58 protein-coding genes and 1 riboswitch (2 of these 59 cut by a window edge) are annotated in these 57,671 nt (G+C 39.5%); of the genes, 9 read left to right on the forward strand and 49 right to left on the reverse strand.

Features of this window, described 5'->3' with window-relative positions:
• Positions 1-620, forward strand: partial view of a sensor histidine kinase gene (locus LG336_RS14135; protein WP_404328152.1) — the 3' portion only. The gene continues 208 nt to the left of window position 1, outside the view; the window shows 620 of its 828 coding nt (coding positions 209-828); the start codon falls outside the window, past its left edge; it ends in the stop codon at positions 618-620.
• Entirely contained in the window at positions 620-1,261 is a 642-nt protein-coding gene (locus LG336_RS14140; protein WP_404333165.1) for a response regulator, read from the forward strand. Before LG336_RS14135 ends, LG336_RS14140 begins: the two co-directional genes overlap by 1 nt.
• Positions 1,262-1,390: 129 nt before the next feature.
• Here the strand turns inward: LG336_RS14140 and LG336_RS14145 are convergent, their stop codons facing one another.
• The 9 genes from LG336_RS14145 to LG336_RS14185 form a co-directional block, all read right to left on the reverse strand.
• Entirely contained in the window at positions 1,391-1,918 is a 528-nt protein-coding gene (locus LG336_RS14145) for an NUDIX domain-containing protein (RefSeq protein WP_404328153.1), read from the reverse strand.
• Positions 1,919-2,136: 218 nt separating this feature from the next.
• Positions 2,137-2,793, reverse strand: coding sequence for a hypothetical protein (locus tag LG336_RS14150; RefSeq protein WP_404328154.1), 657 nt, complete (start codon positions 2,791-2,793; stop codon positions 2,137-2,139).
• A 54-nt stretch (positions 2,794-2,847) separates the two neighbouring features.
• Entirely contained in the window at positions 2,848-2,976 is a 129-nt protein-coding gene (locus LG336_RS14155; RefSeq protein ID WP_404328155.1) for a hypothetical protein, read from the reverse strand.
• 539 nt (positions 2,977-3,515) lie between these two features.
• Positions 3,516-3,734: a hypothetical protein gene (locus LG336_RS14160; RefSeq protein WP_404328156.1), complete on the reverse strand. Its 219-nt coding sequence runs from the start codon at positions 3,732-3,734 to the stop codon at positions 3,516-3,518.
• Positions 3,735-4,015: 281 nt separating this feature from the next.
• Positions 4,016-5,461, reverse strand: a complete 1,446-nt coding sequence (locus tag LG336_RS14165) for a glycoside hydrolase family 32 protein (protein ID WP_404328157.1) — start codon at positions 5,459-5,461, stop codon at positions 4,016-4,018.
• A gap of 6 nt (positions 5,462-5,467) precedes the next feature.
• Positions 5,468-6,427 carry a carbohydrate kinase gene (locus LG336_RS14170; protein ID WP_404328158.1) on the reverse strand — a complete coding sequence of 320 codons (960 nt, stop codon included), beginning with the start codon at positions 6,425-6,427 and terminating at the stop codon, positions 5,468-5,470.
• A gap of 31 nt (positions 6,428-6,458) precedes the next feature.
• On the reverse strand, positions 6,459-7,862 hold the full coding sequence (locus LG336_RS14175) for a sucrose-specific PTS transporter subunit IIBC (protein WP_404328159.1): 1,404 nt from the start codon (positions 7,860-7,862) through the stop codon (positions 6,459-6,461).
• Between the two features lie 213 nt (positions 7,863-8,075).
• Positions 8,076-9,071: a LacI family DNA-binding transcriptional regulator gene (locus LG336_RS14180; protein ID WP_404328160.1), complete on the reverse strand. Its 996-nt coding sequence runs from the start codon at positions 9,069-9,071 to the stop codon at positions 8,076-8,078.
• 164 nt (positions 9,072-9,235) lie between these two features.
• Positions 9,236-11,308 carry a sigma-70 family RNA polymerase sigma factor gene (locus LG336_RS14185; protein WP_404328161.1) on the reverse strand — a complete coding sequence of 691 codons (2,073 nt, stop codon included), beginning with the start codon at positions 11,306-11,308 and terminating at the stop codon, positions 9,236-9,238.
• Between the two features lie 301 nt (positions 11,309-11,609).
• On the opposite strand from LG336_RS14185, the gene LG336_RS14190 reads away from it, so the two are divergent.
• Positions 11,610-12,245 carry a YitT family protein gene (locus LG336_RS14190; RefSeq protein ID WP_404328162.1) on the forward strand — a complete coding sequence of 212 codons (636 nt, stop codon included), beginning with the start codon at positions 11,610-11,612 and terminating at the stop codon, positions 12,243-12,245.
• A 49-nt stretch (positions 12,246-12,294) separates the two neighbouring features.
• On the opposite strand, the gene LG336_RS14195 is transcribed toward LG336_RS14190, so the two are convergent.
• The 9 genes from LG336_RS14195 to LG336_RS14235 all read right to left on the reverse strand — a co-directional run bounded on the left by LG336_RS14195 (position 12,295) and on the right by LG336_RS14235 (position 19,209).
• On the reverse strand, positions 12,295-13,644 hold the full coding sequence (locus LG336_RS14195; RefSeq protein WP_404328163.1) for an amino acid permease: 1,350 nt from the start codon (positions 13,642-13,644) through the stop codon (positions 12,295-12,297).
• 150 nt (positions 13,645-13,794) lie between these two features.
• Positions 13,795-13,873: riboswitch (glycine riboswitch) on the reverse strand.
• A gap of 139 nt (positions 13,874-14,012) precedes the next feature.
• Positions 14,013-14,417: a DUF6944 family repetitive protein gene (locus LG336_RS14200; protein WP_404328164.1), complete on the reverse strand. Its 405-nt coding sequence runs from the start codon at positions 14,415-14,417 to the stop codon at positions 14,013-14,015.
• Positions 14,418-14,439: 22 nt separating this feature from the next.
• Positions 14,440-14,574, reverse strand: a complete 135-nt coding sequence (locus LG336_RS14205; RefSeq protein WP_404328165.1) for a hypothetical protein — start codon at positions 14,572-14,574, stop codon at positions 14,440-14,442.
• A gap of 107 nt (positions 14,575-14,681) precedes the next feature.
• Entirely contained in the window at positions 14,682-15,656 is a 975-nt protein-coding gene (locus LG336_RS14210) for a hypothetical protein (protein WP_404328166.1), read from the reverse strand.
• A 134-nt stretch (positions 15,657-15,790) separates the two neighbouring features.
• Positions 15,791-16,723: a D-2-hydroxyacid dehydrogenase gene (locus LG336_RS14215; RefSeq protein WP_404328167.1), complete on the reverse strand. Its 933-nt coding sequence runs from the start codon at positions 16,721-16,723 to the stop codon at positions 15,791-15,793.
• Between the two features lie 323 nt (positions 16,724-17,046).
• Positions 17,047-17,187: a hypothetical protein gene (locus LG336_RS14220; RefSeq protein ID WP_404328168.1), complete on the reverse strand. Its 141-nt coding sequence runs from the start codon at positions 17,185-17,187 to the stop codon at positions 17,047-17,049.
• 31 nt (positions 17,188-17,218) lie between these two features.
• Positions 17,219-17,389 (reverse strand): hypothetical protein, encoded by a 171-nt coding sequence (locus LG336_RS14225; RefSeq protein WP_404328169.1) that lies wholly within the window; start codon positions 17,387-17,389, stop codon positions 17,219-17,221.
• A 290-nt stretch (positions 17,390-17,679) separates the two neighbouring features.
• Positions 17,680-17,763, reverse strand: a complete 84-nt coding sequence (locus LG336_RS14230) for a putative holin-like toxin (protein WP_404333166.1) — start codon at positions 17,761-17,763, stop codon at positions 17,680-17,682.
• Positions 17,764-17,907: 144 nt separating this feature from the next.
• Complete coding sequence (locus tag LG336_RS14235; protein WP_404333167.1) at positions 17,908-19,209, reverse strand: D-serine ammonia-lyase; 1,302 nt, start codon at positions 19,207-19,209, stop codon at positions 17,908-17,910.
• 269 nt (positions 19,210-19,478) lie between these two features.
• Here LG336_RS14235 and LG336_RS14240 point away from each other — a divergent pair, with 269 nt between their 5' ends.
• Complete coding sequence (locus LG336_RS14240) at positions 19,479-19,976, forward strand: YhcN/YlaJ family sporulation lipoprotein (protein ID WP_404328170.1); 498 nt, start codon at positions 19,479-19,481, stop codon at positions 19,974-19,976.
• Positions 19,977-20,080: 104 nt separating this feature from the next.
• Here LG336_RS14240 and LG336_RS14245 read toward each other — a convergent pair whose 3' ends face one another.
• The 6 genes from LG336_RS14245 to LG336_RS14270 form a co-directional block, all read right to left on the reverse strand.
• On the reverse strand, positions 20,081-20,368 hold the full coding sequence (locus LG336_RS14245; protein ID WP_404328171.1) for a hypothetical protein: 288 nt from the start codon (positions 20,366-20,368) through the stop codon (positions 20,081-20,083).
• A 196-nt stretch (positions 20,369-20,564) separates the two neighbouring features.
• Positions 20,565-21,821 (reverse strand): group II intron reverse transcriptase/maturase, encoded by a 1,257-nt coding sequence (gene ltrA, locus LG336_RS14250; RefSeq protein WP_404333086.1) that lies wholly within the window; start codon positions 21,819-21,821, stop codon positions 20,565-20,567.
• Between the two features lie 606 nt (positions 21,822-22,427).
• The gene (locus LG336_RS14255) at positions 22,428-24,986 is read right to left on the reverse strand and encodes a PEP/pyruvate-binding domain-containing protein (RefSeq protein WP_404328172.1); all 2,559 of its coding nucleotides are present in this window, start codon (positions 24,984-24,986) and stop codon (positions 22,428-22,430) included.
• 424 nt (positions 24,987-25,410) lie between these two features.
• Positions 25,411-26,748, reverse strand: coding sequence for an MATE family efflux transporter (locus LG336_RS14260; protein WP_404328173.1), 1,338 nt, complete (start codon positions 26,746-26,748; stop codon positions 25,411-25,413).
• A gap of 136 nt (positions 26,749-26,884) precedes the next feature.
• A complete protein-coding gene (locus LG336_RS14265) occupies positions 26,885-27,304 on the reverse strand; it encodes a universal stress protein (protein WP_404328174.1) in 420 nt (139 codons plus the stop codon).
• A 13-nt stretch (positions 27,305-27,317) separates the two neighbouring features.
• Entirely contained in the window at positions 27,318-28,766 is a 1,449-nt protein-coding gene (locus LG336_RS14270) for a SulP family inorganic anion transporter (RefSeq protein ID WP_404328175.1), read from the reverse strand.
• A 176-nt stretch (positions 28,767-28,942) separates the two neighbouring features.
• Between LG336_RS14270 and LG336_RS14275 the strand changes: the two genes are divergently transcribed.
• The gene (locus tag LG336_RS14275) at positions 28,943-29,176 is read left to right on the forward strand and encodes a hypothetical protein (protein WP_404328176.1); all 234 of its coding nucleotides are present in this window, start codon (positions 28,943-28,945) and stop codon (positions 29,174-29,176) included.
• A 48-nt stretch (positions 29,177-29,224) separates the two neighbouring features.
• Here LG336_RS14275 and LG336_RS14280 read toward each other — a convergent pair whose 3' ends face one another.
• The 13 genes from LG336_RS14280 to LG336_RS14340 all read right to left on the reverse strand — a co-directional run bounded on the left by LG336_RS14280 (position 29,225) and on the right by LG336_RS14340 (position 41,280).
• Positions 29,225-30,019, reverse strand: coding sequence for an ABC transporter permease (locus tag LG336_RS14280; RefSeq protein ID WP_404328177.1), 795 nt, complete (start codon positions 30,017-30,019; stop codon positions 29,225-29,227).
• Positions 30,020-30,023: 4 nt separating this feature from the next.
• Positions 30,024-30,800, reverse strand: coding sequence for an ABC transporter ATP-binding protein (locus tag LG336_RS14285; RefSeq protein ID WP_404328178.1), 777 nt, complete (start codon positions 30,798-30,800; stop codon positions 30,024-30,026).
• A 12-nt stretch (positions 30,801-30,812) separates the two neighbouring features.
• Entirely contained in the window at positions 30,813-31,874 is a 1,062-nt protein-coding gene (locus tag LG336_RS14290; protein ID WP_404328179.1) for an ABC transporter substrate-binding protein, read from the reverse strand.
• 174 nt (positions 31,875-32,048) lie between these two features.
• The gene (locus tag LG336_RS14295; RefSeq protein ID WP_404328180.1) at positions 32,049-32,237 is read right to left on the reverse strand and encodes a hypothetical protein; all 189 of its coding nucleotides are present in this window, start codon (positions 32,235-32,237) and stop codon (positions 32,049-32,051) included.
• A gap of 22 nt (positions 32,238-32,259) precedes the next feature.
• Positions 32,260-32,421, reverse strand: coding sequence for a hypothetical protein (locus tag LG336_RS14300; RefSeq protein WP_404328181.1), 162 nt, complete (start codon positions 32,419-32,421; stop codon positions 32,260-32,262).
• Positions 32,418-32,699, reverse strand: a complete 282-nt coding sequence (locus LG336_RS14305) for a DUF1292 domain-containing protein (protein ID WP_404328182.1) — start codon at positions 32,697-32,699, stop codon at positions 32,418-32,420. The genes LG336_RS14300 and LG336_RS14305 overlap by 4 nt, the downstream gene beginning before the upstream one ends.
• 284 nt (positions 32,700-32,983) lie before the next feature.
• Positions 32,984-34,240: a group II intron reverse transcriptase/maturase gene (gene ltrA, locus LG336_RS14310; protein WP_404333086.1), complete on the reverse strand. Its 1,257-nt coding sequence runs from the start codon at positions 34,238-34,240 to the stop codon at positions 32,984-32,986.
• A 604-nt stretch (positions 34,241-34,844) separates the two neighbouring features.
• On the reverse strand, positions 34,845-35,339 hold the full coding sequence (locus LG336_RS14315) for a flavin reductase family protein (RefSeq protein ID WP_404328183.1): 495 nt from the start codon (positions 35,337-35,339) through the stop codon (positions 34,845-34,847).
• Between the two features lie 213 nt (positions 35,340-35,552).
• Complete coding sequence (locus LG336_RS14320; protein WP_404328184.1) at positions 35,553-36,395, reverse strand: 2OG-Fe(II) oxygenase; 843 nt, start codon at positions 36,393-36,395, stop codon at positions 35,553-35,555.
• 478 nt (positions 36,396-36,873) lie between these two features.
• Positions 36,874-37,623 (reverse strand): glucose 1-dehydrogenase, encoded by a 750-nt coding sequence (locus tag LG336_RS14325; RefSeq protein WP_404328185.1) that lies wholly within the window; start codon positions 37,621-37,623, stop codon positions 36,874-36,876.
• Positions 37,624-37,691: 68 nt separating this feature from the next.
• The gene (locus tag LG336_RS14330; protein WP_404328186.1) at positions 37,692-39,005 is read right to left on the reverse strand and encodes an MFS transporter; all 1,314 of its coding nucleotides are present in this window, start codon (positions 39,003-39,005) and stop codon (positions 37,692-37,694) included.
• 135 nt (positions 39,006-39,140) lie between these two features.
• Entirely contained in the window at positions 39,141-39,800 is a 660-nt protein-coding gene (locus LG336_RS14335) for an ArsR/SmtB family transcription factor (protein ID WP_404328187.1), read from the reverse strand.
• A 298-nt stretch (positions 39,801-40,098) separates the two neighbouring features.
• Positions 40,099-41,280, reverse strand: a complete 1,182-nt coding sequence (locus LG336_RS14340; protein ID WP_404328188.1) for an acetyl-CoA C-acetyltransferase — start codon at positions 41,278-41,280, stop codon at positions 40,099-40,101.
• A 240-nt stretch (positions 41,281-41,520) separates the two neighbouring features.
• Between LG336_RS14340 and LG336_RS14345 the strand changes: the two genes are divergently transcribed.
• A complete protein-coding gene (locus tag LG336_RS14345) occupies positions 41,521-41,772 on the forward strand; it encodes a hypothetical protein (RefSeq protein WP_404328189.1) in 252 nt (83 codons plus the stop codon).
• Positions 41,773-41,925: 153 nt separating this feature from the next.
• On the opposite strand, the gene LG336_RS14350 is transcribed toward LG336_RS14345, so the two are convergent.
• Both LG336_RS14350 and LG336_RS14355 read right to left on the reverse strand, forming a co-directional pair.
• Positions 41,926-44,166, reverse strand: coding sequence for an AAA domain-containing protein (locus LG336_RS14350; RefSeq protein ID WP_404328190.1), 2,241 nt, complete (start codon positions 44,164-44,166; stop codon positions 41,926-41,928).
• Positions 44,167-44,452: 286 nt separating this feature from the next.
• Entirely contained in the window at positions 44,453-45,391 is a 939-nt protein-coding gene (locus tag LG336_RS14355) for an SDR family oxidoreductase (RefSeq protein ID WP_404328191.1), read from the reverse strand.
• Positions 45,392-45,550: 159 nt separating this feature from the next.
• Between LG336_RS14355 and LG336_RS14360 the strand changes: the two genes are divergently transcribed.
• A complete protein-coding gene (locus tag LG336_RS14360; RefSeq protein ID WP_404328192.1) occupies positions 45,551-45,724 on the forward strand; it encodes a hypothetical protein in 174 nt (57 codons plus the stop codon).
• A gap of 49 nt (positions 45,725-45,773) precedes the next feature.
• On the opposite strand, the gene htpG is transcribed toward LG336_RS14360, so the two are convergent.
• Complete coding sequence (gene htpG / locus LG336_RS14365) at positions 45,774-47,651, reverse strand: molecular chaperone HtpG (protein ID WP_404328193.1); 1,878 nt, start codon at positions 47,649-47,651, stop codon at positions 45,774-45,776.
• A gap of 210 nt (positions 47,652-47,861) precedes the next feature.
• Positions 47,862-49,532 carry a dihydroxy-acid dehydratase gene (gene ilvD / locus LG336_RS14370; protein WP_404333168.1) on the reverse strand — a complete coding sequence of 557 codons (1,671 nt, stop codon included), beginning with the start codon at positions 49,530-49,532 and terminating at the stop codon, positions 47,862-47,864.
• Positions 49,533-49,847: 315 nt separating this feature from the next.
• On the opposite strand from ilvD, the gene LG336_RS14375 reads away from it, so the two are divergent.
• On the forward strand, positions 49,848-50,687 hold the full coding sequence (locus LG336_RS14375) for an MBL fold metallo-hydrolase (protein WP_404328194.1): 840 nt from the start codon (positions 49,848-49,850) through the stop codon (positions 50,685-50,687).
• Here LG336_RS14375 and LG336_RS14380 read toward each other — a convergent pair.
• From LG336_RS14380 to fabF, 3 genes are all read right to left on the reverse strand, one after another.
• A complete protein-coding gene (locus LG336_RS14380) occupies positions 50,684-51,358 on the reverse strand; it encodes an NUDIX hydrolase (protein WP_404328195.1) in 675 nt (224 codons plus the stop codon). The genes LG336_RS14375 and LG336_RS14380 overlap by 4 nt on opposite strands.
• A 137-nt stretch (positions 51,359-51,495) precedes the next feature.
• On the reverse strand, positions 51,496-51,864 hold the full coding sequence (locus LG336_RS14385) for a helix-turn-helix transcriptional regulator (RefSeq protein ID WP_404328196.1): 369 nt from the start codon (positions 51,862-51,864) through the stop codon (positions 51,496-51,498).
• Positions 51,865-52,242: 378 nt separating this feature from the next.
• Positions 52,243-53,481 (reverse strand): beta-ketoacyl-ACP synthase II, encoded by a 1,239-nt coding sequence (gene fabF / locus LG336_RS14390; RefSeq protein WP_404328197.1) that lies wholly within the window; start codon positions 53,479-53,481, stop codon positions 52,243-52,245.
• A gap of 170 nt (positions 53,482-53,651) precedes the next feature.
• Here fabF and LG336_RS14395 point away from each other — a divergent pair, with 170 nt between their 5' ends.
• Entirely contained in the window at positions 53,652-53,903 is a 252-nt protein-coding gene (locus LG336_RS14395; RefSeq protein ID WP_404328198.1) for a DUF2533 family protein, read from the forward strand.
• A gap of 196 nt (positions 53,904-54,099) precedes the next feature.
• Here the strand turns inward: LG336_RS14395 and LG336_RS14400 are convergent, their stop codons facing one another.
• From LG336_RS14400 to LG336_RS14420, 5 genes are all read right to left on the reverse strand, one after another.
• Complete coding sequence (locus LG336_RS14400) at positions 54,100-54,666, reverse strand: kinase (RefSeq protein ID WP_404333169.1); 567 nt, start codon at positions 54,664-54,666, stop codon at positions 54,100-54,102.
• 128 nt (positions 54,667-54,794) lie between these two features.
• Positions 54,795-55,349, reverse strand: a complete 555-nt coding sequence (locus LG336_RS14405) for a GNAT family N-acetyltransferase (RefSeq protein WP_404328199.1) — start codon at positions 55,347-55,349, stop codon at positions 54,795-54,797.
• A 69-nt stretch (positions 55,350-55,418) separates the two neighbouring features.
• Complete coding sequence (locus LG336_RS14410; RefSeq protein WP_404328201.1) at positions 55,419-56,417, reverse strand: LLM class flavin-dependent oxidoreductase; 999 nt, start codon at positions 56,415-56,417, stop codon at positions 55,419-55,421.
• 1 nt (position 56,418) lies between these two features.
• Entirely contained in the window at positions 56,419-56,718 is a 300-nt protein-coding gene (locus tag LG336_RS14415; RefSeq protein ID WP_404328202.1) for a DUF3219 family protein, read from the reverse strand.
• A gap of 47 nt (positions 56,719-56,765) precedes the next feature.
• On the reverse strand, positions 56,766-57,671 hold the 3' portion of the coding sequence (locus LG336_RS14420; protein ID WP_404328203.1) for a rhodanese-related sulfurtransferase. It continues 66 nt past the right edge of the window; only the last 906 of its 972 coding nucleotides appear in the window; its start codon lies beyond the right edge, outside the window; it ends in the stop codon at positions 56,766-56,768.

Consider the following 57,671-nt stretch of genomic DNA (forward strand, 5'->3'; position numbering starts at 1 on the left):
AAGAAAGAGCAAAGAAGGCAGCGCTTCTTGAGAGAGAAAATCTAGCTAGAGAGCTTCATGACGGGATTGCCCAATCGTTATTTCTTTTATCTGTAAAAATGAATAAGTTTGGGAGAAACCATCAACTTGAACACGACGTGGATTTTCAAAAAATCAAGCAAACCCTACAGCATATTCACGAGGATACACGTCAAGCGATTACAAACTTAAAATATGTCCCAACGGAAGAGCCTCATAGTTGGACAGAAACAATCTATCAGTATATAACAGAGATTAAGAAGCACCATTTAGTGGATGTTCATTTAGAATGGGCTATTCGAGAGAACGCCTTATCACCCAAGGAAAAGGTTGAATTATTTGCATGTATTAAAGAAGCGGTTATGAATGTCATTAAACACGCAAAAACAAATGAAATCTGGATCCATGCGGAAGAAATGGAAAACGGGTGGAGTTGTCAAATCAAGGATAAAGGTGTGGGATTCTCCAATGAACATCTACAATCAAGTAAAGGCTATGGACTACAAATTATTAAAGATAGAGTTAGAGATATGAATTGGGAATTTTCGATTAAACGAATAGAAGCGACGACCACCCTTGAAATCAAAAAGGAGGAAAAATGATGCAACCTTTTCGAATCCTAATTGTCGATGACCATGCCCATGCAAGAGAGGCGATTCGTGAGATTTTAGAAGAATATGATGACTTTCTGATTGTCGGGGAAGGTAAAAATGGCGAAGAAGCCATTCAATTGACGGAAGAATTGATGCCTGACATTATTCTGATGGATATTCAAATGCCGGTAATGGACGGGCTGGAAGCAACCAAACGGATTAAGCTTAAATTTCCGTACGTGAAAATTGTGATGATTACGGTATCCGATGATATTACGGACCTTTTCGATGCTCTAAAGAAAGGCGCACAAGGCTACTTAGTAAAAAATCTCCAATCAGAGGCTTGGGCTGAACATCTAAGAGCGTTTGCAATCGATGAAGTCCCAATGTCTAAGGAGATTGCTTTCCAGATTTTAAAGGAGTTTCCTCAAAACAAAGCCAAATCGAAGGAAAAAGTTCCTTTGTCTACCAGAGAAATTGAAGTACTTCAATTAGTAGCTAAAGGACTGTCCAATAGAGAAATCTCAGAGGCGCTGTTTATCTCGGAGCATACGGTTAAAAGCCATTTGAAAAATATTTTAAGTAAACTTCATTTAGATAATCGAGTACAACTTACAAGTTATGCTTTTAAGCAAGGGTTGGTTGATTAAACAAATATAGAAAAAAATAACCGCCGTATAAGTGACGGCGGTTTCTTCTTGTGCATGCAAGAAGCGTAGGGACGCTTATTAAAATGGCATTGTCGCTTCCTATATGTTCTTATTCTCACAAAACCATTTTTAACGTAAAGCTTTCTTATGGGTCCCCATATATTTTCGCATATCAAACAACAATTCAATCAAACTAGCATGATAGGGTATAAATTTTTCGTGTTCAATCAATGAGATAATCTCATCTTTTGTCGCCCATTTGACTTGTTGGACCTCTTCGGACGGTACCTTTAAGCTGCTGATTTCTAGCTCTTCTTCTACAAGATAAATATCATCAAACCCATGTTCAAAATTAATGGTCATTGAGGGACGACTATTCTTCAGATTTAATCTGTACCCTATTTCCTCCCAAACCTCGCGTTCGGCAGCAGACTGACTGGTGTCGCCACTCACTGCACTGCCTCCTACCGTAATGTCCCATAGGTTGGGCCAGCCTTCCTTAAAAGGTTGCCTTTGCTGTATGAGCATTTTGCCATCCTTACGAAAAATACAAACATGGACGACCATATGATACGAATCTGCTTCAAATTTACTTCCCCGCAACATCGTTTTCCCTGTTTTAATTCGATCCTTATTGTATACATCCCAAATTTCCATTCAGTTCCTCTCCTTCTTGATCCAACAATACATGGAGACGTTTCACCCGCTTCCCCACTCACTTTTTTAAAACTCTCCACAGTTCGAACGATTATTTTAATTTCCAAGTAGATACTATTTATTTTCAGTGGAACAAGAGTAGCTCAAAGTTTTTATGAAGAAAAACCGCCATCAACCAAACGGCGGTTCCTCCTTGTGTATCAGCGGGTATAACTTAATCACTTGCCAACATAATACGTTTCTGTTGGTCCTAGATAGCTGTTTGCAGGTTTCTTTCCTTGAGGATAGATGACTAGCTTTTCCAAGACAAATCCTGGGCTGACCGCATATACCCTTAGTGTATTTAATCCCGCCTTACACTTAATTGTGCTAATGTGTTTGTGGATGTTATTGAGCACTCCTACGGCCCAGTTGACATCATCAACTCGATATCCTTCTGGGAGTACATTTACAATAGCAGTGTCGTCTTCGTTTGCTTGTATTCCACAGAATAACGTATAATCCGTCCTGACTGGATTAGAAGGTTGCATGTATAGTTCCAACTCATACTCGCCTGCTTCTTGTACAACAAATTGATACTGCAGATAAGGAGCATCTTTTCCTGGTGTAAAATATTCTGTTGTTGGGAAGGCCTTCAAAGCTGATAATGTCTTGCCATATCCCTCAAGTACTTGGAATTGATTCACATTCCCCTGCTCATTTGTGGCTTTTTTATTGAGAGCATAATGCTCTGCTTCGATAGAGATATAGCCGTTAGTCTCAACAAAGGTCATTTCAGGGTATTCGCTGAAATCCTTCTTTGATGCGTTGAGAATGATTGTACAAGTACCGTTCGGCATTTCTACGACGATCTTGCCTTCTGTCTCGTCTTTCATCAGATTACGGTCAATTTTAACCTGAATGACTTCCGATGTGTTTTCTTTGCCATCTTAGCTGTGATCTACCGTTCCATAAAGAACTGCAGTCTTTCCAAGCATCTTTTTTTCTGTGGTTGATTTTAGGGTATTTCCAAAAACCAATTCGACATCATGCATAACCTTTTTGGCGATCTTAATCACACCGCTAAAGGCCTCTTTTTCTTCATAAAATAAGGACCTTGCGTTTTTAACATTTCCTGATTAATAACTAAGTCCATAAAAAAATCCTTTCTACGATGAAAACTTTTACATGCATTTTTCTTCAAGTACTTCACAGCCAATTGATGTAAGATAGAGCGCTTTCAATAGATTGTAACTACTATTGTTTTGGTGAGTTAAAGCGATGTATCCTTCTCATATGACTAATAATATTGACTATATATCAATATACCATATTCTGTTTTTCTTTTGGGAACCGTTTACAAACTGAGATTGAAGAAGATTCAAATTTTGATATCTAGACCTATAGTTTACGGAAAGAAGTCTATTGCTGTCAGCACGGAATGATATCGTTGATAAATTGCCATCAAGTTCCGTTGAAAAAACCGGCTCATTCGTATTCCTTAATGGTGAAGATAATTACGTTGACATGGAGTGAATTAAGAAAGCAAGAAGGAACGCATTCCTTCAATAAGGAATTGCTGTTGAAGCGCAAAATAAAAAGCACGCTTGAAAGGATACTAATTATTTACTTTCAGGGGTTCTACATTAACTTTTAAGACTAGGTTTACAGAATCATGAACCATATTTATTTTATTGATGATGTATTCTTTTTTTAATATCGTTATCGTGTCACTTGCTCTTAGGGCTGTAATATATTGATCCCAATAGACTACACTCTTACTTATAAGGCATTTGTCTTTTAAATAGTAGTCGACCCTATTACCATTTTTATTCACTTTCCCACCTCCTTAGATAATAATTATTAAGTAAAGGATGGTTTTAGGACAAACTCTTCTCCAATAAGAGATAAAATGGAAGACATTTACTTATTACTACTCATTGTTTTCATAACAAAAAACACCCAAAAGGATGCTTTTTGCTGATCTTTATGGGATAAAGAAATAAATAAAGGCAATCACTTTTTTCTGTTACGTCGAACCTTCCTTTCACTATCTCTTATCCCTTGAATTCTTTTAAAGCAAAGAAGGATCAATCCGGCACAATCGCCCCCTTTTAATTAAGAAAGCTGAAGACTCCACTTTTCAATCCATAAATCCACTTTTCCCCTTGAAGCAAACGTAATGGTTTGTTCAGTAGGTTCCGCAAAAAACCTTGCCGTCATCACTTCTTGTCCCCCATTCAAAAATATTTCAATGGAGCTTGTGTCTAAGAAAATATGCAGTTCCTTTAGAATCGGTAATTGACAGGAACGACTTTCTGGAGAACCGTCCTTGAAGGATTTTCTTTCTAGTGTAATCATGCTCTTTACATAATTAAAGCTTAGCTTGACATTTTCACGGATGTTTATCTCAAAACAAGTGACCTCATGCTGACCAACTTCGATGTAAATTTCACTTACAGTTCCATTAATCGCAGTCCATGACTTAGCTTCATTATCAAGCGACACTTGTTGGTGAAAATCATGTGTTTTCCTTAACTGCGTTAATTCTGCTACAGGCTTTTGATAGAGTTTGTCCCCTTTTAACACTAATTCCCTCGGAAGAGTCAATGCATGGATCCAGCCATTGGCAATAGTCGGTTGAAAAGCTTCGTTTTCATCTGTCAATCCCATCCACGCATACAGGAGTCTTCTTCCATGATTATCTTCAAAAGTCTGAGGGGCGTAAAAGTCAAAGCCACGATCAAGCTCAATAAAGTCACCGTGTACATATCTATTCGTTTCGGGTTTCCACTTCCCGATAAAATAGCCTGACTGGAATAAATTTTGATAAAGATGGCCTTCTGGTTCGAGTCCTTGAGGAGATGCCAATAAGATATCCTGTGTGCCAAGTTTAAAAAGGTCCGGACATTCCCACATATACCCGAAATCTCCTAAACCGTTCAAATTCCCTCCAGCTAGTGGTCCTTTGAATTCCCAGTTTTCAAGGTCCATAGATGCATAAAGCACGACTTGTCCTTCTTCCTTTTCCGTTTGCGCCCCTAGCACCATATACCAAATTCCATCTTGTTGCCACACTTTTGGATCGCGAAAATGCGGGGTATAATCCTCTGGTAAGAAGATAACCGGTCCTTTTTTTTCAAAGGTAATTCCATCATGGGAGACTGCTAGACATTGATACGTTTCACGCTCATTGTTCTTATTTTTCACATTTCCCGTGTAGAACAAGTACATTTTCCCATTATGCTCGACCGCACTCCCCGAATAGCAGCCATTTTTCTCGTACCATTCACTTGGGACAAGGGCAGGAGGCTGTTCCTGCCAAGAAATGAGATCTTTAGATGTATAATGTCCCCAAAATTTGGCACCATGACTTGTTTCAAATGGATTCCATTGGTAAAAAACATGGTACAATCCATTAAAGTGAATAAGCCCATTAGGGTCATTCAATAACCCCACCGGTGGCATCAAATGAAACTGCAGCCGATTAGAATCTTTTTCAATAAGGGGTTTATTTTCTTCTACCTTTTTGGATGCTAGTTGATGTAACTCTTGCTGGTTCATGATGAATTAACTCCCATTTCTTGTCAGGTTTTTGTGTACCGCAGCCAAAGTTGGCAATGCCGTCATCGCTCCTTTTTCAGATGCAGTAAGCCCCCCTGAAATAGAGGCAAACTTCGCAATCTCAACCGCTTCTTCTAATGTAAGGGTATCAAGTTCCTTTTCTCTTTCATTCAAGCAATAAAGAAATCCTGAAACAAAGGCGTCACCTGCCCCGGTTGTATCCACGGTGCTGACCTTTAATGCATCGACCTTCATTGATCCAGAATTAGTAAAAACGACACTCCCTTCCGCTCCTTTTGTAAGGAAAACGAGAGAAAGGTTGAATTCTTTCATCCATTTTTCAATAGCTACAGGGTCTTGTGTTCCCGTTAAAAACACTAACTCCTCATCAGAAAGCTTTAACACATTGACATCAGGCAAGACAGAAAAAATCGTTTCCCGCAACACATTCTCATCTTTCCATAAACTAAGACGTATATTTGGGTCAAATGAAACAATCATTTCATGCTTTTTCGCATAGTTAATTGCTTTTAGCGTTGCCGCTTTAACGGGGTTCTGTATCATTGAAATGGTTCCAAAGTGAAATATCTTATAATCTTTAAAACATTCTTCCTTTATATCTGTTTCTTCTAAAAATATATCCGCGCTTTCCTTTACAAAGAAGCTAAAGCTTCTCTCCCCATTTGAATCAAGGGTGACAAAGACAAGTCCTGTACGATAGGAATCGGTAAAACTCACAGAAGAAACATTGACCCCATAGTTCGATAATGTCTCAACGAGAAATTCTCCTAAAACATCCTGACCTAACTTTCCGATAAAAGCTGATCTCATGCCTAATCTGGATGCCCCAACCGCAACATTCGCTGGGGCACCACCTGGACTTTTTTGATAAGTGAGATTGGTTGAATCCACTGGGATAAAATCAATCAATGCTTCTCCAAGTGTGATCAATCCATTTTTCACCATAAAGATCGTCCTCTCCTATAAAATTTGCCGGCTACTCCTGGTTGTTGGTAATCATTTTATCGGAATACCCAAACATCCAAGTTAAAGCAAATGCCGTGCCAATCGCGATAATGTTCACAAGTAAATACAATAAAATTTGACCGTTAAGGAATAGTAAAGTACCTGGTATTACCGTAATGGCCATCCCTGTTGCTTTTAATCCGAAGATAGAAGCAAAGAATCCACCAACTGCTCCGCCAATCAATCCCATAATGAAGGGCTTTCCATAACGAAGGTTAACCCCGAAAATCGCTGGTTCGGTAATTCCTAAGAACGCTGATAAAGAAGATGGAAGTGCTAATGCTTTTAGTTTCTTTGATTTGGATTTTAATCCAACAGCTAGTGCTGCCCCTCCTTGTGCCGCAACCGCACAAGTAACAATGGCGTTATACGGGTTATATCCAAGACTTTCAAGTAACGAAATCTCTAACATATTAAATACATGATGAACTCCAGACACGACAATCACCTGGTTTAATCCACCGATTAACAATCCACTAATACCAAACGGCCACTCTAAAACAGCAATCGTGCCTGCGAGAATGATGTTTTCAACCCAATGGAAAATAGGTCCAATGACAAACAATGCAAGGAAAATCATAATCAGTAACGTCAAAAATGGTGTGACAATTAAATCAAACGCATCTGGTACACGTTTGCGAATCTGCTTTTCTAATTTCGCCCCAATAATACCTGTAATAAAGGCAGGAAGAACAGAGCCCTGGTAGCCTAGGACAGGAATGAATCCGAAAAACATTATTGGATCAACGGTTCCTCCAGCAACACCCCAAGCGTTTGGAAGGGATGGACTAACTAACATGAGCCCTAGGACCAATCCAATAATTGGTGAGCCACCAAATACACGGAATGTTGACCATGCAACGAGTGCTGGTAAGAAAATAAACGCTGTATCTGTTAAAATCTGTGTAAATAAAATGAAGTTTTCTGAAACATCTGCTGGCGTCATGCCAAAGAAGGCCAAGATTTGCTCTTGCATGACCAGACCGCGCAGACCCATAAACAAACCTGTCGCGACGAGTGCCGGGATAATCGGAACAAATACATCCCCAAATGTGCGGATAGCTCTTTGAAACTTCGATCCACTTTTTGCCGCTTCTTTTGCTTGTTCACCTTTATTAGAAGCATTAATTCCAAGATTCGTTACTTCTTCATAGATTTTGTTTACAGTTCCAGTTCCTAAGATCACTTGAAACTGACCTGAGTTAAAGAAAGCACCTTTTACTTTCTCAATGCTTTCTACCTGTTCTTGGTTGATTTTTTCTTTGTCTATAACCATAATTCGAAGTCTTGTTGCACAATGAGCAGCCGAAACAATATTCTCTTCTCCACCCACTGCATCAATAATACCCTTTGCTATTTCACGATTTGTAGCCATTACTGACCCTCCCTTTTTTTTGTACCTTGCCCGTGTGATTTTAAATTATGATTGTGAAATCGATTCCACACATAGCCAAAAAATGTGGTATCGATTCCACACAAAGGAAATGAAACTGGAATCAATTCTAACAAAAGTTAGGACGATTCCAGTGTAGAGCTCTTTCCATTTTTTTCTTAGTTCTAAACAGATGTGAAATCGATTTCACATTGATTATAGACTATTCCTTTCAATCAGTCTACCGTTTAAAACGATTTTTTTTTGGTTATTTTCATTTCTTTCAAGTTGATCTAATAAAAATTGAGCCGCTTTCTTCCCTGCAGCTTCATTTTCATAGTCCATCGTTGTGAGGGCAGGTTCAACATATTTTGAAATATCCGACGCGCCAATACCAACTATCGAAATTTGAAAAGGGATTTTATATCCTGATTCTTTTAAAAACTGCATCGCCCCAATGGCAATTCTTTCTGTAACACAGAAAACAGCGTCCGGTCTTCTACTGTCAGATGTAAGTTCCATAATTTTTGCCATCGCTTCGTACCCAGAAGGGATATCAAAATTCGCCTTAGCTATCCATTCTGTACGTATCGGGAGGTTTGCCTCTTCCATTGCTTCCATAAATCCATTTTTTCTCATGACACCAACAGCCTGGTCTGCTTCGTCCACTCCAATAAATGCAATGTTTTGTCGCCCTTTTTGAATCATCAGTTGGGTCATTCTCTTGGCTGCAAGGAAATCATCATACGTGACACTCGAAACCCCTGGGATATCTTGACCAATGGCAACAAACGGCAAGTTAAGCTGCTTAATTTCAGCGACCAATTCATCGTTTGTATTCGTTGCAGTTAGAATGATTCCATCGACTTGCCTGCTCTTTAGCAACCGTAAATATTCAATCTCTTTTTCAGTTTCTAGATTGGTGCTGGTTAACAGGATTTGATAGCCTTTCTCACTTAGAACATCATTTATCCCATATACAATCCTTCCGGCTGTTTCTGTCCCCAGTTTAGGGAGAACCACTCCGATTACTTTTGTCTTTTTCGTCCTTAAAGATTGAGCTTGCTGACTAGGTACATATCCAGTTTTCTCAACTACTTCAAGAACACGTTTTCTTGCCTCGTCACTTACATAGCCTGACTCATTTAACACACGGGAAACCGTTGAACGCGAAACCTTGGCCATTTCAGCAATTTCTTTTATCGTTAACACCAAAAAAACCTCCATCCCCAACAACCTATCTTTCTAAAATATATCATAATGAACGTTTCAAACGGAAGTGTGAAACCAAATGAGTAAAGGATTACTCCACCGGGGGACTGACACCAAAAATAACGGGACAAGGTGCCTGTCCCCTTGTCCCTATCCCCTTGTCCCTATTGCAATGATATTTTTAGAACGTCATCTAGGTATTTTGTTGTGTTATATCCATAGATCTCTAAGGTTTTTGGAATCACTTTTTCTCCGTTGTTACTTCTTAGTCCGATGGTTTGAACGGTGAAGAAATGACGGGGCTGTTCAATTTCATCGTATGAGTAAGGGTTTTTATTCATATCGTATTCTTTTCCGTTTTTATCAACAACTACTCCTTCAGCATCCATATTCATCGAACTCATTTCATTATTGTCTTCACTTAAAATATGGAATTGGAGTGATTCGTATTTTCGATTTTCAATTTCATGATTGCTGATGACTACAGTAGTCGGTTCTCCGATTTCCAGCTTGTCGATGGAGATGGTGCTGCCTGCATATTCGAAGGTTTGAGGGTATTCCTTTGTAACATCCAGCTCGATATTTTTGTAGTCATCCACCGTTAGAAAAACGGAATCGAAATGAACGTTGATCTCTTTTGGTTTCTTTCCGAAGAACGGTTCGAATTGATCTTGAAAAGCAATCCAATTCCTTTCTTGTTGTGTATTTACAAAAGAGCTGCTATACCTATCAATTTCCACTAATTTATTGTTAATTTCTAAATCACCAATATGTAGAAACTCTATCCGTTTCTCTGCTTCTTCATGCTTAAAACTATATTGTAAAAAGGTAGCGGTTGGTGCAATGGTTAGTTTATCAAAACGGACCGGGATCCCTTCGACTTTTGTTTCTTCATCCAAAACATATTCGGTGGAAGGCTGTTTTGTTACCGGAATTTCGAAGTTCCACTCTCCTTCTTCAAACTCCAGGTTCTCATATTCTATAAACTGATTTTGATTTTTGGTATCACGATTCAGTTTTTGAATACTTGTTATGTTAAGTTTGATTGTCCCGTTATCTGTTGTGATAGGTGGCAGACTAATTTTCCCATGGTACTTGTTTTTTTCTTTGTTATTGAAATCTGATTCAAGGTCAACAGGAGCATACCTTGGATTGGTTTCATGGATCATGATTTCATGTGCGTTTTCCACAAAAACCCCATGTTGGAAATCAATCATATATTGGTTATCTTCATTTGTATCTTCGACCTCATAAAATACAAGTGTCTGAACATCGTCCGCAATAACGCTTTTGATGTTCATTTTCACCCCATCGCTCTCTGTTTCTAGGTTTAGCCGTTCACCTAGGTCCGCCTGCAGAAAAGCACGCAAGTGTGGATCCTCTTCCGTCCATGTATAGTAAAGGTTGCTGAATGTACCGGTGAAAAAGCCAATTCCTATGGTTAGTACGAAAACAGCTACACTAACAAGGCCCATTTTTTTACGCTTTCTGTTCTTCTTTTCTCTCTTCTTTTCCTCTTCCGCGAGCCTTTTTTTAACGTTCTCCATAAAACCGGTCGGCAAAAGAGAGCCTTCCGTATTACCTGGGAGATTTACCAAGGTTAGCATAACCTCCTGAAAGGTAGAAAGATCCTCCTGACAGTTAGGACAATGAAAAATATGTATCTCTAAATCAACCTTTTTCGACCGTTCCAATTTTCTTTCTAAGTAATCGATGTAATCCTTATGATGCTCTCTACATCCATTATAAGTTGGTCCGTACCCCAATTCTTTTCTCAGTGAACGAATACCGGAAAACAAAAGCTCTTTTATCTTTTCAACTGGAACTTGAAGAAGATGAGCACTCTCCTCCTGAGAAAAACCTTTTATATAAGTCAGGACGATTGCCTCTTTCTCAGTCCCCTTCAGTCGATGGAGTGCTTTAAATATATCGTCCCGAGGGTCATGTTCCTCTGAAACTTGTAAACTTCTTTTTTTAGAAAGCTCCTGACAGATAGGTATGAATATAGATGTCACCCATATGTCAAAAGAAGTTTCACTCTTAAATCGTGGCCATTTTTTTTGGACTTTCATCATACACCGGTAAAATAATTCTTCCATTTGCTGCTGATCATTAAGATAGGTTAAACCTATGGTATAAAACGACTGTTTATACTGTTCGAACCAATCGACTATTGCATCTACACTGTTTTCTCTTATGGGAAGGTTTGAATTAGGTTCTATTTTTGTTGGAATCATAAGTGTGTTCTTTCGCCCCTTTACATTCTGGCTTCTAGTTACACATGATGATATCTTGCCATTGTTTTGTTTGGGTATCATACAGCTTAATAAAATAATGTATTTCATTTTTAGCCGCTAACACTGTTTTAATTGCATCTACATCAATCATAACATTTACAAGTTTAACTTGGTATAAATTGGTGAAAGAGCGTATGTACCTTTTTCTATATTATTTATTAAGTTTTTACTATTCCCCTAGTGATTTTATAGTAATATAGAAAATGGAGAAAAAAGTAAAATCTAGTCTAGGAGTTTTAAAATGAATTTTATTAGAAAATGGTCTTGGATTCTGTTCTCATGTTTATTTGTTGCGATTGGCATCCAGTTTTTAACGACGTCTAATCTAGTTATTGGTGGGACGGCTGGCTTAGGAATTGTCATGCAACACTTAACAGATGTTTCGTTCGGAATCTTGTTTTTTAGCATCAACTTACCTTTTTACTTTTTGGCTTTATCCCAATTAGGATTGGCCTTTACAGTGCGGAGTTTTGTAAGTGTAAGTATCATGTCCGCTATGTCAGATACTCTCGCACTTATGTTTACGTTTGAACTGCCACACCCGATTATGAGTGCTGTTTTAGGTGGGGCGATGATTGGGATTGGTCTTATTTTTCTTTTCAGAGAGGGATCATCCCTCGGTGGGTTCAATATGCTCTGTATTTTCCTCGATAAACGTTTTGGAATTAATCCTGGAAAAACGATGTTTTTAACTGATATCCTAATTGTTGCCTCGGCAACGATTGTATTTGGAATCGTTCAAGTGATCTACTCAGCTATTGCAATTTTTATAATGACTGGCATTCTTGGACGCTATCATAAACGGGCACCCATTGAGCGCCATCACAAAATGGAATCTGAAGAATATGAACAAACAGAAACAGCAGCAGATTTATAGGGAAAAAATTAATAAATGGGGCCATCCAATTCTGGATGGCCCCATTTATTTAAACTCCGTTTTTCTTCTTTCTAAATCCGTATAAAATAAATAACAGAATAAACCATAATGGTGTCATGAACAAGGCGATGCGTGTTGCTTCTGCAAATAGCATGATGATTAATATAGCGGCAAAGAGGGCAAGGACCACATAATTAATAAACGGTGTGAGCGGTGCTTTAAACGTTGATTTCGCTCTTAAATCCGGTCGTGTTTTTTGATAGCGAATATGCGAAATTAAAATGATACTCCACACCCAAATAAAACAAATGGCACTAATTGTCGTCACAATACTGAAAGCTTGTTCTGGAATCAGCTTGCTTAATAATGCCCCGATCGAAACAACAATCGCAGATGTAATCAATGCATTGCTCGGGACGTGATTTTTGCTTAATTTTGCAAAGGCTGCTGGACCCTGATTATGACTGCTTAAATTATATAAAATTCGACTTGTTGAAAACATTCCACTGTTACCAGCTGAAGCTGCAGAAGTTAATACGACAAAATTTATGATTCCTGCTGCAACTGGAATGCCTACTAAACTAAAAACTTGTACAAACGGACTGCTCGTTGCAGTCAGTTGTTCCCATGGATTAATACTTAAAATAATAAAAAGAGCTCCCACATAGAAAAATAGAATTCTGAGTGGAATTTTATTAATAGCCGATGGGATACTTTTTTGCGGATTAGCGGTTTCCGCTGCCGACACCCCTACTAACTCGACACCGACAAAGGCAAAGACAACCATTTGGAAGGCAAGTAAGAATCCAGCAATTCCATTCGGAAAAAGACCTCCGTACCCCCATAGATTGCTAATTGAAACTACACCCGCATCGGTTTTAAATCCGATGATAAGCAAAACAATGCCGATTACGATTAAGGCTAGAATCGTGATGACTTTAATCATTGCAAACCAAAATTCTAACTCACCAAAAAGCTTAACGGTTAATAAATTCAATCCTAGTAAAATAACCAAAATGAGGATGGCTGGAATCCATTGAGGGACCTCAAACCAATATTGAACATAAACGCCAACCGCAATAATATCGGCCATTGCGGTCATAATCCAGCAAAACCAATAGGTCCAGCCGGTCACATAGCCCGCCCACGGCCCGATATAATCAGCCGCAAAATCATTGAAAGATTGATAGCCTGCATTGGATAAAAGCAATTCTCCTAATGCTCTCATTACGAAAAACAAGGCAATCCCAACGATCAAATAAGCTAAAATAATTGAAGGTCCTGCGAGTTGGATCGCTTTCCCAGAACCCAAAAACAATCCTGTTCCAATCGTTCCACCAATCGCAATCAATTGGACATGTCGATTTTTCAGCTCCCTTTTTAGCTCTTTTTGTGCCATTTTTCCATTCCTCCATTCTAATTTATCGCGAATAATCCTTGTGATAAATTGAACAATCTGGAAAGAACAATAAAAAAAGAGGTTGGATTTTTTTCCAACCTCAAGTAAACAAGAATAACAATAAACAAATACATAAATAGTTGTAGTTGTTGTTACTCTTCTGTCCTTTTGCCTGAGATTGTGAACCCTTCGGCGCCGCAATATTTGCGATCTCTCCAGAAGCCGCTCCTGCTATAGTTTGACCCACAGCATTCATAGCTAGCTCTAATTAAATTATTTTGCGATAAAGTAAAATCTATCAGGAATCTATTAATCCGTCAAGAAATAAAGTCTAGAATCTTTTGGCTTTTTCATTTTATCCCTTAAGTTCAATCCGCTTTCTCATCCTGAAGCAATTCCTTTGTAACTGTAACGGCAAAAAAGTTGGAACCTAGTGCTTGAATACTTGAACCAATCAAGGCTAGAAGTCTTGCTTCTGTACGATTGGCTAATTCATAGTTACCTGCGATTGCCTCGATACCTGCGCCTAATGATTGTAAGCCGTTGGCAACAGCATAAACATCCTCTCCTCTTAAGTACTCGCCAAACGAGACAAAGAATGCGCCCATCGCTTGTAGGGAGTCACCCAAGATTTCCAGTCGAATATTGTCGTCATTCTCTCCTTGGACTTGTCTTAAATAGGCCGCATATGAACTTGTCGCAGCGCCAGTACCGTCTATCCAACTGCCCGTAAAGATAATCGGAGTTTCTTCTGTTGTAGTACCAACTATCATGGTTCCAAGTGCTTGTAGCCCCTCACCGATGGCTACAAGTTGAATTATATTCGTCTAATCCAACAAAGGCCCTCATTTCGCTATAAGCGGAGAGAATCGTACCAACAGCGTCGGTCCACGCCCCAATCAGTACCTTGAAGTCATCCACACTGTCCATTCTTAGCACCTCTAGAGATAAATGGCTTTTATTAATTTACTCAAAAAGAGCTAAAATTGTGAACGAAACTACTAATTCAGTACTATAATTGCAATTGCTTTCTATCATCAACTAGAGGAGCAGCCACTTCCGCAGTTTGAACAGGAGGAGCCACCGCCATCTACGTGACCATCACCATGACCATCTCCGGAGCGATTAGTGGAAGCAGTACCACAGAAAACAGCAGTAGAGCAACCGCTTGTATCTTTTACCGCCCGGGCAAAAGAATATACTTTTGCGTATTCCCAATATTCATCAAAATAATAATAGGAGAAGAAAACCATGGTTAGTGATAAAGAAGTCATATCCCCATATGTTTGTTGTTTTGTAAATAACCCTTTCTTATCAACCATATAGATGTTTTCCGCTTCAGTGAGTTGTTTTTTCATGCGATGCACTAAATATTCTACAAGCTCTTTGTTATCATCATTTTGACGGAAATAGTTATTTATTAATTCTTCTTTACTACTTTTCTTAAACTCTTTTAAACTCTCATGAGAAACTGGGTGTTGAAAGAAGCTCCCCCAAGTCTTCCAACTAAATTCGGTAATTTGAAACAACTGAGCAAAAACCCAATCAAAAAACGCACGATCTTGTGGTGCTGGTTCTGGATTTGTGTTCGGGATGTGGTGAAGCATTTCTCCTAGAAATTCTTCTGAAAATGCATGATATTCCTCTGTAAAAAGAATCATCTCATGCCAAATTTCATCCACTTCTTTACTAAACATTGGCGCTTTTTTTAATAAGTTCGCGACGATGAAATACCGCTTTAACTCAAATAGCAACCATTCAAACTCATCCTCGCTCTTAGTAGGGTTTTCCTGAAGGAATCGCTGCTTTACTTTTCGAATATATTCATCGTTTAATGCTGTATTTAAATGAAGAAGCAAAGATTGTATGGGGACAAAATTAACAGTCCCAAGATGGTCTGGGATCTTCTCCTTTGTAAGTTTTAGATTTGGGTGATTTTTTCTGCTCATAGAGGTAACTGTTGCAGCTAAGCCCACCAACAATAAAACTCCTACAATGATACTAATAGTCATTCTACTCCCCCTATCGAACAGGATGTTTTCTTTTTTGGTAATATCATACATTAATATACGGCATGATCTAATGAGTTTTTTTAACTGAAGCAGATTTCCATTAATATATTAAAGGGGAGGCAAGGGGCCACTCCTTAATACCCTCTTTTTGCGTCGACTTTATTGAACAAGGGTTTATCTGCTTCGATGTTTCTCAATGTATCAATAAAACATTCTACTCCCTCACGAGCTGTTGTAACGGCTGAAATATGTGGGGTGATGATGACATTTGGGTGCGCCCAAAGTGGGTTGTCTTCCGGAAGTGGTTCTTCGGCGAAAACATCAAGGACAGCAAAGTTTAGATTATTTCTATTAATAGCATCCAATAGCGCTTTTTCATTAAGAGATGCCCCACGGCCAACATTGATAAACCCTCTTGCGGATAAGCGGCTAAAGACCTTTCCACCAAACAGTTCGAATGTTTGTTCTGTTAATGGCAAAGTATTGATTATGTAATCCATTTCAGTTAACTTTTTGTAATGAGCTTCAAGCGTCATGACTTGTTTAAAGCCTTCTTTCGCTTTGCCACTTAAAGATACTCCATGGACCTCAACACCGAAACCTGAAAAGATTTTAGCAGTGGTTTGCCCAATCTCACCAGTTCCATAAATCATCACTTTTTGCTCATTCAATAATCCTGGAGTCATTGGCTGCCATTTTTTCTGTTGTTTAAGTGTATGGAATTGGCCATGAGCTTGTAGGTCCTTTAATACATAGCTAAGACAATACTCAGCAATTCTTTGTCCAAAGGAACAAACGGTTCTCGTTAGACAAACATTCTCAGGCCACTCCTTTTTGTATAAAAAGCGATCCACACCTGCTCCCAGTGAATGGACCCATTGTAACTGACGATAATCAAACTGTCCTTTCATGTTAAAAGAAACAAAAGCATCAGCCCAGTCAAGATCAGCTTGGGTAAATTCTTCATCTGATAAGTACCGAAAGCTTTTCTTTATTCCTTTTTCTTCGATGATTCGTTTAATTTCCTCATGCATCGGACTTGCAATCACAATATGTTGTATGTCCACTGTTCCTCACCTCATTCATTTCTCTTCTTTTCATCTTATCAAAAATAAGGGGAAAGGTGGGCTCCGTAGCAAATAACAAAGGCTGGTTTCGTAAAGATTGTTGTTAAAATTGTAAAAATCTTAAAGCCGATTTTTACTACCTAAAGCCGATTTTAACGCAAGATAAGCTATTTGGTACGTGATAAGAAGTTTGCGCGCTCTTTTCTCATTAATAAAAGGGTACTTTGAAGGGAAACAAAGCTTAATTCAACCGAATTTGTATCCAAGAGCAACAAAGTTTGAGAAAAGAGCCATAACAAAAAACAGCCAAGAAATCTTGGCTGTTATCGGTTCCGCCCTTTTTGAGGCACATTATCATTAGGGGAATCCCCTGTTCCATTTTTACTTTTGCTATTCGGTGTTCCATAAATTTGGTTATCTTTTGTTACCTTGGCACCTTCTAAGAAATTATCCTTTGTTTTCATTGAGTTTCATCTCCTTTATTTTCAATAAGAACTATCTTATTCGACCCGTAATTCCATCATCCCCAATAATCGTTTCGCCAATTTTCGGCTTAGCTGCTAGTTTCTCTTTCTTTGTATTCTTTTCAAAACCTGCTTCAGTAGTAGCGGTAGACATTAACGGTTGTTCGACTGTACCTGATGTGCTCTGATCTTTATTAGACATTCTTTTCCCCCCTTCACTCCTCCCTATTATCTGTAATGATGAGAATAGCTATTCTTTTATACTGAACCTGTTTTAAGTGTTTCGATTATCTTTTTGGAATAGGATAATCATTAGATTTCCTTGTTTTCTCCCACGATTATTGGGTATAATATAGACATCAATAACATAAATAAAAAAAAGACCGCCGGTGCTGGTAACACCGAACGGTCCATGCAATAGACGGCTCCCCTTTAGGGGATCAGCTGTTAAGACGGAATAATCCACCTTGTGCTGTCATACTCAAGGGTGGATTATTTTTTATTGGTAAAAGACAGAATTGCAACGATCAAGCTTGCAAATGCTAACGCAAACATCAACGCCTCAAATACCGTCACAGCATCACCCCCTTTCGTTAGGGGTTATTGCTGACCACCCTTGAGAAACCTATCCTATTGCCGGTTTATTATATCATAATTGACAGAACGTATGCTCTAAAAATTCAAAAAACATGAAGAAAGTACTAGTAACGCTAGACAATGCTATTTAAATGATTCATTTTGATAGAATTGTTTTCCTTTCATTATAAAGTCATCCCTCATTTGCTCAGGCACAAGGCTGCCGCCAGTTCCCCATACAAGGTGTATGGCATTGGGGTTTTTCTGGCTATGCTTAATTGGTCCTTTCATGCCTGATAATGCGGACGGTTCAAGAAATATCCCCTCTGATTTTTCAAGTAAATATAATAACGATAACAATTCATCATCGGTGATTGTGTAAACTCCACTTAGTAGGTTCTCCATGATTTCCCCGACAAAAGCAGACGCGCGGCCTACAGCCAAACCATCGGCTTCGGTTTTATTATCCAGCCCGATATCTTGAACAGAAATGTGATTATGTAGGTTAGTCATGAGCCCTAACAACATACACGGTGAATGTGTTGGCTCGGCAAAAAAGCAGTGAACATGCTCTCCAAAAACAGTTTTCAGCCCAAAAGCAACTCCACCAGGTCCTCCGCCAACCCCGCAAGGTAAATAAACATATAAAGGTTGTTCGGAAGACACTTTAAGCCCGCGTTTTTCTAATTGTTCCTGAACTTCATGTACAGCCCCTGCATAACCAGCAAATAATAACGGAGATTGTTCATCATCGACAAAATAGGAATTTGCGGCTTGGTCGCTTTCATTTCTAGCCTTCTCAACGGCCTGAGAATAATCGGAAGGATGTTCAACCACTTTTACGCCATTTTTGCGTAGTAAGTTCTTCTTCCATTCCTTCGCATCAGCAGACATATGTACGGCGACACGATATCCAAGTGCTGAACCAATCATCCCGATACTCAACCCTAAATTTCCGGTTGAGCCAACTGAAATCGTATACTGACTCAAAATTTTTCTAGCCTTTTCAGTTAATAGAATCCGATAATCATCGTTTATAGTTGAAATAAGTCCGGTTTTAATAGCAAGATTTTCCGTAAAAGCTAACACTTCATGAAAGCCCCCACGTGCCTTAATGGACCCAGCCACCGGTAGAAGGTCATCTCTTTTCAATAACAATTTGCCATTTATTTTGGACTGATAAAACATTTCAAGTTCCTTTTTCATCGAAGGAACTTCTGTTATAGGCGATACAATTCCATCTTCCATTTCAGGAAATAAAGTCCTGAGAACAGGTTCAAAGCGCTGTAGACGCTCCTTAGCGTCGGTGATGATCTCCGGTCCAACCCCTTTAATCGGAAATGTCACGGTTCGCAGGTAATCTGGGTTTTCCCAGAAAACAGGTATGTTCTCTTTCATCTCTTTTACTAGCGGGTAGCGTTGTTCTAAGCTTTCTAGATTTTCCACTGGTTCTTTCCCCACAAATAGAGCCTCCTACATTCAGTATTGGACCGCAATTAAGTCCTAACATTTGTTCATAACATATGTACTATTAAAACAATCCTTTGCTATTTAATCCTAATAGAATTCGACCAACGCGGCAAACATTTCGACAAAAGCGATGTAGAAAATACTCCCCTTCTATTAAAACCCATACAATATTTTTAAAAAATTTATACATAAAGTAAGTGATTCGGGGGAATATTATCGCTGAGTAAAAATTTAGGAGGGTATAAATGGTATTTGTAAAAAGAATTTCCATTCTGTTTTTAGTCGTTAGTTTTGTATCTGGTTGTGCGATGGGGGGAAATCAGGCCCAAGATGATAATGACAATCGTGGTGCTGAGATTCAGAATGTTGATGACCACAATTACAATGTAGGGAATGAAAACGATCAATCAAGGATGCAAGTAGCAGACAAAGCCCAATCCAAGATTGAAGACATGGAAGAAATTCGACATGCAACTGTTATCGTAGCAAATCGAAATGCCTATGTAGCTGTGGTTCAGGATAATGAAGAAAAAGGAGATTTAAGACGAGAGCTTGAGAATAAAATCTCTGACAAAGTAAAGGAAGAAGACAACGATATTCGAAACGTCTTTGTATCAAGCAACCCTGACTTTGTCGATCGTATGGGCGATTACGGTGACAAAATTGAAAATGGACAGCCAGTTCAAGGATTATTTGAGGAATTTTCAGAAATGGTACAAAGGGTCTTCCCGAACGCTCGCTAGTTTTTTTAGCAAACCATTATAGCATTCGCTACTTTCTTAAGAATAAAGAAAGAAGGGTCCCAAAAGATAACTTTTGGGACCTTCTTCGTCGGCTTTCAAATTTATTAATCCTCTGCAGGATTCGGATCCATTTCATCGTTTCCGTCGTTGTCTGGATCTTCGAATGGTTCTTCTACATTTTCCTCGATGCCTTCCATATTTTCTTCGGCATCGTTATTCTCACCGATATCATCTCTGCTATCTTCGGCATCGTGTAATGGGTCATTCTCAAATGGTGCTTCTTCTTGATTTTCATCTACTGGTGGCGATGGATCGTCATTCGCTCCACAACCTGCAACCATAACAGCAGACAACATGATACTCGCTAATAATAAAAACCACTTTTTGTTCATGGTCATGCTCCTTTCTAATTTTTATTGAGGATACTTATCTTTTATTTATCTTTACCGCTGCATAAAATAATATGTAAGATTTCCAAAGTTTTTAAAAAGTACCATGTATGCTTTTCAATATAATCGAGTAGGAGGGGGTGACTAACCCCCGACCTCTCACACCACCGTACGTACCGTTCGGTATACGGCGGTTCACTTAGGTATGACGTAAGTAATTGTATCTATTTACTAGACTTTTCAGCTTATGTTTTCGCCAAAATTCTAAATTAAGCGTTGTGTTTAAAATAGGACTATTAGAAATGCGCCAGTATTTCTTACGTGAATTTCCCCATTCAAAGGCTTTTTCTTTTGGAACTCCTAAAGAAATGAGCCTTTTTACTTTGGTTTTAGGTAGTTTCCATTGTTTCCACAGGCACATCCGAAGTCTTCTTCGAATTGTTTCATCTAGTTGTTTAAAGGGAGTTGGCGTATCGGCCAACGCAAAATATCCGCACCAACCTACAAGGTATTCATTTAATTTCTCAATGCGTAATTCTATTGAGATGGATTTCGACCTTGATGTCAGTTCTTTTATTTTATTTTTAGCTCTCTTTATACTCTCTTTTGCGATACGGATTTTAGGATTCCGGTGTGATGTGAAGCTAAATCCAAGAAACTTTCGTTTCCACGGTCGTTCTACTGCACTTTTCCCCTCATTCACTTTTAGCTTGAGTTTCTTCTCAATGAAGGCAGTTATAGAGCTTTTAACACGTAAACCTGCTTTCTTGGTTTTAACGTAGATATTACAGTCATCTGCGTAACGGACAAATTTATGTCCCCTTCTCTCTAGTTCCTTGTCGAGTTCATCTAGCATAATATTGGACAATAGTGGACTAAGTGGTCCACCTTGAGGAACTCCTTCTTCACTGATAATCTCCACTCCGTTTATCATAATTCCCGATTCTAAGTATTTTCTAATTAACTTTAGAAGCGTCTTATCTTTAACTCTTTTCGCCAAGAGTCCCATAAGCATATCGTGATTTACTTTGTCGAAGAACTTTTCTAAATCCATATCTATTACCCATCTATAGCCCTCTTCTATATATGTCCTTGCTTTCCTAACAGCGTCATGTGCTCTTCTTCTAGGTCTGAACCCGTAGCTATTTTCGGAAAAGGATGGGTCATAGATTGGGGTTAATATTTGGGCTATCGCTTGTTGAATCAAACGATCTGTCACGGTAGGAATTCCTAATAAACGTATGCCGCCATTCGGTTTCGGGATTTCGACACGTCTGACTGGCATAGGCTCATAAGTTCCAGTCTCTATTGAATTTCGGATTTCTTGCCAGTTTTGTAGAAGATGCGCTCGTAGGGATTTTACAGGCATTTCATCTACACCGTGGCTACCCTTATTCTTTTCGACTCGTTTTAATGCCGAAAGTAGATTTTCCCGCGACAGTAGTCGTTCCATCATTCCGATACAATCCTTTCTCGTGAATATACGTTCTGATTGTGCCACTGCTTATTCCACCCTCTTAAAGTCCCCAGTGGAATTCACCACGTCCTCCTTCAAGTAAGTCCATTAATGGATTGTCTGTATCATCATAACCAGTGAACGCCTAGTGTATATTCTTCCTAAATGTTCAGTCCTTCCTTAACTATCTATAGCTAGTCAAGTACTATGACCTCTGCTGACTTCTGACTGCTCAGCTACTCTTCTCAGAGTAGTTTACCGAGTGTGCTCGGCTTTCCAGCCAGACCTCCCCAGGTAAGAGTACAGTCTTTCCCTCCATCTATCTGCTCCATTTACTCTGTATCACCTTCGGCAGAAAGGACTTTGTTTTGTTTAGCAAACTCATCCAATGATACCTAGCCTTATATGAAGTTCGTGTTCCTCAGACCGGAGGTTTGCCGCTCGCTTCCTTCAGATTCCGCGTCACCACGGACACCCTTGCGTTAAGCTACTGCTACTTCTGCCTTCACAGTTCGGGACTTGCACCCTATAGACTGGACCCATGCTGGGCGCACTAAAAAAAGGATACCTAAAAGGTATCCTTAAACCTCTATCTTAATTGATGAGCTATCTACATAATAGATTTTGAGTTACGATATCTGAAAAGACCTCCATCCCATTGGTCTGGGTAATATGGATGGTTTGTGCGAATTTTTCATGATCAGGCAAGATGGATGACAAGCAATTCTCCTTCTGCAGGATTTTTTCAGGATGGTAAACCACATCCTTCTCGCCATCATAAATTGCAATATAAAAAATTCCTGTTTCTACTAGGTCCTGAAAAAAATGACTTCCATAGGAAAGCTCGGGCATTAGTCCTCCGTCATTTGAAGCTACCTCGCAAATGACGGACATATTGGCTAGCTCGGTAAAGTGGACAGGTACCCCTAAGGAAGGCGTCGTGGTTCCCCATCTCCCTGGTCCCATTAACATGACGTTTTTCCCTTTTAATGCTAAATTAATCTTCCCAATTGCTCTCGCAACCGCATATTTGCCTTGTTCACTTTGTTTAATATACGCTTGCGGGTCAACCAGCACGACATAATCAATCGGTAAGTGAACATTTCCGCCCATAAAATTTCCTTTTTGTGAAAAGAAGCAATCATTCTTATTCATTAGTTTTGGCATTTCAACAGGTTTCCCTAACCCCCTTGTTTGCAAGGGGCGACATTGCAGGAGGTTGATTTTAAAAGGATGATTCTCTTTAAAATTACCAGTAAACTCAATGTCGACAGGGTATTCATATACAGAGGATAATCTCGCTAGCATGTCTTTCATCAGACTGGCGAACTCAGTTTCTTTAAGCAGTAGTTGAAAATCTAGAATATAGGGAACATTTAAATGGGTAAACCTTAGCTCCCTCATTCTCATTAGCGTTTCTTCGTCTACTTTTGCGAAGAGATGTTTATCTACGCCTAAATCATGTAACAGAATGTCATCCGCTCTTCTTGTTCGATGCTTATTATTCGAAAGGGAAAGCACATCTACATAGTGTTGGGAAAATTTCTTTTCGTCATCTATCGCCATTAGTGGTCGGCGTAAAGGGTCATCCAAAGAGATAATTTTGGCATAATCCTCGACCGTGCGATCTACTGCACGTGTTCCTAAGCCAAACACAAGCCGAAGCATTCCTGCATCCATGTCGATGTTTTTGTCCCAGACATAAAGATTCGAGGAATTCCCAACCCCTGCGATATGCGGGAAGAAAGATTCTCCGTAATGATCTCCAGAAACGCGTTGAATCAGAATCGCCATTTGTTCATCCTTTTCAAACAGGCCCCTATTCATCCGGTAAGTTAAGGCATCTTCGTTCATTGTACTAGCATACACAGTTCGGATTGCCTGAACAAAGGCTTCATACCGTTCTTCAGGAGTTCCTTGGTTGGCGCAAAACACACTTTCGTATTTCCCAGCAAACGCATTGCCAAAATTATCTTCTAGTAGAGAACTAGAACGAACGATGATGGGTGATTGCCCGAAATACTCAAGAACTTGCACAAACTGCTCTTTGATTTTATCGGGGAACTTTCCATTTAAAAGTTTTTCTTTTAACTCTGAAGCATATTGATAATAGCCCTCTGCTGTTTTTTGTTTGACGCGGAGTTTCCACCAGCCATTTTGGACAATGTAGGTATAAAAAACATCAGAACCTAGATAAAAAGAGTCATGCGGTTCAAGAAAAGGCTGAAACCGGTTTGATTCATCTTCTTCTAGTATCTTTCTAGCCAGCAGCATTCCGACACTCTTTCCGCCAATAAAGCCGGTTCCAATTTCCCTCGATGCAATAGTTAAAATATCATGTAATGTAAAATATTGATAACATAACTCAGACATTCTTGATTCATTGCCAATCAACAGAGAGATTAACAATCTTTTTGTTTGATTCTGCTGCTCAACGTCTAGGTTGAGTGCCTTTCTTGCATTTGCAAAAACGACATTCCAGTAATCCAAACGTTCCTCCCCACGGTTAATGCTTGAGAACAGCTCGGCGATTTCAGAACTTGCACTTATGCAGATTGCTTCCGATCCCTTAATGAGGTGCGGAAAAAACATGGTTGGCGAATATCTTTCTGATGCCTTTAACGGATGGATATACATTTTTTCGTTTACTTCATATAAATCTAGTAACAGCTGTGTTGTTTCACGGATCCCCGCGATCGTACTGTATGTATGAGCGTTGCGCATAATTGCAAAATAAGCAATTGTATCCAATTCATATAAAAACGGGCAAGATACCTTAAAAAAGTTCCCAATCATCAAATCTGAGTACCAAGATTCCAACAAGTCTGTTAAACAATCAAACACGTAAAAGGTTTTCTTGCCTTCTTGTTCAATGATATGATGCACCTCCGAGGCAAAGCTTTCAAAGCCCTTCGTTGCATCAACCTCATAAACTTTTATTCCAGAGTCATCGTTAAGAATCGGGTTGTGGTTTCCAAAGCGAATATACACCAGCTTTCGTTTGTCCTGCTTCGCCTGTTCCACATAAGGAGTTACCACTTTCAAATAATCTTGAACAGAATCAACCTGCCAAACCACATTATCCCCAAGGCGAAGCATATCAATCGCCTGATCAAACCCCGCCAACCCCGTACTCACTTTATCGAGTATCGTAATCGCAATCATCCCCTTTCCCTACAAATCTTTTATTTTTATAAAATTATAACATTTCAGAGGTCAAGGGGGAATGATAGTCAAGGAACAGAAAAAGCAACCCTTTAATTAGGATCTGCTAGTTCAACTAATTTAATTATTTTTTTGCTGTTTATAGTTGAGGTTGATTTCCACTCCAGGCACGAGCGGTTCGCGGGCAGTCCGGAACCCCCTCGTCGCTTCGCTCCAACGGGGTTAATTAGTCCCTCACGCGGACCAATTCAACCTAGGTCTCCCTTGGCCTTGCACTCCCGCAGGACACTGAATGACATCCATGAATAGACCCACGCACGAGAAAATGTGTAGTTCATTTTCGAGGAGTCTTCGTGCCTTCCGCTCCAATCAACGGTATGAAAATAAATAAGGTTCTTTATTAAAATAATAAAACTTTCATTGTTCATTCCTTAGAAAATAGCTTTCTTTCCTTCCATTTTCCATATTTAAAATACCCTAAGGAAAACAAACTACTAATAACAAAACTAATGCCCATTCCATAGGCAACTCCATCAGAGCCAATCATCAACGAGCATACATACGTCAAAGGATAGCGTAGTACCCAAAATGAAAGAATGTTTAATACCAATACTTGATACATCGCTCCAGAGCCTCTGACAATTCCATTTAGGATGAAATTTAGCCCAATAAACGGATAGAAAAAGGCAATGATTTTTAAATAATCAGTGCCAAAGACCGCTGCCTCACCTGGTCGAATAAACAATCCAATTAAAGGTTCAGCTAGAAGAAAAATGATCAATGCCATGATTAGCATAATCCCTAGATTATATATTGCTCCGTAGAAAGCAAGTTGTCTGACTCTATCCCAGCGGTTAGCACCAATATTTTGGCCAGCCATACTATTTACCGCGGTGCCCAATGCCATTGCCGGCAGAGTGATTAAACTATCAATCCGCTGTGAGGCCCCAAAACCTGCCACCACATCTTCCCCAAAGGTATTGACGACGCTCAGGATGGCTAGTACTCCTGCATGAATCACCATCATTTGTAACCCTGAGGGAATACCTAGTTTTAAAATCAGCCAGACTTCCTCTCGTCGTGGAATTCTAGGAAGTGAAAAAGGCACAAGTTTGCGTCTCAGTGTATAAATAAGTCCATATAAAAAGGAAACACCTTGAGACAAGACCGTGGCATATGCCGCTCCCTCAATGCCCCAGTCAAATACTGTAATAAAGATTGGATCCAATACCGTGTTTAGTAGTACGGCTACAATGACAAAGGTTAATGGTGTCTTGCTGTCCCCTAAAGACCTTAAAACCGAACTGATAAAATTATAGCCAAGTAGAAACAGAATACCGATAAAATTTATCCGCAAATAGGCGTTTGCATCTGCGAGCATTTCAGAGGGTGTATCGAGCATAAGCAGAATTGACTCAGAAAAAATGATCCCGACAATCCCAGCCAAAAGCGATAAAACAGATAAAACGACAACAAAAGCATTTAAATAGGACATGAGGCCAGCGTCATTACCTTTTCCCCGTTGTTGCGAAAGAATCGTCAAGGTGGCATGATTGATTCCAATAATGAAGGAGAGAACCGTGACAACGACGGTAGAAGCAACCGTAATGGCTCCAAGTGCATTTGCCCCTAAGAGATTTCCAACCCATAGGCTGTCGATAAATTGATACGATACTTGCAGTAAGTTCGCTAGCATAATTGGAGTGGAAAATAAGAATAACTGCTTAACAATTGAACCATTGGTAAAATCATGTTGCGCCAAACTAAAAGGCCTCCCTGCTACTTTAAACATTCCAATAGTTTACCATATCGATGCTAAGCAAGCACGGGACATGCTCACGGACAAGAGCATGTTTATAATGAAAAAAACTGGAGAATGCACCCCAGTTATCATCACCTTATTTAACAATTAAAACAGGACAATTCGCGCGCTTTGCCACCTTATGACTAACACTCCCTAAAACGAATTCCTGAAGAACATTCAGTCCCCTGCTCCCAATCACAATCACATCAAACTTATTTTTGTTTGCATATTCTACAATGGCAGGTCCAGGATCTCCCTGAAGAATCTTCGTTTCATAAGCAACATTTGAGTTTTTCGCCATTTTTTCAATATCCTTTAAGCGGCTTTTATGCTTATCGCCAATTTCGGCTGTATTCCAATTGCTAAGTACATGGGATTTTGCCTTGTCGTGGTCGATAACATACACGATGTCTATTTTTGAATCTGAACTACATGTTCCAATATGTAGCGCATTTTCAGCGGCACGCTTTGAGTGTTCAGATCCATCTGTTGCTAATAGAATTTTCTTGTACAAGTCTATCCCCTCCTTAATGTGAGCCTAATTTATTTGCTAATTTGTTGACGAGTTCCGTGCTATCTTCATTTAAGCCTTTAACATTGACGATAATATTACTTTCCTCGAATTTGGAGACAATTTTATCCACCGCTGCAACGGCTGAATCATCCCAGATATGTGAACGACTAAGGTCGATGTCAACACTTTTGAGGTTTTCCTTGTACTCGAATTTTGTAAGTAAATCTGTAACTGAAGCAAAAAACATCTCTCCGTTTACAAAATAGGTTCGATGCTTTCCTTCTAATTTACTATCCACCTTAATGTTCGAAATCTTTGATACAAAAAAGATGGCACTTAAAAGAATGCCAGTAAAAACACCAATCGCCAAGTTATGGGTCAGCACCACCGTTAAAACAGTAATGACCATCACGACTGCATCTGTTCGAGGAATAATATGCAGAGTACGGAGCGAATTCCAATCAAAGGTACTAATCGATACCATAATCATCACTCCAGCCAACGCAGCCATTGGAATTTGAACCACGACCTGGCCTAACACAACAATTAAAAACATTAAAAACAAACCAGCCACCAATGCTGAGAGTCTCCCTCGGCCCCCGGACTTTACATTGATTACCGATTGACCAATCATTGCACATCCAGCCATCCCACCAAAAAAGCCTGTAATAATATTGGCAATCCCTTGTCCGCGGCTCTCTCCATTTTTATCACTTTCTGAATCGGTCATATCATCGACTATCGAGGCAGTTAATAGCGACTCTAGTAAGCCGACAACAGCCAGGGCTACGGAATATGGAAAAATAATTGCCAAGGTATTAAAGTTTAAAGGGATGTCTGGCAGAAAGAACACGGGCAAGGTTTGAGAAATTGCCCCCATATCCCCCACCGTTCTAATCCCATAGTTCATAAAAATAGAAAGAGCAGTTACGACAACAATTGCCACCAATGTGGACGGGACGGCTTTTGTTAAGTATGGAAATAAGTAAATAATTGCTAAGGTTAACCCTACTAGGGCATAAACAATCCAGCCTTCCCCCTCAAAATGGGGCAATTGAGCCGTGAAAATCATGATGGCTAACGCATTTACAAAACCGATCATAACCGATCTTGGTATGAACTTCATATACCTCGCTAGACGGAATACTCCGAATAGAATTTGCAATATCCCTGTTAAAATGGTCGCAGCTAAAAGGTACTGAAGCCCATGCTTTGCTACCAAGTCAATAAACAATAAAGCCATTGCCCCAGTGGCCGCTGAAATCATTCCGGGACGTCCTCCAACAAAGGCAATCGTTACGGCTATAGTAAAAGAAGCATACAATCCGACCATCGGATCAACACCAGCAATAATTGAAAATGCGATAGCTTCTGGTATAAGCGCAAGCGCAACGACTATTCCTGATAAAATATCTCCCTTGATATTTCCAAACCATTGTTGTCTATAAGAAACCTGTTCCATACTCATCCTCCTCATGTGGATAGTATGAGCAAATTTTCCCCTTGTAATGAATGAATTGATAGGTGCCATAAAGTGGAATGGTTAAATGACTACAAGAAACTACAGACTTTAATTGAAAGAGCTAAATTTAATCCTAAATCGTTTTTGATTAGCAAGCTTTAATGGGAGGTAAACGAATGGCTGATTTTGATTCGATTGATTATGAAATTGGGGTTCCAATTCGTACATTTAATATTCTTGATACAAGTGTGACCGAAGAAGGGTATGAAGTTCTTTTAAATATTGATTTGGATAGTGGCTATGAACTAGAGGATGTGAAGATGAAGGTTTCGTTTGAGGATTTGGCGGCCTATGAAACGAATGATATCCATGAAGGGGTAAAATACGCACTAGGTTTTTTTGCTGAGTAGAGACAAAAAAGACAGTCCCTTTTCTATAAGGAACTGTCTTTTCCCTCTTTATTTCCAAGGGATTAATTTTCTCTCTAACCATTGTAATCCACGATTAAACGTAAGGCCTAATAACGAGAGAATCAATACACCTGCCATTAGTTTAGTGGTAATCATTAAGTTTCCGTAGTGCAACACCATTGCACCAATCCCGTATTGTGCAGCAATCATTTCTGCTGAAACAAGCAAGAGTAATGCGGTACCAGCTGCTAGTTTAAGTCCCGCAAAAATCGTTGGCAATGCACCAGGCAAGATTACTTTGCGGATCACACTGAGATGATTCGAGCCAAACGTGACAGCTGCTTTAATTAAGCTAGGATCCACACTTTTCACGCCTGAGAAGGTATTGATCAACACCGGGAAAAACACACCTAAAGCAATGATGGCAATCTTAGGCATCTCCCCAATTCCAAACCATAAAATAATCAATGGCAATAACGCAATTTTCGGGATGGGGTAAATCGAATACACAATTGGGGTAAAAATCGCATCGGCCAATTTTGAGAACCCTAGTAGTAAGCCAACCATAATACCCAATACGGCACCAATGGCATATCCTCCAACTATTCGGTATAAACTCGCCATTAGATTTTTTAATAACTCCCCACTGCTAATCATTTCCCAACCATCGGTAATAATCGCTGTTGGTGCAGGAAGAAATAATGGTGGAACAATGTTGAGTCTACATACAAGCTCCCAGAGTAATAGTATTCCAGTAATCCCTAAAACGGAAACATAACCAGGTACTTTTTGTTCAAGGAAGGCGACTCTATTTTTTATTACTGTCTTTGTTGTATTTGCCACAAGATTACGCCTCCTTCAACGCTTCTTCTGCATCATGACGGATTAATTCCCAAATCTCATCTGCATATTTTTCAAATTGGGCTCGATATTGTTCTTGGTCTCGGCCAATTTTTGGTAAATCAATACTGATGATTTTTTTTATATGCCCTGGGTGCCGTGATAAGACTATCACACGGTCGGCAAGGTAGACCGCTTCTTGAATGTTATGAGTTACATAAAGCGTACTTAACTTTGTCCGATTCCAGATTGTTAATAATTCTTCCTGCATAATCGTGCGGGTTTGGGCGTCTAGTGCCGAAAAAGGTTCATCCATCAATAATAAATCAGGCTCAACCGCGAGAGCACGCGCAATACCTGCGCGCTGTTTCATTCCCCCAGACAGCTGTTTTGGATAGGCGTTTTCAAAGCCTGTTAATCCAACCATATCAATATAATGTTTTCCTTTTTCTGCACGCTCTTTTTTACTAACGCCTCTTTCTTCCAGCCCGAACGTGACGTTTTCAAAAACACTTCGCCATGGAAATAAGGCGATTTCTTGGAAGACAATCCCTAAAGTAGGCTCTTTATCTTCTTCCGTACCTTCAAAATAGACTTGTCCTTTTGTTGGCGATAATAATCCGCCGACAATATTCAGGAGCGTTGATTTACCACAGCCACTTGGACCAACTAACACGACAAACTCTTGTTCATTAATTTTAAAATTAATATCTTCGAGAGCTAGTACTTCATTTTTTTTACTATCAGTAAATCTTTTCTCGACATTTTCAATTACGACTTTCATGCTGTCACTTCCCTAGTTATTCAATGCTTCCTCAAGTAACTCCGTATTGACAATTTCGTTTACGTCAATCGCTTTATCAATAAGTTTCTCTTTTGCGTACCAATCAATCTGCGTCTGGATATCTTCCTCTAATAATTTACCATCGCGGTCCATATATGGAAGTCCCAATTTAATCAACTCAGGATCTTGATCGGTGTATTTCGCAATAATCTCGATGACCTCGTCATAGTTTTCACCAGGAACAAGTTCCCCGCCTTCTTGTGTTAGAACAGCGTCATAATAGTAGTTACTCGCCTTTGCATAGACTTTTAAGAAGCGCACAGCTGTATCTTTATCTTCTGCAAATTTAGGGGAGAAGAAAATCCCTGAAGTTTGATAATCCATCTCTTCGCCTACTTGGGTAATGACTTTTCCATAACCTTCTTTTTCGACAGTTGAAATATTTGGCTCATTTAAAATAACCGCATCAACTTGTTTGCTACTTAAAGCTTCCATTAACCCTTTAATACTATTTAGTGGAACCAATTGAACATCCTCTAAGGATAGGCCGTGATTTTCTAGAATTCTACCAGCCATGTAATGGAAGGTTGACCCTGTTTGCGTAATCCCGATTCGCTTTCCTTTTAACCCAGCAGGATCCGTTACCTCAGAATCATTTGGCACCAATAAGGCTGAAGACGAGAATCCTTCTTGCTCTCTTCCTTTATCGGCAACAATCCATAGCTGCTGTCCTCCAGCAACCATATTATATAAGCTTGCAGTAATCCCAGTTGCGCCAACATCGACACTTCCACCAGCAGTTGCAACCGTGATTGGTTGAGCAGCTTCAAACCATTTAGCATTAACCTCAAGATTTTCTTCCTCGAAGAAACCTTTTTCCATAGCAATAAATAATGGAGCCGTACTAGTTAATTTCAACATTCCCACATCAATCGAGACTTTTTCTGCGGTTTTCTCGTCATTTGTTCCTTCTGTTTCTGTTGATTCATTGGCTTCGTCCTGGTTTCCACAACCAGCTAATGCTAGCACTAATGTAACAATCGCAACTAGCATCCATGATAAAGATTTTTTCAATTTGCATTTCCCCCCAAGAGAATATTTTTAATTTATTGACTATTATACCGTAAGCACAATATTATTCTACACAATTTTCAAATATATTGTAAAAAATTATGTACGTGAATGGTAAGAACGGAAAGAAAAACGAAAAAACAAAGAGCAGCGTTTCTGCTGCTCTAATAAAATACTCTACATACTCGGTTGTCGACGCTTCAACTGTTTCTTGATAGCTTCGTCTCGTTCGCCACCATCTGATAGTTCCTCAGAGAATTCATGGTCTGGCGTAGCGAGTCCTTTTTTTTCAACAAGCTTTGAGGTTTGAATTGTTTCCGATTGGAGATTGTTATTAGGTGCGCCTTGTTCATTCCAATCACTCATGGGCTCTCCTCCTTTATTTACGTTAGATAGGATCGACTTCATCGTTTGAAAGGACGTTTACCTCAGTATACTCCCCGTTCTCAATCTCTTGATTTGTAGCTTCCTGGTTAAGTTCTTCGGTATCATCCATTCCAGGTGCTAGCGTCGCTTCATTATTTTGGTTTTTGCGGCTATCCTTTTTCATCGTAAATCATCTCCGATTTCTTCTGCCGGCGCAGCATCGACCGCTATTTGATAAGCATCAAGAATAGCTTCTTTTTCCGTTTCGTTCGATAGACCAATTAAATGCTGACCATGCTCATCTTCTTCTACTTGCATTAAAATGGTATCGTCTTCAGACCTTAATAACGCATATGTTTCTCCGCGCATATCAAATAAAGCTTCTACCTCATAACACATTTCATTGCCAGAGTCATCTTTAACCGTGATTAAATCACGAATGCTATCGTTCTTTTCCATCATTTCACCTCTATTTTATCATCAGGCATAAGACTTTTTCTTTGACATTGGCCAATCCTTAAAAGTCTCCTTACAGTGTTAAAATTCCCTATACAATGTGGAAAAATCCTATAATTAAGTGGTTAATACATGGAAGAATACAAAGAAGGCTTCGATTAATGCGATATTGAATAAGGACTTCTCATTACTGAAACACTAATTGGAAAATAGATAATCGAGTAGGAGGGGGTGACTAACCCCCGACCTCTCACACCACCGTACGTACCGTTCGGTATACGGCGGTTCACTTAGGTATGACGTAAGTAATTGTATCTATTTACTAGACTTTTCAGCTTATGTTTTCGCCAAAATTCTAAATTAAGCGTTGTGTTTAAAATAGGACTATTAGAAATGCGCCAGTATTTCTTACGTGAATTTCCCCATTCAAAGGCTTTTTCTTTTGGAACTCCTAAAGAAATGAGCCTTTTTACTTTGGTTTTAGGTAGTTTCCATTGTTTCCACAGGCACATCCGAAGTCTTCTTCGAATTGTTTCATCTAGTTGTTTAAAGGGAGTTGGCGTATCGGCCAACGCAAAATATCCGCACCAACCTACAAGGTATTCATTTAATTTCTCAATGCGTAATTCTATTGAGATGGATTTCGACCTTGATGTCAGTTCTTTTATTTTATTTTTAGCTCTCTTTATACTCTCTTTTGCGATACGGATTTTAGGATTCCGGTGTGATGTGAAGCTAAATCCAAGAAACTTTCGTTTCCACGGTCGTTCTACTGCACTTTTCCCCTCATTCACTTTTAGCTTGAGTTTCTTCTCAATGAAGGCAGTTATAGAGCTTTTAACACGTAAACCTGCTTTCTTGGTTTTAACGTAGATATTACAGTCATCTGCGTAACGGACAAATTTATGTCCCCTTCTCTCTAGTTCCTTGTCGAGTTCATCTAGCATAATATTGGACAATAGTGGACTAAGTGGTCCACCTTGAGGAACTCCTTCTTCACTGATAATCTCCACTCCGTTTATCATAATTCCCGATTCTAAGTATTTTCTAATTAACTTTAGAAGCGTCTTATCTTTAACTCTTTTCGCCAAGAGTCCCATAAGCATATCGTGATTTACTTTGTCGAAGAACTTTTCTAAATCCATATCTATTACCCATCTATAGCCCTCTTCTATATATGTCCTTGCTTTCCTAACAGCGTCATGTGCTCTTCTTCTAGGTCTGAACCCGTAGCTATTTTCGGAAAAGGATGGGTCATAGATTGGGGTTAATATTTGGGCTATCGCTTGTTGAATCAAACGATCTGTCACGGTAGGAATTCCTAATAAACGTATGCCGCCATTCGGTTTCGGGATTTCGACACGTCTGACTGGCATAGGCTCATAAGTTCCAGTCTCTATTGAATTTCGGATTTCTTGCCAGTTTTGTAGAAGATGCGCTCGTAGGGATTTTACAGGCATTTCATCTACACCGTGGCTACCCTTATTCTTTTCGACTCGTTTTAATGCCGAAAGTAGATTTTCCCGCGACAGTAGTCGTTCCATCATTCCGATACAATCCTTTCTCGTGAATATACGTTCTGATTGTGCCACTGCTTATTCCACCCTCTTAAAGTCCCCAGTGGAATTCACCACGTCCTCCTTCAAGTAAGTCCATTAATGGATTGTCTGTATCATCATAACCAGTGAACGCCTAGTGTATATTCTTCCTAAATGTTCAGTCCTTCCTTAACTATCTATAGTTAGTCAAGTACTATGACCTCTGCTGACTTCTGACTGCTCAGCTACTCTTCTCAGAGTAGTTTACCGAGTGTGCTCGGCTTTCCAGCCAGACCTCCCCAGGTAAGAGTACAGTCTTTCCCTCCATCTATCTGCTCCATTTACTCTGTATCACCTTCGGCAGAAAGGACTTTGTTTTGTTTAGCAAACTCATCCAATGATACCTAGCCTTATATGAAGTTCGTGTTCCTCAGACCGGAGGTTTGCCTCTCGCTTCCTTCAGATTCCGCGTCACCACGGACACCCTTGCGTTAAGCTACTGCTACTTCTGCCTTCACAGTTCGGGACTTGCACCCTATAGACTGGACCCATGCTGGGCGCACTAAAAAACCGTTCCAGGACATGCCGGGAACGGTTGGTGGTTAACCTATTTTTATTTATAAAATTCGTCAGGAATAGGACCGAATTTGCGCTTATGATAAAGGAGCGGTTCTTTCTTTTCGCTTTGAATTTCAATGACTTCACCGATTAAAATCGTATGGTCTCCAGCATCTACAGTTTTAAAGGTTTTACACTGTAGGACTCCTGCAGCTCCACTAATTACCGGTAGGTTTTGGTCAGATAGCTTCCATTCACAATTGCTAAAACGATCAGTCCCTTTCGTTGCAAATAAACCGCAAATATCGCTTTGATCGCCTGCTAAAACGTGGACGGCAAATTTATCGGTATTTTTAAAGACGTCATGTGAAGAGACACGTTTATCAATGGACCAAAGGATCAGCAATGGATCAATCGATACAGATGCAAACGAATTAACCGTAAGCCCAAGTGGAGTTCCACTCTCATCAACTGTTGTCACAACGGTGACACCTGTAGGATAGTTGCCCATTACTTCTTTAAAAAGAGTTTCATTTGTTTGATTCGACATATGTTTAACACACCTTCCAATTGTCATTCTCTATATTTTCCTCATATAACAATAGTAACAATTTTAAGACATTGTGTACATTTTCTGAACTGAAAATTATGATAAATTTTATAAAAATTCTATCATTTTAATGACGGCCATTGAATGTGGCTGTTGAATGGAGCTCCATTCAACAGTATACTATCAAAAAAATACACTTTATTAATCTAATTGTTAATAAATTCTTCTTTGTCTAATCCATTTTGTTGCGACCCATTTTTCTCCTTTTGTTACGGGTATGCTGCTGTGGACTGACATCCGGTCAACTTGATTTTCGCTGTTTCCATAATGGAAGTAAACGGCCGAGCCTTTTTTAGGAACAATCGAGACCCCTGCTTTTGGAAAAACGGTCTCTCCTCCGGCTACCACTTCATTTAAATAAATCAGCATCGTTCCCACGCGTTGCCCCCCTTTAGCTGGGTCAACTTTGTTCGGCGGAAAATAATCAAAATGTTGTTTATACTCTTCCCCAATGCCATAGTTTAAAACTTGAAGACCTTCCCCGTTTTCAATTGGAAAGTTTGTTAGTTCTGCGATTCGATTCTCAATTTTTGTAATCAATTCATTTTCTCTAATTACATAATACATCCCTTTGCTTGTTCTACCTGGTGTGACTTTTTCTTCACCGGTAGTTGGATCAACGATTCGTGATGGTTGTAAGCGATCCTTTGAAAGTTGAATTAATTCATCGCATTCTTCGTCGCTAAGGAGGTTATCTAAATGTAGGATGAAGGGCTTGTCCACTCTTGACAGAACCTTTACTTCTCGATCACTTGTGAAAATTAGGTTTCCCTTTTTTCCAATATCGGGTAATTCATATTTGTAATGGTTTTGCGTAGTTTCACTAGTATTAATTGATTCATTTCCAACGATTTTAAAAAGTGATTCATAAGCGAACTTTGGATCAAATCCTTTTTTTATCATTGCATCGGCAATGGCCACAGGACTGACACCGTTATTTAAGGTATGAATAATCCAATCTCTAAGTTCACTAGAGATTTGTCTTATCTTTTCCATTAAAATCCGTCTCCTTTTGGGCTTTATTCTTTTCGGTCTGTTAAACTAGTGTGTTGATTTCCGCTCCAGGCACTCGCTTTCCGCGGGCGTGCCGGGGAGACTCCTCGGCGCTAGCGCCTGTGGGGGTCTCCCCTGCCCCGTACTCCCGCAGGACACTGAAATTCATCATTGAGTATGCCCACGCACGAGAAAATGTGTAGTTCATTTTCGAGGAGTCGAGTGCCTTCCGCTCCAATCAACGTTAGTAAAATTAAAAATACCCTTCAACAGAGCCTTTCTTAAAAAAACTCTACATACCTTTAGTTTAAATCCGTAAACAACAGGCATTTACTCAACATTATTGTAAACGCTTTATTCTTATCAGTTCTTTTTCTTAGATTAAACAAATATTAATAGAATTACAATAGATTAGATTAGTAGAATCACGGGAAACAGACCCTGCACAATCCGGAAATTCCGGACTGTGCAGGGCCTATTTCTATTCTTCGTAGATCATTTTTCTTGTCATTCCGCCGTCGACAACGAGGTTGACTCCGGTTACGAAATCATTTTCACTTGCTGTTAAATAAAGACATGCACGGGCGATGTCTTCTGGTTTTCCGACACGTTTTGATAGATGTTGTTCGTGGTCAAGTTTGGTTAATTTTTCATAATCGCCTGTTTCAATCCATCCTGGTGAAATGGCATTTACTGTGATGCAATCTTCACTAAAGGATGCTGCGAGTGCGTGGGTGATTGCGACGATGCCTCCTTTAGTAGCAGCATATGCTTCGGAATTCGCTTCGGACATAATTGCTCTTGTGGATGCTATATTTACTATCGCCCCACCTTCCTTGTTTTCTCTCATATATTTGCCCGCTTCACGAGAAGCTAAAAATACACTTCGTAAATTGGTATTCATCACATCATCCCATTCTTCTAGCGTTACTTCATAGGGAGATTTAAATAAGCCTTTCCCGGCATTATTTATGAGGATATGGATTTGACCATATTTATCATAAGTGGTTTTTACTAAATTTATAATGTCAGTTTCCTTTCTGACATCCGTTTGCACAAAAAGAGCCTGTCCACCTTTTGCTGTGATTTCTGCAGCTTTTTGTTCTCCGGCTACTTTGTCAACGTCCGCTAAAACTACTCTTGCACCTTTTTCAGCGTACAGTGCGGCTACTCCATGGCCAATTCCTTTGGCTGCCCCAGTCACAATGACAATTTTATTATGAAAACTCATATAGAAAACCTCCTAAAGCAACACTGATATTTTGCATTCCTTTATTTTATTCAGTTTGTATTTAACACTCAAGGGTAGTCACTCCTGCTAATTCTAAGAGACCAAATTACCACAGGAATAAGCAAAATCGAAAGGATTCCTCCAGCAATTGAAAGTGTCGCAAAACTAGAGTGAGCTACTACCATTCCCGAAAGAGCTCCCCCAGATGCGCCCGATAGCGCGATTAAGACATCGACTGACCCCTGGGTTTTTGCACGTGTAGAAGGTTCCGTTGAATCAACAATCATCGCTGTACCACTAATCAAACCAAAGTTCCAACCAAGCCCAAGCAATGCCAAAGCAATGATCAAGACGAGAAGGGAATCACCAGGTGCAAATGCCGCGAGAATTCCAGCTATCAATAGTGTGATACCAGAAGAGATGGCCATTGTAGTACGACCAACTTTGTCGACAAGGATACCGGTTACCAGAGAAGGTAGGAACATCGCGCCGATATGGATGCCTATAACAAGTCCCACCTCGCCCAAATCATGCCCAAAATGACCCATATGAACCGGAGTCATCGTCATAACAGCAATCATGACAAATTGACTCAAGACCATTACTGTTGCTCCAGCAGTGACTCCTTTTTTGTTTAGAGGAACCGAATCGGAAGTCTTACCAGAAATAGTGCTCTCCTCTTTTTTATGCGCAGCAGAGAGTGCGTTGGCAACTATAAGCGGGTCAGGGCGAAGGAAGACTAGTATCACCACCCCCGCAAGAATATAGGCTGCAGCTGCTAGAATGAAGGTGCCAGCCAATTCTGGTACTCCGATTGTTGTGGCGAAACGCCCCATTAATTCCACCATATTTGGACCCGCAACGGCTCCAAAGGTAGTGAAAACCATGGCAAAGCTAACAGCGGTTGCTCGTTGTTTTGAATTGGCTAAATCGGTTCCAGCATACCGTGCTAATAAATTCGTTGCCGTTCCTGCCCCATAAAAGACTAATGAGGCAAATAATAGGAAAACATTATTCAATACTGCCGCTAAGACGACTCCGACAGCTCCTATTCCCCCCACCAAAAAACCTGTCGCCAGTCCAGACCGGCGTCCAAACCGTTGGGAAAGATGACCGACAATATAAGCTGCCCCAGCTGAACCTAGGGTGAACAACGCAGTTGGAACTCCAGCAAAACTACTTGTCCCAAGCATGTCTTGTGCAAGTAGAGCTCCAACGGTGATACCTGCTGCTAGTCCAGCTCCTCCGAAAATTTGTGAAATCACAACAATAAGCAAACTACGTTGATAGAGCTGCTTTTGCTTTTCCGGAGATTCAATGTATTCCTGTAACCAAGCTGGTTGACTATTAACCACTGCGGATTCATTTGATTTATTCGACATCACAAAGACCCCTAACTGAAGGATCTTTTTTATGATTAATCATTTTAGTTGTAACCATATCTTCCTCCCGAATTTTTACAAAAGAATTGTAAGTTGACTATTATTTCACTCCTATAAATCAGCTCTAAATTTCATTTAACCTTCTTCTTTTGCAAATTCCTTCCAATCCTGCACGCTTTTTTCTAATCGAAAGGCAGTAATCCCTCTAGTTTTTAATAACTCGACTGCCTCCACTGACATTAAACAGTAAGGTCCTCTGCAGTAAGCAACAACATCAAGGTTTGTTGGCAAAGAAGCTAATTTTTCTTCTAATTCTTCAATTGGAACAGATAGAGCACCAGGAATGTGGGCAACTTCATATTCTTCCTTAGGCCTTACATCCAAAAGTAGTACTTCTCCATTCTCCATCCGGCATTTAAGTTCAGGAAGTGATAATCCCTGCAACTCGAAATGTGGATTCAAATACTCATTTTTTAAATATTGTACTTGAACCAATTGTTTCTCGGATAAACCTTTCAAGCTGGCGATAAAATCTAATACTGCTTGATCTGCCAGTTCATAAATAACGTAATTTCCCTGTTTCCTGAAATTTACTAATCTGGCATTATGGAGAGTTTGTAAATGTTTTGACACATTGGCAACAGTCATTCCTGAATTCTTGGCTAGTCCCTCAACTGACTTTGGACTTTGAGATAAAAGATCAAGCAGTTCTAACCTTTTTGGGCTAGATAGACATTTACCAATCCGTGCAAATTCTTGATACAAACTATCTTTTAATGTTCGTATATCACTCAATATTCCTCACTCCAACTATTCAACTAATTGTTTGAATAGTTATATTGTAGAGTTTTTTTATCTTATCGTCAATTTTATAGATTTCGATTTTTATTTCATAAAAAATCCCTAGAGTAGTTTATGCTATTCAAAATTATTGGGGTTAAATCATCTATTCGGCTTCACTTTTCTAAGATTAGCAACCTATGAATATAAATGGTTAAGAAACACGATTAGATCAAAGGAAATATACAAAAAAACGTGCTCAGTTACATTGAGCACGTTTTTTTACTATTAAACTCAAATTTCATGATAAATTTTAAACACTTTCAATGATAACAGAAATTCCTTGGCCGCCACCAATGCACAGTGTCGCTAGACCATATTTCCCTTGTCTTTCTTTCAATTCTAGGGCTAGGGAGTGAAGGATTCTTGCACCACTTGCGCCAACTGGGTGGCCCAAAGCAATTGCTCCACCATTTACATTGACTTTTTCTTGATTTAAATTAAGTGCTTTGATAACAGCTAACGATTGAGCGGCAAAAGCTTCATTTAGTTCCACTAAATCGATATCGTTTATCGATAAACCTGCTTTTGAAAGGGCAATTTGACTTGCTGGAACAGGTCCAATCCCCATTATCGTTGGGTCGACACCGGCGATTCCCCATGATGTGATTTTCGCCAATGGTTTCACATCGGGATGATCTGCTAAATATTGCTCAGATACTAACACTACTGCTGCTGCACCATCATTAATTCCACTTGCATTTCCAGCTGTTACAGACCCATCTTTTTTGAATGCAGCTCGCAAACTTGCTAGTTTTTCGAGTGTTGTTGCTGGTTTAATATGTTCATCTTCCGTGACGTAGGTTGACCCTTTTCTACTAGCTACTTCAACTTGGACGATCTCTTTTTTGAATTTACCTGATTCCCTAGCTGCGGTGGCTCGTTGCTGTGAGACCAACGCGAATTGATCTTGTTCTTCTCTACTAATCTCATATTGTTCGGCAAGGTTTTCCGCAGTAATACCCATTCCACAACCTGTGTATTGGTCCTGAAGCGATAACGTCAGCATATCGTCAATTTCTGGTGTTTTTAATCCAGTGCCAAATCGCGTATCACGGATAACATGTGGAGCCTGACTCATATTCTCAGCGCCCCCAGCCAGAGCTGTTTCGGCGTCGCCTAGCATAATCGCTTGTGCAGCTGAGACAACAGCCTGTAAACCTGAGCCACAAAGTCGATTTAACGTTAAGGCTGGAACTTCAATGGGAACTCCAGCTTTAAGTGCAATATGGCGAGACAAGTAAGAGGCAGCTTTTGTTGTATGTATCACATTTCCAAAGAACACATGATCAATATCTGTTGCCGGTACATTGCTTCGTTTAAGTGCTTCTTTACTAGCAAACACCCCTAAATCAATATCTGTTACAGATTTTAACGACCCTCCAAAACTACCAAATGGTGTCCGAGCCCCTTCAATGAGATAAACCGCTTTCATTCTATCCACTCCTTATAAAATTAAATTGTAACTTTATTGTTAGCTTCTAACTTAGATGAGAGTTATCCTCCCTTCATTTTATAACTCTCTTTGTATTTTTACTACACTTTACATACTATTTTGATAATTTAGTAGCAACTTATTGGAAAAAGTGATCAAGGAATGAGACATTCACCCAAGACCTAGACTAGTTTCATGCATATAATTTTAGGGAGAATAATAATGAGGAGGAATCTGAGAATGCAGTATAGACAGGAAATGCTCATGAATCCATATGACACAAGAATTATTGGTCGACGTCCATGGGGCTTTGGTCGCCCATTTGGATTTGGTAGACCATTTGGTTTCGGTCGCCCGTTTGGCTTTGGTTTCGGGGCTCCATTTATTGGTGGATTATTAGGAGGAGCCTTAGCTGGGAGCCTATTAGGAGGCTATGGGTATCCATATGGTTATCCATATGGATATGGTTACGGCTATCCATTTTATTGGTAAGAACGAACAAAATGTTATGACTTGAAACTGAATACAGAGCTGTTAGGGTTTTAAGTGGTCAGTACCTTTTTCCTTTTATCACTTATAGTAAAAAAGCACACAGCCTCATTTATAAAATGACGGTTTGTGTGCTTCTTCGGGATATTTGTATCACTATTTGAGCATTTGTCCGAGTACGTATTCACCTATTAACTGAGAATCAAGCCGTGCAGCAACGAATGGGGGCTCTACCTCTCTTGCTCCTTCTAATGGTAGGCCTAACCAGAGAATGTGTTCGTCAATTAGGATAAAGGGAAATGGTACAAGCTCCTCTACATAGGCATTGACTGGTAGCTCGTTCCAATCCTCGTTTGATATCACGGTTAGTTGAACTCGTGGTGCCCTATTTTTAAGCTGATCCTTCCACTCCGCTGATAACGAGGTCCCTGTAGGAAGTGAGAGAACGACAGATGATTTAGCACAGTTCAAATCGTTAAAGACGCTCTCTAGTTTACGGGCATGAATCCACTGTAGTTTGGAATGCTGATTGTTTATCCAAGCTCCAATGGCTTTTGTTGTGATTCTTTGTTGATGATTGATTTGATGCTGGACAAGCTGGTGAAGTGTTTTTCCTCTGTAGACATTTTTCGCGATAAATTCATTGTTGCTAACATGAATGAATTTTCCTCTCGTCCGCGTTATTGCAACATTGATAAGCCGTTCACTGTCTTTACCAATCAACAGCATACCGGCGCGTGTTTGTGGCGAGCCATCTACAGTATCGAAGATCATCACATCGCGTTCGCTCCCCTGAAATTTATGGACGGTTGCCGCAATAATATCGGCATGTTGCATTTCACTTTCATAAAATTCTTCAAGTAACATGCCCATTAAATTGGCCTGTGCTCGATATGGTGTTACATACCCAATTGAGGTTGCTCCACCAAGATACGATTCGTGAATCAGTTGAAAAGATAGTAGCAGCTGCCACAGATTGTACCTAGAGTTGGAGCCTTTCTCACTAAAACTGTGTAACCCTGTGAAGCTTGTGTCTAACAGGATGGAAGCACGATTCGGGAAAGGAGCTTGGGCGACGATTTTGTTTCTATTTTCAAACACTGTTTCATGATCCTTGACGAGGCCTTTGTATATATACTGATTCGTAAATGCTGAGATATCTGGGTGCATCCTTCGTTGTTCATTTAATAAAAACAAGTGAGGATGGAGTTTGCCTTCATTAACTGACTCGACCACGCCTGCTTTATGAAACACATCCTCTTTTAACCATTCCGTAACAAGTGCATCTCGACTAGAAGCGATTGGCGGTAATTGTTTGAAATCTCCACAAATGATCACACGTTTCGCTAACGTTGCCGCAAAAGCAGCCTGCGGGACATAAGCCATGCTTGCTTCATCGAGAATCACTAAATCAAACTCTTTTTCATAAATCGCGCTATCGGTTGCCGCTTTTGCCAGGGTTGTCCCTATTAAGGAAGCCTCTTTTAGAAGCTCAAGTTCTTTTTGGCGCATTTTATCAAGAAGCCTCGCGATTTTTGTTTCAATCTCCAGCAATTCATTTGAATCGCGTTTACTAAAAGAACGATACAAATCTTGCTTTAAATTTCGTCTTTCAAGAAATAATGACTCTCTTTCGTTAGAAAGCAATGGATCCGACTTCTCGATTAACTGACTCGAAGTAATGTCATTATGGGCCGCTAAAGCGTCACCGGTATTGGCGCCGTACCGAAGGACATCTCCTTCACGAAACTTGTTTTTCTTTTTAAGAAAGGTTGTAATTTCTCCGATTAAGACGTCCACAGCCTGATTGCTATGCGACAAGACAAGAACCTTTTTTTCTTGAAGATATTTATTTGCAGCGACTCGAGCAAGCGTATGCGTCTTCCCTGTTCCGGGCGGTCCCCATACATAGGTAACCGGATTGTATTTAGACCTTAGCATTAGCTCATGTGTCGGGCTTTTTATTTTGTCTGTCGGATGTTTTGCGTCCATTGAAGGGTACATTAACTTTAAAATTCTTGCTCGCTTTTGTTTGCTTTTTTTAATTTCATCAAAACGCTCAATCAATTGTTCGAGTAATTCCCAAGGATCATGCAAGAGGTAAGCTTCAGAGATTAGATCGCCGAAATATCCCTCGATGGAAAGGATAACTCCTTTTCCTTCTGAAGAAAGAATACGTCCACTTGCTTTTATTCCACCCCATTCTAATTTTATCGAAGATCCTACGGGAACCCGCAATGAGATTGCTGTATCAAAATAATAGCTAGAATGTTCGTCTTTGGATAACAGGTGACCATTGGTTACGATATACCTGCTTCCACCGTATTTTTTAAGAAACGATATTTCATTTTGCAGCGCTTGTTGCCATTGTTTTATATAGGTTTTGGTATTCGTCATGGTAGCTTCCTTTTATTTGAAATAATGCTGTATTGAGACTGTTGATTTCCGCTCCAGGCACTTCGCTTTCCGCGGGCAGTCCGAGAGCCTCCTTGTCGCTTCGCTCCTGCGGGGTTAATTAGTCCCTCACGCGGACCAATTCAACCTAGGTCTCCCTTGGCCTTGCACTCCCGCAGGAGTCTTCGTGCCTCCACTCCAATCAACGTATAAGAACAATATTTTACCTTAACAAAAAATAAAAACAACACTTAAATGGAATAAGTGTTGTTCCTATTATGACATATTTCTACGATGACATCACTTGCCCACCGTTTACGTGTAGCGTTTGTCCGGTGACAAAACGCGAGTCATCTGAAGCAAGGTACACAAATGTTGGGGCGATTTCAAATGGTTGGCCTTGTCGGTCCATTGGGTTCCCTGCAAGGGGCACTTGATCAGCAGAGAAGCTTGCTGGAATCAGTGGAGTCCAGAATTTTCCTGGTGCAATCGCATTTACACGAATACCCTTATCAACTAAATTATTAGCGAGCGCTCTGGTAAAACCAATATTGGCTGCCTTTGTGGCACTGTAATCAAGCAATTGGTCGTGACCGTAAAAAGCAACAACCGATGCTGTATTGATAATGCTGCTGCCCGCTTTTAAGTATGGGAGTGCTGCCCTGGTGGTGTAGAAATGAGAGTATATATTCACTTTAAAGGTATCATCAAATTGTTCATCGCTAATATCAAGGAGGCTTGATTGCTGAAACTGAACGCCGACATGATTGCATAAAACATCTAGCTTCCCGAAGGTGCGAACCGTTGCTTCAACAATCTCAACACATTGCTGTTTATTTCTAAGGTCACCCGGAAGCAGTAGACAACGTTGTCCTAGCTCTTCAATTCTCGTTTTCGTCCGATTTGCATCTTCATGTTCATCTAAATAGGAGATCGCCACATCGGCGCCTTCTTTCGCAAACGCAATTGCAGCGGCAGCACCCATTCCACTATCGCCACCTGTAATTAACGCGACTTTGTCTTTGAGCTTCTCGCTTCCATGATAATTGGGATTTTCTATAATTGGTCTAGGGACCATTAATTTTTCTACCCCAGGCTGGCGGAGCTGTCTTTGTTCGGGAACCGTGATTGCAATCTCTTTGTATTCTGTGATTTTCCCATAATTCGGGTACATCGGATAATCTTGATTGTTTGGTTGGTGTTTTTGATTTTTATGATGTTCTGACATAGTATCCTCCTACAGAAGCATTTTCTGGATACTTTATGTCGTCTAGGCAGTGTTAGTGCCTGTATAGGATTGGCTAGCCACCTAACATGGTAGGTGGACGGGCGCTAACTTTACAAAACTGAATACACTATGAAAGAACGATACTGAGGAGGCTAACTTATGCAGAATTTAGTATATAATCCAGAGGTCAAGCTATTATTAGTAAATCAATCTGATGAAAAAGTAAATGTGCGCTATAACCAAAATAAAAACGCGTTCAAACTTCCGAAAATCGGCCCAAGACCACCTTATTATGCGCATCCACGATATGAACCTTATTATCCGATTATATAAATAAGAAAACAGCCTTGTATCTTTTCGGATACAAGGCTGTGTTTTTAAATTAAACCATCACCTTACAAATATTGTTGGTAAACTCAACTGGGTCTTGAATTGGCAAGCCTTCAATAAGCAATGCCTGATTGTACAGCAGGTTTGTATAAAGGTTTAATTTTTCTTTATCATTTTCAAGGGCTGATTTTAAGGACTCAAAGACCTCGTGATTGATATTGATCTCAAGTACTTTATCTGCTTTGATATTTTGGTTATCTGGCATCGCATTGAGGATTTTTTCCATTTCAATTGAAATGTCCCCTTCAGTTGTCAAACAAACTGGATGCGATTTTAGGCGTTTTGATGCGCGTACATCTTTTACTTTCCCCGCTAAAACCTCTTTCATTGCTTCAAAGAGTTCTTTGCTTTCTTGCTCCGTTGCTTCTTCTGTTTCTTTGTTTTCTTCTTCAATGCCTAGATCGCCACTAGAAACCGATTTAAACTCTTTTTCTTTGTAGTTCATCAACATTTTGATTGCGAACTCATCGATTTCTTCTGTGAAGTATAAAATTTCATAGCCTTTGTCCGCTACTAGCTCGGTCTGTGGTAACTTTTCGATTCTCTCATTTGAGTCTCCAGAAGCATAATAGATGTATTTCTGGTCTTCTGGCATTCTTGATACATATTCATCAAGTGTTACGAGTTTCTTTTCCTTGGATGAATAGAACATCAGTAAATCTTGCAAGGCTTCTTTATTTGCTCCGAATTCATTATAGACTCCGAATTTTAACTGTCGGCCAAATGAATTGTAGAATTCAACGTATTTTTCTCGTTCGTTTTTCAACAAGCTTTGCAATTCACTTTTGATTTTTTTGCTAATGTTTTTCGCAATTAGCTTCAATTGGCGATCATGCTGCAGCATTTCCCGCGAGATATTCAAGGATAAGTCCTCTGAGTCCACCATTCCTTTTACAAAGCTAAAATGGTCTGGAAGGAGGTCTGCACATTTATTCATAATCAAGACGCCGTTTGAATACAGCTCCAAGCCTTTTTCGAATTCCTTCGAGTAATAATCAAATGGCATTTTCTCAGGGATAAACAAGATTGCATTGTAGCGAATAGTGCCATCAACACTGATGTGAATATGCTTTAAAGGCTTATCAAAGCCATAATGCTTTTCAGCGTAAAAGTTTGCATAATCTTCATCGGTTAGTTCGCTTTTGTTCTTCTTCCAGATTGGAACCATACTATTGATCGTTTGTTCCTCAGTATACTCATCATACTCCGTTTCACTACCTTCTTTCGGGCTGCGCTGAGTGACATCCATTTTAATTGGATAGCGAATGAAATCAGAGTACTTTTTAATAATTTGCTTTAAGCGATATTCTTCAAGGTATTCATCGTATGTTTCATCTTCGGTATTTTCTTTGATGGTTAGAATGATTTCTGTTCCAACACTATCCTTTTCAACCTCTTCAATCGTATACCCATCTGCGCCTTCAGACTGCCATTTATAAGCTTGGTCACTTCCTAGAGCCTTACTGATAACAGTCACAACGTCTGCGACCATAAACGCCGCATAAAAGCCTACTCCAAATTGCCCAATAATATCATGACCATCTTTGGATTCATTCTCTTTTTTGAACGCTAACGAGCCACTCTTGGCAATAATCCCAAGATTGTTTTCTAACTCTTCTTTTGTCATTCCAATCCCAGTATCTAAGATTTTTAGTGTGCGGCTTTCCTTGTCCGCTGTCACTTTTATGTAATAGCTATCTTTGTCAAACGTTAAAGAATCATCTGTTAATGCTTTATAATAGATTTTATCAATCGCATCACTAGCATTTGAAATTAACTCTCGTAAAAACACTTCCTTTTGGGAATAGATTGAGTTGATCATCATTTCTAATAGTCGTTTCGATTCTGCTTGAAACTGCTTCTTTTCCATTGCAACCTCTCCTTTTTTAGTGATAGAAGTTTTCTTTGTATGTGCGCCACCTAAATTAGCTGATAGCTATATTCTAGTTTAGCACTCTATTAGCACGAGTGCTAATCCGTAACAATATTTAAATATCATATTTTTATTAATCGTGTCAATAAAAACACGTAAAAAACAGCAACATGGAATCGTTCCACTGTTGCTGTTTGGATTTATAGATTATATTTTCAATACGCCACCTTGGCTTGCGTTGGTAACCATTTTTGAATAACGAGCTAAGTAGCCTTTCTTCACGGATGGCTCGAAGCCTTTCCAGTTGGCTTTTCGTTTTTCAAACTCTTCATCAGAGATTTCAAGATTAATGGTTCGATTATTTAAATCTAATTCAATGATGTCCCCATCTTCAACAAATGCAATCGGACCACCTTCAGCTGCTTCTGGAGAAATATGACCGATACTAATTCCACGTGACGCTCCTGAGAATCGACCATCGGTAATTAACCCGACTTTCGCGCCAAGTCCCATTCCGACAATTTGTGATGTAGGTGCGAGCATTTCTGGCATACCTGGGCCACCTTTTGGTCCCTCATAACGAATGACAACTACATGTCCTTCTTTTACCTTTTTATTGATGATGCCGTTTAAGGCTTCCTCTTGGGAATCAAAACAAATCGCAGGACCTCTGTGGTATCCACCAACTTCTGGATCTACTGCTCCAACTTTAATGATGGAACCTTCAGGCGCTAGATTTCCGAACAAGACAGCAAGTCCACCACGCTCAGAATGTGGGTTGTCCAATGGACGAATGACATCTTTGTTTAAAATATCAGCGCCGGCAACATTCTCTTTAAGTGTTTTGCCTGATACAGTAATTAAATCTCCATTTAATGCACCTGGCTTTTTCAGCAACTCGTTGATGATTGCACTCACGCCACCAGCATTATGGACATCTTCAATATGATAGTCAGATGCTGGAGCAATTTTTGCAAGATGTGGAACTCGGTTGGCAATATCATTAATACGTTCAATTGGGTAATCAATTTCTGCTTCATGTGCTAATGCAAGTGTATGAAGCACAGTATTTGTTGAACCGCCCATTGCCATATCTAAAGCAAACGCGTTATCAATCGTATCAATTGTAACGATATCACGAGGCTTGATGTCTTCTTTAATGATGTTCATCAATTGTTTTGCTGATTTTTTAACAAAGTCCTTGCGTTCTTCAGCGACAGCTAAAATCGTTCCATTTCCAGGAAGAGCTAGTCCTAGGCCTTCCGCTAAACAGTTCATTGAGTTCGCTGTGAACATCCCTGAGCAAGAACCGCATGTAGGACAAGCAAGTTGCTCAAGATCCATTAGGCCTTGTTCATCGATTTTCCCTGCTTGGTACGCTCCTACCCCTTCAAATACAGATGATAATGAAAGTGGGTTGCCATCTTTATCGACTCCGGCTTTCATTGGACCACCGCTAACAAAAATCGTCGGGATATTTACACGTAGAGCGGCCATCATCATGCCTGGAGTGATTTTATCACAGTTTGGAATACAAACCATGCCATCAAACCAGTGAGCTGAAACGACGGTTTCAATGGAATCGGCAATAATTTCACGACTTGGTAAGGAATAACGCATTCCGATATGCCCCATCGCAATTCCATCGTCCACACCAATCGTGTTGAATTCAAATGGAACTCCGCCAGCTTCACGAATTGCATCTTTAACAATTTTGCCAAATTCCTGCAAATGAACATGTCCTGGGACAATATCAATATATGAATTACACACTGCAATGAATGGTTTCCCAAAATCTTCTTCCTTTACGCCGGCAGCACGCAATAAACTACGATGCGGAGCTCGGTCGTAACCCTTTTTAATCATGTCACTTCTCATTTTCCCCTCGGACATAGGATGTAAGACCTCCAATTATCTTTAAATTCAATAATATTATTTTATTATTATATGAAATAATACCATGTTTTTTTAAAAAATAAAATGTTCTAACAAATAAAACAAAAGAAACTTCACTTTTAAAAGATTTATTACAAGTTAAAAGACAGTGAATATCTAGGTTTGACCCGTTCTAAAAGCAACTGCATTTGGTTTCGATTCAGAATTTTCTCATTATCTCTTTCCTTTCCTATCAGAAACTCGTAATATACAGTTAACACTATATAGACCTACAAAAGGTTATTGAAGGAAAGGACGATGTCTGTGACTAATAACAAGAGGCTTAAGATCATTCGTGTCCCAATTCCCACTCCGACACTATGGCCTCACACCTCAACGAATTGTTACTTAATTGGGAATGAACATGAAAGTATTTTGCTTGATGCCGGCTACAATCAACCCGAAACAAAACAAGGCTTAGACGAAGTGATAGCGAAGCATAACCTAGCGAAACCTAGTAGTATTTTGCTGACTCACTTCCATCCTGACCATGCCCCTGGTGTATTGCAATTAGTTGACTGGGAAGCTACTATTTTTTGTCACTTCCAAGAGAAGGAAGCTATTTTGGATGCGATTGCTCCGATAAATACGGTATCTGTTCTGAAAGATGGTGACGAACTCACAGTAGCAGGAGTCAAACTCCAGGTTATTCATGCTCCTGGGCATACTCCAGGTCACTTGAATCTATACATCCCTTCAGAAAAAGTCCTGCTTGCTGGTGATAATATTTTAGGAGAAGGAACAACCTGGATTGGCAAGCCGGATGGAGATATGACAGACTATATCCAGGCCTTACAGCGCTTACAGAATCTAGAAATAAACAAGCTTGGTCCTGGACATGGGGACTGGGTGTTAGCCCCACATCAACAAATCCAATTTGTGTTGGACCGAAGACTACAGCGTGAACAGCAAATTAAAGAATTGCTCGCCGACCATAAAAAGGTTAGCACAACTGAACTAACAAAGTTAATTTATCAAGACCATATTCATCCTAGTGTTTTTGAAGTAGCTAGAAGAACGACAGAAGCTCATTTGTTAAAACTAGTTAATGAGGGAATTGTCTTTCAGGAAGACTCACAATTTTCATTGAAAGCTTAAGTACGAAACGGAAATCTTTCTGGTTTTTGTTTCCCCATCATTAAATCTCCGCCCTTTTGGTGGTTTAGAATCGTTTCAAGTGAATCGATTGTTGGTGGAACTAAAGGCATCTTCCCTTCGTGATAAGCTGTTAATACCTCACTAGGATTCATCCAAAAAGCATCATCAATTTCACTTTGTTCCGGCTTAGGGCTTTGATTAGTCGGAAGCTTGGCGATAAAAAAGCGTGTATCAAAACGGATTGGACTTTCTTTTGGTGTAATCCGGTGGCCAAAATAGGTTAAATGATGAAAATCAAAATATAGGTTCTCTTCCATTAAAATTTGCGTGAATGAAATTTCTCCATTAAGAAGCTGGCGACGGTATTCCCATTCTGTTTGGTTGTTTAACTTTGCAAAGGAGCCGTCGTCATGAGTGGCAAGTAAAATCCCAACCTCCTCAAAGAGTTCTCTTGCGGCGGCAATATAGTGGCCAGGGCTAAAAGCTTCATGGTCTTTTTCGTTTTTAATATAGTCCTTTTTGATATCCTCATCCTCACGTTCGACCGAACCACCTGGGAAGACATAAAATCCTCCGAGAAATTTCATTGTTTTTGGTCGCTTCGTTAAATAAACTCGATTTATTTGATCCATTAAAACAACTGTCGAAGCAGGTTTTATAATATGCCCCACTGAAACGCCTCCCTTAATATGAAATGCGCAAATTCATCATGTCTCTATATATATTCATGTCACCCTCAGGAAATCAGTATTTTAATATAGAAGAAAACCACCTCAGTAGGTGGGGTGGATTTAAACTGGTGAAGGTTTTATGAAAAGTTATCTTTGATGGCCTTTCGTAATAGCTGTTCACATCGGTCTAGATCAGCTTTTACTAGTTTTTTATAGGCTTTTGCTTCTTCTTTATTTTTAAGCGAATACACGGCAACTTCTTTGTATTTCGATCCCTCCTCTATGACTTTTTTTCTAGTTAAGATTCCATCTTCTAGTAAGTCGTGAAGGGCACGGTAAATTTCTGAGTGCTGCGGTTCATAGCCATAAGGTTTAAATGCCGATTTTAATTCATCTAATAACTGCATTCCATACCATCGTTCTTTCTCAATGCTACTAAGAATGTACAATTTTAGAAAAGCACGTTGTTTAATAAGAAATCCGGTACTTTCTCGCTTTTTAACCATCGATCGCTCACCTCGAGATAGGAGTGGTTTGCATAGTCATGTTCTTGCAATCTATGATGTTAAAAAAATTTAAATATTCAATCTTATTATAACACAATGTACTAGTAGCACACTACCATTTGATTCCAGTCACTCGTTTTATAATTTACATACTATCGTGTATAAGAATAGTTGGTTTTCTGGATATAGTGGGCGAGCTGATGTTTATTCCATATTGTGTATTTAGCACATAGTGCTGAATACACTTTATGTGAAAATAATCTTCTACCCTATTATCCTATTCTAACCTAAGTTTTTATTGATACCCTAGTAGATAAGAGTGATTCTTGTCGAATAAAGACTGATAAAAAGCCCGAAGTTTTCTCCGGGCCACAAATTTTATTCATATTTCTTAAAGACTAATGTTGCATTATGTCCACCAAACCCTAATGAATTCGATAGTACAGCATTCAACTTTTTATTCTTTGCATTATTTGGAACATAATCTAAGTCTAGTTCTTCATCTGCTGTTTGGTAATTGATGGTGGGTGGGACAATTCCTTCTTTTAATGATAACAATGAAAGGATTGCTTCAACTGCGCCAGCTGCTCCAAGCATATGCCCGGTCATCGATTTCGTCGAACTAATGGAAAGTTCATAGGCATGTTGACCAAATACTTCTTTTACCGCTTGGGTTTCATATAAATCATTGTACGGGGTACTCGTTCCGTGAGCATTGATATAGTCAATTTGTTCCGGTGAGAGTTTGGCATCATTCAATGCTAACACCATCGCCCTTTGTGCTCCCTCTCCTTTTGGTGCTGGAGCTGTAATATGATAAGCATCGCCTGTAGCACCATAGCCAACCAATTCCCCATAAATCTTTGCTCCTCGCGAGACAGCATGGTCGAGCTCTTCTAAAATTAAAATTCCGGCGCCTTCGGCAATAACGAAACCATCACGATTTTTATCAAATGGTCGACTTGCGCTATTTGGGTCAGGGTTCGTAGAAAGAGCGGTCATATTATTAAAGCCAGCAATCGTCATTTCTGTGATTGCTGCCTCAGTTCCACCTGCAACCATCATCTCGACATCCCCGTTTTGAATCACTCGGAAGGCATCACCAATTGAATTTGCTCCTGATGCACATGCTGTGACCGAGCAATTATTGATTCCCTTCGCACCTAATTCTATTGAAACACGGCCTGCTGCCATGTCGGGAATTAACATTGGGATGGTAAACGGGTTCACCCGTCTTGGGCCTTTATCTAAAAAGCGCTTGTGCTGGATCTCAAATTCATCTAAACCACCAATGCCTGAGCCAATCCAGACTCCTACACGCTCGGAACTGATATCTTTCCCAATCACAACGCCGGCATCGTTGATCGCCATTTTACTAGCCGCGACAGCGAATTGCGTAAAGCGTCCCATTCTTCTTGCCTCTTTGCTATCAATAAATTCTTCTGGCGCAAATGCCTTCACTTCACCTGCCACTTTGACACTATTATTCTCTGCATTAAACTTTGTGATTGGAGCAATCCCTGACACACCATTTTTGATGTTCTCCCAAGTAGTAAAAACATCATTTCCCAATGGAGTAACTGCGCCAATTCCTGTAATGACAACTCGTTTTTTCATTTCAATCTCCCCACTCGTTTTATTACTAGGTACTAATATCTACTATAAAACATTGTAGCATATTTTAAATTATTTTTCTCGGTAATAAAAACTTAATCATAGTGTCGCGATATGGTATAGTAGGGAAAAAGATTGCAAATTTACTAAATTTAATTTACGAGGAGAAAACCATGAGTGTACATAAAGACTTAATCAAGCATGCTTATCACCAGAATCAAGACTATCAAGAGTTTTTACGAATGGATCAACTACGTGAGGCTTATATAGAAGAAGCAGTAGAATTATGCAAACAGGGGCAACCCTTTACTACAGATAAAATCAACCAAGTGACCAATCAAATGAACCGTTTAACAGTTCGAATGCTTCCCAAAAGAAAAAATGTAACCGTGGAAATGGTTCAGGAGTATGTAAGGTCGTTATAGAAAAAAACTTCACCTTTATAAGATCCATGTGTTGTGAGATATACAGAAAAACACAATCTAATACGAACGATTTAGGGAATGTAATTCACAACTAAAATAACAATTAAAAACGACTTGGTTATATTTTACCGAGTCGTTTCTTTGTTTCTATTTGTTTATTTTAACGAAAGCTACCCAGTAGTGTTAGCCTTCACACTCATTCGATTTGAACCTCATTCGAAATAACAAAATTAGCTTGGTTTGTTGGAAATACTGTTTTTATATAATAATCTTCTGCTTTCCAGTATCTCTCCTTGAATTTTTTTAAATTATTTTGTGTTACACCACTTTCACGTTTAAATCTTTTTTCTCTGGAACAATCCAAATAAATCATATAATCAAAAAATGTTCTCCACTCACTTCTTTGCAGAAAAACTCCTTCAATTATTATTACACAAGTATCAGGTATACTCACTACCTGTAATTCTTGTGTATCAGAGTAACGCTCGTACTTTAGTAAGTTTAATTCTTTGGACATCTTTAGTTCCTTGAAAAAAGTTTCTGTTAAACACTCTACATCCCATTGCAAATAGTAGTACTCATACCATTCCTCATAAACAGTGTTGTACCGTCTTTTTCTCTCCACAATGTAGTCGTCTATATGAAATAAACAGACAGGAATGTTCAAACCTCGAAGATGATTTTCAACTTTTTTAACTAATGTCGTTTTTCTAGAACGACTTAGACCGTCGATTCCTAGAATCATTCTTGGACCTTGTTTCATTTTTAAAATTTTATCTACTATTTGAACTGCGTTATCTTCCAAGTGTATGCCCCTCCAAATGTGACAAGCCAATAAGATAATAACCAACAACTTCTGTTAATATCATCTTTGATAGTTTTACATTATCATTATCTATTCGTTTTTCCCTCCCATTCTTCTCGTAATATCCCCATTTTAATGGCATCAAAATACTCACCGTCTACGATTCTTGCATTTCTTATTCGCGCTTCTTCTTTCATCCCAATTCTTTCTGCTACCTTCATCATTCTTATATTACCTGACCAAGTAGACATACCTAATCTATGTATATCAGTAGATGCAAAGAGATAATTAATCCATCGTTGATAGGCTTCAGTACCATAACCACCGTTCCAGAAATTTTTATCATAAATCACAATACCCGTTTCAAGCCAGTTCGTGTTCTGATCCACCCAATACGACCCAACGTAACCAATGGCTTTGCCACCGCTTTTAATAATAAGCGAACCAGGAATACCTGGAAATATTTCTTGCTTCCATTGTATTCGGTATTCTTCTTTGCTTATTTTTTCTTCAGGTATATAAGGTCCGTTCCACTTCTTTGCTGCTTGTCCCTTTTCTTCGTATTTCCAGAAGTATAATTCATCAATATCTTCTGTTGTTGCCGCTTTTAGGACTACTTTATTTCCGATTATTTCAACCATAGTGAAATTCCCCATTCTTTATCTATTATTCTCTATTTTTCAATAAGGTGCGAAATTTTCTATACTTCGTTATTTTTTTATTTCACCCATGATTAGCTCATACGAGTGGATACGGTCTTCTATCGAGTTGGTAATGGTCACAATCATGATTTCATCAGCCTGATACAAGGCTTGAAGTTTTCGTAGCTCCGAAGCAACCTCTTGCGGATTACCTATGATCATATTTTGTTTTTGGTTCTCAATCGTATGTAATTCCTTTTCTGAAAGGGGGTATTCCTTCGACTCATTTATGGAAGGAACTCCTTGCTGCCCTTTCCCCTTTTCTCTTTGAAGTCCCCAAACGAGAGAGCTTAAGGCAATCTCTTCTGCTTTTTCGCTACTTTCTGCGCAAATAACAGAAACCGTTAAAATGACTTGAGACCGTTCGCCTTCTTTTCTTGGAATAAACTCATCACGATATTGTTTAACGAGGGCTACTCCGTCACTTTGACTCATAAATTGTCCGAATGCATAAGGGAGTCCTACTTTAGCCGCAAGCTCGGCACTTTTTTTACCGGTCCCAAGAAGCCATGGTTCTGGAGCAATTTGTGGAATTGGAGACGCAGATAAGCTAGCATGCTCATTGTCTGTGACAAAATCATCGTCTAAAAAATGAAGCAAATCACTGACTAACTCAGGCAACTTCCAGACCTGCTGGAGATAGTTATCGGATAATGCATTCGTAGCTTCGGCAGATCCGCCTGGCGCACGACCAATCCCGATATCAACCCGTCCATGAAATAGCGTTGCTAACATATTATATAACTCTGCCACCTTGTACGGCTTATAATGCGGCAATAGCACTGCGCCTGCACCAATCCGAATATGGTTGGTATTTGCACCGATATAACTTAACATCACTTCAGGTGCAGAGCAGGCTAGCCCTGACAAGTCATGGTGCTCGGCAATCCAATATCTCGAATATCCCAAATTCTCCCCAGCTTGAGCAAGCCTCAACGAATCCAACAAAGCCTCTCTCGCCGTTTGGCCCGAAGCAATCGGAGCTTGATCCAATATGCTTAACCTCATCTTAGTTTCCCTCTTTCTCATCCTGAACTTCAAGAAGACTTATCCGATAATCACCCACTTGACCTTTTTCATACAGATTTGTAATGGAAGTGGAGTATTTAATAATTTTCCCTGTAAAAGCTAAACTCCGACTTGGAACCTTAACCTCAAATATCCCTTTGTAAAGCAATGTCGCCACATCATGATAATCCTCACTGGTGACCTTAAACTCAACTGATATTTTATGTAAACCATTTATCATTTCTTCGTTATATGTGTAAACCGTAATTGGTGTTTTATCTAATTGTATTTCAGTTACCATAAAATTTCCCTCCTTAAGATTAAAAAAAGAGTAAAAGATAGAATCTTTTACCCTGTAACTACATTATTTCTTTTCTCAATCTTGTTTAACCGAACTGTTACTTCTTCTTCTGTCAAACCATGTTCATGGACATAACGATTTCTTTCATGTGTCCGGCATTCATGTGTGCAGCCGCGCATATAGAAGTGTTCATTTTCCTCTGAGCATATAATCTGTTTATTGCACTCAGGGTTGCCACAGTTTACATAGCGTTCGCATGGCTCGCCAGTAAAGTGGTCTTTCCCCACAATGACGTGCTCCACTCTGTTGACAGGAACACTGATTCGGTTGTCAAACACATAGCATTGACCATCCCATAGCTGACCTTGTGCTTCTGGGTCTTTTCCGTACGTAACAATTCCTCCATGAAGCTGGGAAACATCTTCAAAGCCTTCTTGTTTTAACCATCCAGAGAATTTTTCACAACGAACTCCGCCAGTGCAATACGTTAGGATCTTTTTGCCCTCGAGAAGGTCCTTATTTTCCTGAATCCAGTCCGGTAATTCACGAAAAGCTTTAATATCAGGCTTTACCGCACCACGGAAATGGCCTAATTCATATTCATAATCATTCCGTGCATCGATAATCACTGTATCTTCATCTTGCATTTTTTCATAAAATTCTTTTGGACTTAAATAGTTCCCTGTAAGTTCCAAAGGGTTTACATCGTCTTCTAACCTTAGAGTAACAAGTTCTTCGCGATGACGGACATGCATTTTCTTGAATGCATGTTGATCGGCTTCATCGATTTTAAATACCATATCAGCAAAGCGAGGATCCTGCTTCATTGTCTGCATATACTGCTCGGTTTGTTCGAAGGTACCAGAAACGGTTCCGTTAATGCCTTCTTGAGCAACTAAGATACGTCCCTTTAATCCAAGGTCCTTACAAAATTGTAAATGTTCCACTGTGAA

This window comes from Mesobacillus maritimus, assembly GCF_044803185.1.
GTDB lineage: Bacteria > Bacillota > Bacilli > Bacillales > Cytobacillaceae > Mesobacillus_B > Mesobacillus_B maritimus_B.

Coding starts and splice junctions, on each gene's coding strand:
- LG336_RS14140 (WP_404333165.1), top strand. CDS start 620: ATGCAACCTTTTCGAATCCTAATTGTCGATGACCATGCCCATGCAAGA.
- LG336_RS14145 (WP_404328153.1), bottom strand. CDS start 1,918: ATGGAAATTTGGGATGTATACAATAAGGATCGAATTAAAACAGGGAAA.
- LG336_RS14150 (WP_404328154.1), bottom strand. CDS start 2,793: ATGAAAGACGAGACAGAAGGCAAGATCGTCGTAGAAATGCCGAACGGT.
- LG336_RS14165 (WP_404328157.1), bottom strand. CDS start 5,461: ATGAACCAGCAAGAGTTACATCAACTAGCATCCAAAAAGGTAGAAGAA.
- LG336_RS14170 (WP_404328158.1), bottom strand. CDS start 6,427: ATGGTGAAAAATGGATTGATCACACTTGGAGAAGCATTGATTGATTTT.
- LG336_RS14175 (WP_404328159.1), bottom strand. CDS start 7,862: ATGGCTACAAATCGTGAAATAGCAAAGGGTATTATTGATGCAGTGGGT.
- LG336_RS14185 (WP_404328161.1), bottom strand. CDS start 11,308: ATGATTCCAACAAAAATAGAACCTAATTCAAACCTTCCCATAAGAGAA.
- LG336_RS14190 (WP_404328162.1), top strand. CDS start 11,610: ATGAATTTTATTAGAAAATGGTCTTGGATTCTGTTCTCATGTTTATTT.
- LG336_RS14195 (WP_404328163.1), bottom strand. CDS start 13,644: ATGGCACAAAAAGAGCTAAAAAGGGAGCTGAAAAATCGACATGTCCAA.
- LG336_RS14200 (WP_404328164.1), bottom strand. CDS start 14,417: ATGATAGTTGGTACTACAACAGAAGAAACTCCGATTATCTTTACGGGC.
- LG336_RS14205 (WP_404328165.1), bottom strand. CDS start 14,574: ATGGACAGTGTGGATGACTTCAAGGTACTGATTGGGGCGTGGACCGAC.
- LG336_RS14210 (WP_404328166.1), bottom strand. CDS start 15,656: ATGACTATTAGTATCATTGTAGGAGTTTTATTGTTGGTGGGCTTAGCT.
- LG336_RS14220 (WP_404328168.1), bottom strand. CDS start 17,187: ATGAAAACAAAGGATAATTTCTTAGAAGGTGCCAAGGTAACAAAAGAT.
- LG336_RS14225 (WP_404328169.1), bottom strand. CDS start 17,389: ATGTCTAATAAAGATCAGAGCACATCAGGTACAGTCGAACAACCGTTA.
- LG336_RS14240 (WP_404328170.1), top strand. CDS start 19,479: ATGGTATTTGTAAAAAGAATTTCCATTCTGTTTTTAGTCGTTAGTTTT.
- LG336_RS14245 (WP_404328171.1), bottom strand. CDS start 20,368: ATGAACAAAAAGTGGTTTTTATTATTAGCGAGTATCATGTTGTCTGCT.
- ltrA (WP_404333086.1), bottom strand. CDS start 21,821: ATGATGGAACGACTACTGTCGCGGGAAAATCTACTTTCGGCATTAAAA.
- LG336_RS14255 (WP_404328172.1), bottom strand. CDS start 24,986: ATGATTGCGATTACGATACTCGATAAAGTGAGTACGGGGTTGGCGGGG.
- LG336_RS14270 (WP_404328175.1), bottom strand. CDS start 28,766: ATGGAACAGGTTTCTTATAGACAACAATGGTTTGGAAATATCAAGGGA.
- LG336_RS14275 (WP_404328176.1), top strand. CDS start 28,943: ATGGCTGATTTTGATTCGATTGATTATGAAATTGGGGTTCCAATTCGT.
- LG336_RS14285 (WP_404328178.1), bottom strand. CDS start 30,800: ATGAAAGTCGTAATTGAAAATGTCGAGAAAAGATTTACTGATAGTAAA.
- LG336_RS14295 (WP_404328180.1), bottom strand. CDS start 32,237: ATGAGTGATTGGAATGAACAAGGCGCACCTAATAACAATCTCCAATCG.
- LG336_RS14300 (WP_404328181.1), bottom strand. CDS start 32,421: ATGAAAAAGGATAGCCGCAAAAACCAAAATAATGAAGCGACGCTAGCA.
- LG336_RS14305 (WP_404328182.1), bottom strand. CDS start 32,699: ATGATGGAAAAGAACGATAGCATTCGTGATTTAATCACGGTTAAAGAT.
- ltrA (WP_404333086.1), bottom strand. CDS start 34,240: ATGATGGAACGACTACTGTCGCGGGAAAATCTACTTTCGGCATTAAAA.
- LG336_RS14315 (WP_404328183.1), bottom strand. CDS start 35,339: ATGTCGAATCAAACAAATGAAACTCTTTTTAAAGAAGTAATGGGCAAC.
- LG336_RS14320 (WP_404328184.1), bottom strand. CDS start 36,395: ATGGAAAAGATAAGACAAATCTCTAGTGAACTTAGAGATTGGATTATT.
- LG336_RS14325 (WP_404328185.1), bottom strand. CDS start 37,623: ATGAGTTTTCATAATAAAATTGTCATTGTGACTGGGGCAGCCAAAGGA.
- LG336_RS14330 (WP_404328186.1), bottom strand. CDS start 39,005: ATGTCGAATAAATCAAATGAATCCGCAGTGGTTAATAGTCAACCAGCT.
- LG336_RS14340 (WP_404328188.1), bottom strand. CDS start 41,280: ATGAAAGCGGTTTATCTCATTGAAGGGGCTCGGACACCATTTGGTAGT.
- LG336_RS14345 (WP_404328189.1), top strand. CDS start 41,521: ATGCAGTATAGACAGGAAATGCTCATGAATCCATATGACACAAGAATT.
- LG336_RS14350 (WP_404328190.1), bottom strand. CDS start 44,166: ATGACGAATACCAAAACCTATATAAAACAATGGCAACAAGCGCTGCAA.
- LG336_RS14355 (WP_404328191.1), bottom strand. CDS start 45,391: ATGTCAGAACATCATAAAAATCAAAAACACCAACCAAACAATCAAGAT.
- LG336_RS14360 (WP_404328192.1), top strand. CDS start 45,551: ATGCAGAATTTAGTATATAATCCAGAGGTCAAGCTATTATTAGTAAAT.
- htpG (WP_404328193.1), bottom strand. CDS start 47,651: ATGGAAAAGAAGCAGTTTCAAGCAGAATCGAAACGACTATTAGAAATG.
- ilvD (WP_404333168.1), bottom strand. CDS start 49,532: ATGAGAAGTGACATGATTAAAAAGGGTTACGACCGAGCTCCGCATCGT.
- LG336_RS14375 (WP_404328194.1), top strand. CDS start 49,848: ATGTCTGTGACTAATAACAAGAGGCTTAAGATCATTCGTGTCCCAATT.
- LG336_RS14385 (WP_404328196.1), bottom strand. CDS start 51,864: ATGGTTAAAAAGCGAGAAAGTACCGGATTTCTTATTAAACAACGTGCT.
- fabF (WP_404328197.1), bottom strand. CDS start 53,481: ATGAAAAAACGAGTTGTCATTACAGGAATTGGCGCAGTTACTCCATTG.
- LG336_RS14395 (WP_404328198.1), top strand. CDS start 53,652: ATGAGTGTACATAAAGACTTAATCAAGCATGCTTATCACCAGAATCAA.
- LG336_RS14400 (WP_404333169.1), bottom strand. CDS start 54,666: ATGAAACAAGGTCCAAGAATGATTCTAGGAATCGACGGTCTAAGTCGT.
- LG336_RS14405 (WP_404328199.1), bottom strand. CDS start 55,349: ATGGTTGAAATAATCGGAAATAAAGTAGTCCTAAAAGCGGCAACAACA.
- LG336_RS14410 (WP_404328201.1), bottom strand. CDS start 56,417: ATGAGGTTAAGCATATTGGATCAAGCTCCGATTGCTTCGGGCCAAACG.
- LG336_RS14415 (WP_404328202.1), bottom strand. CDS start 56,718: ATGGTAACTGAAATACAATTAGATAAAACACCAATTACGGTTTACACA.